45 protein-coding genes, 1 rRNA gene and 1 pseudogene (1 of these 47 running past the window's edge) are annotated in these 57671 nt (G+C 71.1%); 18 read left to right on the top strand and 29 right to left on the bottom strand.

Going from position 1 to position 57671, the window contains the following annotated elements; all coding sequences use genetic code 11:
* Window positions 1–477 carry the 3' portion of a DUF4191 domain-containing protein gene (locus tag ACYVDO_RS02885; RefSeq protein ID WP_460932721.1) on the top strand. Its footprint begins 258 nt before the window's first position, so 477 of the gene's 735 nt are visible here — the last part of the coding sequence; its start codon lies off the left edge, out of view; the stop codon is at window positions 475–477.
* Window positions 478–595: 118 nt separating this feature from the next.
* Here the strand turns inward: ACYVDO_RS02885 and ACYVDO_RS02880 are convergent, their stop codons facing one another.
* From ACYVDO_RS02880 to ACYVDO_RS02860, 5 genes are read right to left on the bottom strand one after another with little or no spacing between them, the layout of a single operon-like run.
* On the bottom strand, window positions 596–1621 hold the full coding sequence (locus ACYVDO_RS02880; RefSeq protein ID WP_460932720.1) for a LacI family DNA-binding transcriptional regulator: 1026 nt from the start codon (window positions 1619–1621) through the stop codon (window positions 596–598).
* A gap of 5 nt (window positions 1622–1626) precedes the next feature.
* Window positions 1627–2997: a GH1 family beta-glucosidase gene (locus ACYVDO_RS02875; RefSeq protein ID WP_460932719.1), complete on the bottom strand. Its 1371-nt coding sequence runs from the start codon at window positions 2995–2997 to the stop codon at window positions 1627–1629.
* A gap of 2 nt (window positions 2998–2999) precedes the next feature.
* Window positions 3000–3965 (bottom strand): carbohydrate ABC transporter permease, encoded by a 966-nt coding sequence (locus ACYVDO_RS02870; RefSeq protein ID WP_460932718.1) that lies wholly within the window; start codon window positions 3963–3965, stop codon window positions 3000–3002.
* 7 nt (window positions 3966–3972) lie between these two features.
* Entirely contained in the window at window positions 3973–4932 is a 960-nt protein-coding gene (locus tag ACYVDO_RS02865) for a carbohydrate ABC transporter permease (protein WP_460932717.1), read from the bottom strand.
* Between the two features lie 7 nt (window positions 4933–4939).
* Window positions 4940–6241, bottom strand: a complete 1302-nt coding sequence (locus ACYVDO_RS02860) for an ABC transporter substrate-binding protein (RefSeq protein WP_460932716.1) — start codon at window positions 6239–6241, stop codon at window positions 4940–4942.
* Window positions 6242–6495: 254 nt separating this feature from the next.
* On the opposite strand from ACYVDO_RS02860, the gene ACYVDO_RS02855 reads away from it, so the two are divergent.
* On the top strand, window positions 6496–7347 hold the full coding sequence (locus ACYVDO_RS02855) for a DUF4097 family beta strand repeat-containing protein (RefSeq protein ID WP_460932715.1): 852 nt from the start codon (window positions 6496–6498) through the stop codon (window positions 7345–7347).
* A complete protein-coding gene (locus tag ACYVDO_RS02850; protein WP_460932714.1) occupies window positions 7344–7949 on the top strand; it encodes a PadR family transcriptional regulator in 606 nt (201 codons plus the stop codon). The genes ACYVDO_RS02855 and ACYVDO_RS02850 overlap by 4 nt, the downstream gene beginning before the upstream one ends.
* 118 nt (window positions 7950–8067) lie before the next feature.
* Here the strand turns inward: ACYVDO_RS02850 and ACYVDO_RS02845 are convergent, their stop codons facing one another.
* Complete coding sequence (locus ACYVDO_RS02845; RefSeq protein WP_460932713.1) at window positions 8068–8544, bottom strand: RDD family protein; 477 nt, start codon at window positions 8542–8544, stop codon at window positions 8068–8070.
* Between the two features lie 127 nt (window positions 8545–8671).
* Between ACYVDO_RS02845 and glnA the strand changes: the two genes are divergently transcribed.
* Together glnA and ACYVDO_RS02835 are read left to right on the top strand one after the other, a co-directional pair.
* On the top strand, window positions 8672–10096 hold the full coding sequence (glnA, locus tag ACYVDO_RS02840) for a type I glutamate--ammonia ligase (RefSeq protein ID WP_460932712.1): 1425 nt from the start codon (window positions 8672–8674) through the stop codon (window positions 10094–10096).
* 615 nt (window positions 10097–10711) lie between these two features.
* Complete coding sequence (locus ACYVDO_RS02835; RefSeq protein WP_460932711.1) at window positions 10712–11980, top strand: alpha/beta fold hydrolase; 1269 nt, start codon at window positions 10712–10714, stop codon at window positions 11978–11980.
* Window positions 11981–12176: 196 nt separating this feature from the next.
* On the opposite strand, the gene ACYVDO_RS02830 is transcribed toward ACYVDO_RS02835, so the two are convergent.
* Together ACYVDO_RS02830 and ACYVDO_RS02825 are read right to left on the bottom strand one after the other, a co-directional pair.
* Window positions 12177–13718, bottom strand: coding sequence for an MFS transporter (locus ACYVDO_RS02830; protein ID WP_460932710.1), 1542 nt, complete (start codon window positions 13716–13718; stop codon window positions 12177–12179).
* A 151-nt stretch (window positions 13719–13869) separates the two neighbouring features.
* On the bottom strand, window positions 13870–16695 hold the full coding sequence (locus tag ACYVDO_RS02825) for a helix-turn-helix transcriptional regulator (RefSeq protein ID WP_460932709.1): 2826 nt from the start codon (window positions 16693–16695) through the stop codon (window positions 13870–13872).
* 57 nt (window positions 16696–16752) lie between these two features.
* Here ACYVDO_RS02825 and ACYVDO_RS02820 point away from each other — a divergent pair, with 57 nt between their 5' ends.
* The gene (locus ACYVDO_RS02820; RefSeq protein ID WP_460932708.1) at window positions 16753–17385 is read left to right on the top strand and encodes a DJ-1/PfpI family protein; all 633 of its coding nucleotides are present in this window, start codon (window positions 16753–16755) and stop codon (window positions 17383–17385) included.
* 309 nt (window positions 17386–17694) lie between these two features.
* Here ACYVDO_RS02820 and ACYVDO_RS02815 read toward each other — a convergent pair whose 3' ends face one another.
* Complete coding sequence (locus tag ACYVDO_RS02815; RefSeq protein WP_460932707.1) at window positions 17695–18579, bottom strand: CPBP family intramembrane glutamic endopeptidase; 885 nt, start codon at window positions 18577–18579, stop codon at window positions 17695–17697.
* 99 nt (window positions 18580–18678) lie between these two features.
* Window positions 18679–19443: an HD domain-containing protein gene (locus tag ACYVDO_RS02810; RefSeq protein ID WP_460932706.1), complete on the bottom strand. Its 765-nt coding sequence runs from the start codon at window positions 19441–19443 to the stop codon at window positions 18679–18681.
* Window positions 19444–19752: 309 nt separating this feature from the next.
* On the opposite strand from ACYVDO_RS02810, the gene ACYVDO_RS02805 reads away from it, so the two are divergent.
* Both ACYVDO_RS02805 and ACYVDO_RS02800 read left to right on the top strand, forming a co-directional pair.
* Window positions 19753–21126, top strand: a complete 1374-nt coding sequence (locus tag ACYVDO_RS02805; protein WP_460932705.1) for an alpha/beta fold hydrolase — start codon at window positions 19753–19755, stop codon at window positions 21124–21126.
* 201 nt (window positions 21127–21327) lie between these two features.
* On the top strand, window positions 21328–22704 hold the full coding sequence (locus tag ACYVDO_RS02800) for a DJ-1/PfpI family protein (RefSeq protein WP_460932704.1): 1377 nt from the start codon (window positions 21328–21330) through the stop codon (window positions 22702–22704).
* A gap of 79 nt (window positions 22705–22783) precedes the next feature.
* Here ACYVDO_RS02800 and ACYVDO_RS02795 read toward each other — a convergent pair whose 3' ends face one another.
* Both ACYVDO_RS02795 and ACYVDO_RS02790 read right to left on the bottom strand, forming a co-directional pair.
* Window positions 22784–23872 (bottom strand): alpha/beta fold hydrolase, encoded by a 1089-nt coding sequence (locus tag ACYVDO_RS02795; protein WP_460932703.1) that lies wholly within the window; start codon window positions 23870–23872, stop codon window positions 22784–22786.
* Window positions 23824–24783, bottom strand: a complete 960-nt coding sequence (locus ACYVDO_RS02790; RefSeq protein WP_460932702.1) for an alpha/beta fold hydrolase — start codon at window positions 24781–24783, stop codon at window positions 23824–23826. Before ACYVDO_RS02790 ends, ACYVDO_RS02795 begins: the two co-directional genes overlap by 49 nt.
* 133 nt (window positions 24784–24916) lie before the next feature.
* Here ACYVDO_RS02790 and ACYVDO_RS02785 point away from each other — a divergent pair, with 133 nt between their 5' ends.
* The 6 genes and pseudogenes from ACYVDO_RS02785 to ACYVDO_RS02760 all read left to right on the top strand — a co-directional run bounded on the left by ACYVDO_RS02785 (window position 24917) and on the right by ACYVDO_RS02760 (window position 29661).
* On the top strand, window positions 24917–25441 hold the full coding sequence (locus ACYVDO_RS02785) for a helix-turn-helix transcriptional regulator (RefSeq protein ID WP_460932701.1): 525 nt from the start codon (window positions 24917–24919) through the stop codon (window positions 25439–25441).
* A gap of 105 nt (window positions 25442–25546) precedes the next feature.
* Window positions 25547–25894, top strand: a complete 348-nt coding sequence (locus ACYVDO_RS02780) for a DUF6204 family protein (RefSeq protein ID WP_460932700.1) — start codon at window positions 25547–25549, stop codon at window positions 25892–25894.
* Window positions 25895–26389: 495 nt separating this feature from the next.
* Entirely contained in the window at window positions 26390–27820 is a 1431-nt protein-coding gene (locus tag ACYVDO_RS02775) for an MFS transporter (protein WP_460932699.1), read from the top strand.
* Window positions 27821–27900: 80 nt separating this feature from the next.
* Window positions 27901–28971, top strand: a complete 1071-nt coding sequence (locus ACYVDO_RS02770; protein WP_460932698.1) for an NAD(P)-dependent alcohol dehydrogenase — start codon at window positions 27901–27903, stop codon at window positions 28969–28971.
* Window positions 28968–29453 (top strand): annotated as a pseudogene (locus tag ACYVDO_RS02765) (aspartate/glutamate racemase family protein); the annotation flags it as partial. The gene ACYVDO_RS02770 and the pseudogene ACYVDO_RS02765, both read left to right, overlap by 4 nt.
* 64 nt (window positions 29454–29517) lie before the next feature.
* Entirely contained in the window at window positions 29518–29661 is a 144-nt protein-coding gene (locus ACYVDO_RS02760; protein WP_460933399.1) for an aspartate/glutamate racemase family protein, read from the top strand.
* A gap of 58 nt (window positions 29662–29719) precedes the next feature.
* Here the strand turns inward: ACYVDO_RS02760 and ACYVDO_RS02755 are convergent, their stop codons facing one another.
* From ACYVDO_RS02755 to ACYVDO_RS02700, 12 genes are all read right to left on the bottom strand, one after another.
* Window positions 29720–30322, bottom strand: coding sequence for a helix-turn-helix domain-containing protein (locus ACYVDO_RS02755; RefSeq protein WP_460932697.1), 603 nt, complete (start codon window positions 30320–30322; stop codon window positions 29720–29722).
* A 371-nt stretch (window positions 30323–30693) separates the two neighbouring features.
* Window positions 30694–31587, bottom strand: coding sequence for a CPBP family intramembrane glutamic endopeptidase (locus tag ACYVDO_RS02750; RefSeq protein WP_460932696.1), 894 nt, complete (start codon window positions 31585–31587; stop codon window positions 30694–30696).
* A gap of 200 nt (window positions 31588–31787) precedes the next feature.
* Window positions 31788–32462 (bottom strand): response regulator, encoded by a 675-nt coding sequence (locus ACYVDO_RS02745; RefSeq protein WP_460932695.1) that lies wholly within the window; start codon window positions 32460–32462, stop codon window positions 31788–31790.
* On the bottom strand, window positions 32459–33631 hold the full coding sequence (locus tag ACYVDO_RS02740) for a sensor histidine kinase (protein WP_460932694.1): 1173 nt from the start codon (window positions 33629–33631) through the stop codon (window positions 32459–32461). Before ACYVDO_RS02740 ends, ACYVDO_RS02745 begins: the two co-directional genes overlap by 4 nt.
* A gap of 29 nt (window positions 33632–33660) precedes the next feature.
* Entirely contained in the window at window positions 33661–34197 is a 537-nt protein-coding gene (locus ACYVDO_RS02735; protein ID WP_460932693.1) for a hypothetical protein, read from the bottom strand.
* 489 nt (window positions 34198–34686) lie between these two features.
* Window positions 34687–34974: a hypothetical protein gene (locus tag ACYVDO_RS02730; protein ID WP_460932692.1), complete on the bottom strand. Its 288-nt coding sequence runs from the start codon at window positions 34972–34974 to the stop codon at window positions 34687–34689.
* A gap of 521 nt (window positions 34975–35495) precedes the next feature.
* Entirely contained in the window at window positions 35496–36014 is a 519-nt protein-coding gene (locus ACYVDO_RS02725; protein WP_460932691.1) for a GNAT family N-acetyltransferase, read from the bottom strand.
* A gap of 56 nt (window positions 36015–36070) precedes the next feature.
* Window positions 36071–39304 (bottom strand): heavy metal translocating P-type ATPase, encoded by a 3234-nt coding sequence (locus ACYVDO_RS02720; protein WP_460932690.1) that lies wholly within the window; start codon window positions 39302–39304, stop codon window positions 36071–36073.
* A 137-nt stretch (window positions 39305–39441) separates the two neighbouring features.
* Window positions 39442–41973, bottom strand: coding sequence for an ABC transporter permease (locus ACYVDO_RS02715; protein ID WP_460932689.1), 2532 nt, complete (start codon window positions 41971–41973; stop codon window positions 39442–39444).
* A gap of 5 nt (window positions 41974–41978) precedes the next feature.
* A complete protein-coding gene (locus tag ACYVDO_RS02710) occupies window positions 41979–42770 on the bottom strand; it encodes an ABC transporter ATP-binding protein (RefSeq protein ID WP_460932688.1) in 792 nt (263 codons plus the stop codon).
* Window positions 42771–42804: 34 nt separating this feature from the next.
* Window positions 42805–42942 (bottom strand): hypothetical protein, encoded by a 138-nt coding sequence (locus ACYVDO_RS02705; protein WP_460932687.1) that lies wholly within the window; start codon window positions 42940–42942, stop codon window positions 42805–42807.
* A 91-nt stretch (window positions 42943–43033) separates the two neighbouring features.
* On the bottom strand, window positions 43034–43267 hold the full coding sequence (locus ACYVDO_RS02700; protein ID WP_460932686.1) for a heavy-metal-associated domain-containing protein: 234 nt from the start codon (window positions 43265–43267) through the stop codon (window positions 43034–43036).
* A gap of 181 nt (window positions 43268–43448) precedes the next feature.
* On the opposite strand from ACYVDO_RS02700, the gene ACYVDO_RS02695 reads away from it, so the two are divergent.
* The 4 genes from ACYVDO_RS02695 to ACYVDO_RS02680 all read left to right on the top strand — a co-directional run bounded on the left by ACYVDO_RS02695 (window position 43449) and on the right by ACYVDO_RS02680 (window position 48110).
* Window positions 43449–46163, top strand: a complete 2715-nt coding sequence (locus tag ACYVDO_RS02695; RefSeq protein ID WP_460932685.1) for an AAA family ATPase — start codon at window positions 43449–43451, stop codon at window positions 46161–46163.
* 133 nt (window positions 46164–46296) lie between these two features.
* Entirely contained in the window at window positions 46297–46770 is a 474-nt protein-coding gene (locus tag ACYVDO_RS02690) for a hypothetical protein (RefSeq protein ID WP_460932684.1), read from the top strand.
* 36 nt (window positions 46771–46806) lie between these two features.
* Window positions 46807–47925 (top strand): flavin-containing monooxygenase, encoded by a 1119-nt coding sequence (locus ACYVDO_RS02685; RefSeq protein ID WP_460932683.1) that lies wholly within the window; start codon window positions 46807–46809, stop codon window positions 47923–47925.
* 35 nt (window positions 47926–47960) lie between these two features.
* Window positions 47961–48110: a hypothetical protein gene (locus ACYVDO_RS02680; protein ID WP_460932682.1), complete on the top strand. Its 150-nt coding sequence runs from the start codon at window positions 47961–47963 to the stop codon at window positions 48108–48110.
* Window positions 48111–48172: 62 nt separating this feature from the next.
* Here the strand turns inward: ACYVDO_RS02680 and ACYVDO_RS02675 are convergent, their stop codons facing one another.
* The 5 genes from ACYVDO_RS02675 to rrf all read right to left on the bottom strand — a co-directional run.
* Window positions 48173–49015, bottom strand: a complete 843-nt coding sequence (locus tag ACYVDO_RS02675; RefSeq protein WP_460932681.1) for an SDR family oxidoreductase — start codon at window positions 49013–49015, stop codon at window positions 48173–48175.
* Window positions 49016–49455: 440 nt separating this feature from the next.
* Window positions 49456–51579, bottom strand: coding sequence for an ATP-binding SpoIIE family protein phosphatase (locus ACYVDO_RS02670; protein ID WP_460932680.1), 2124 nt, complete (start codon window positions 51577–51579; stop codon window positions 49456–49458).
* A gap of 82 nt (window positions 51580–51661) precedes the next feature.
* Window positions 51662–53812 carry a S9 family peptidase gene (locus ACYVDO_RS02665; protein ID WP_460932679.1) on the bottom strand — a complete coding sequence of 717 codons (2151 nt, stop codon included), beginning with the start codon at window positions 53810–53812 and terminating at the stop codon, window positions 51662–51664.
* 37 nt (window positions 53813–53849) lie between these two features.
* Window positions 53850–57437 carry a DNA polymerase III subunit alpha gene (gene dnaE, locus ACYVDO_RS02660; protein WP_460932678.1) on the bottom strand — a complete coding sequence of 1196 codons (3588 nt, stop codon included), beginning with the start codon at window positions 57435–57437 and terminating at the stop codon, window positions 53850–53852.
* A 152-nt stretch (window positions 57438–57589) separates the two neighbouring features.
* Window positions 57590–57671 (bottom strand): 5S ribosomal RNA (gene rrf / locus ACYVDO_RS02655); the annotation flags it as partial.

Below are 57671 nucleotides of genomic sequence, written 5' to 3'. Positions count from 1 at the left end.
GCCTTCCGCAGCATCGAGGGCCAGCCCGGCGCTGCCGGCGCGGCTCTGGGAGCGCTGCGCCGTGGCTGGTACTACGAGCAGCAGCCGGTGGCCGTCGACGGGGCCCGTGGCACCCGCCCGGAGGACATGGCCGGTGCGGCGTTCGTCTACCGCGCGGTGGGACGCCCCGGCGTCGTGCTCGTGGCCGAGGGCCCGACCGCGCGCCGCTCCAAGCTCATCGCGCAGGAGCGCAGGAAGGTCGAGCGGGTCGCCCCGGGCGTGCCCGTGACGGCGCTGGTCGTCGGTGACGAGGCCGACCAGGTGCCGGTCCGCAAGGTCAGCTCGACGATGACGCGGATGAAGCCGGTCCTCACCAAGGAGGAGGCCGCTGCGGTCAACAAGCGGCTCAAGGCGCTCGGTGGCGTGCGCCCGCCCATCCCTGCCGGCATGGACCCGATGCGTGCCCGCGTCGACCGCAAGGCCATGCGCGGCCGCTGAGGCCCCGCCTCCCCCCTTCGGGGTACCGAGCCCCGGACCGGGCGCCTGGCATCGCAGCCGTGTGGCCACGAGTCGCGGGTACGCCGGGACGCCGGGGCGTCGGGACCCCCTGCCGGCCTCAGGCGGTGGCGCGCGTGACCAGGTGGGTGTCGAGCACCAGGTGCGACGGCCCGGACTCCTGGCCGTCGTTGATCCGCGCCAGCAGCATGTGCGCCATCTCGCGGCCGAGCTGCTCCATCGGCTGGTGCACGGTGGTGAGGGCCGGCTCCGTCACGGACGCGACCGGGCTGTCGTCGAAGCCGACGAGGGCGACGTCGCCCGGCACCGACCGGCCCGACTCCCGCAGCACCCGCAGGGCGCCGAGGGCCATGAGGTCGCTGGCTGCGAAGACGGCGTCGAGGTCGGGGTGCCGCTCGAGCAGCGCTCGCATCGCGGTGGTCCCGCTGGCCTCGGTGAAGTCGCCCGTCTCCACGAGGCTGTCGTCGACCGCCACCTCGGCCTCCCGCAGGGCCTGCTGGTAGCCGTCGAGCCGGTCCCGCCCGGCGATCATGTCCTGGGGCCCGGCGATGGTCGCGACGGTCCGCCGCCCGGAGGCGAGCAGGTGGCCCACTGCGGCCCGGGCGCCGCCCACGTTGTCGACGTCGACGTAGCTGAGCTCGGCCGTCCCCGTCGGCCGGCCGCACAGGACGATCGGCAGGCCGCGTCCCTGGATCCGCGCGGGCAGCCTGTCCCTGTCGTGGGCCGACAGCACGAGCACACCGTCGACGTGCTGGGGGGTGAGGTAGCTGTCGAGCCGCTCGGCCTGTTCCCGGTTCTGGACCAGGGCCAGCACCAGCTGGCGGGACGACTCCCCCACCACCGTCGTGATCCCCCGCACGACGCCGGCGAAGAACGGCTCGCCGAAGATCCGCTCCTCCGGCTCGGAGATGACCAGCGCGATCGCCCCGGTCCGCCGCGTGACGAGGGCGCGCGCCGCCATGTTCGGCACGTAGCCGAGCTCGGTGACCGCCCGCATGACCCGCTCGCGCGTGCGCTCGGACACCTGCGGCGACCCGTTGACGACACGGGACACGGTGCCGCGCCCCACCCCGGCGCGGGTGGCGACCTCCTCGAGGGTGGGCTGACCACCGTTGGCACTGCTCATGGTCGTCAGTATTGCGTGCCCGTCAGGAACTGCGAGTACCACCTTCCGCTGTCCTTGACGGTCCGCTCCTGGGTCGTGAAGTCCACGTGCACGAGGCCGAACCGCTTCGCGTACCCCTCCCCCCACTCGAAGTTGTCCATCAGCGACCAGGCGAAGTAGCCGGCGAGCGGCACCCCTGCCGCGAGCGCACGCCGGCCGGCGTCCAGGTGGTCGCGCAGGAACGACACCCGCTCCTCGTCGTGGACGCGCCCGCCGTCGACGACGTCGTCGAAGGCTGCGCCGTTCTCGGTCATGACGAGGGGCAGCTCGCCGTAGTCCCGCGTCACCCGGGTGAGGATGTCGAACAGCCCGTCCGGGTCGACCTCCCAGCCCATGGCGGTCCTCGGCAGCCCCCGGCCCTGGAAGTCGACCGCGACCGTCCCGGGGAAGGCGCCGGGCACGACCACGTGCCGGGTGTAGTAGTTGACGCCGAGGAAGTCCAGCGGTGCCGCGATCCGCTCGAGGTCGCCGTCGCGGACGAACGAGAGGTCGCTGAGGTGCCGCACGTCCTCGACGACGTCCTTGGGGTATGCCGCGCGCAGCACCGGGTCGAGGAACCACCGGTTGGCCAGGCCGTCCACCCGCCGCACGGCGTCCTCCACACCGTGTCCGTCGTGCGCGCCCTGCACCGGGTAGAGGTTGAGGGTGATGCCGACCTGGGCGGCCGGCGCGGCAGCACGCACGCTCTCGACCGCGAGGCCGTGGCCGAGCAGCAGGTGGTGGGCCGCCGCCAGCGCGTCCGCCGGGTCGGACCGCCCGGGGGCGTGCCGGCCGCTGCCGTAGCCCAGGAAGGCCGAGCACCACGGCTCGTTGAGGGTGATGAAGTGCCCCACCCGGTCCCCCAGCGCCGTGGCGACGTGCCCGGCATACTCGGCGAACCGCTCGGCCGTGTCGCGCACCGGCCAGCCGCCACCGTCCTCGAGCGGCTGCGGCAGGTCCCAGTGGTAGAGCGTCGCCCACGGGGTGATGCCGCGGGCGAGGAGCGTGTCGACCAGGCGGTCGTAGAAGTCGAGTCCCGCCGCGTTGACCGGACCGGAGCCCGTGGGCTGGACCCGCGGCCACGCCACGGAGAAGCGGTAGGCCTCGACGCCCAGGTCCGCCATCAGGGCGACGTCCTGCTCGTACCGGTGGAAGTGCTCGACGGCCACCTCCCCCGTGTCGCCGTCGACGACGCGGCCCGGCGTCCCGGAGAAGGTGTCCCAGATCGACGGGCCGCGGCCGTCCTCCTTCGTGGCGCCCTCGATCTGGTAGCTCGACGTCGCGACACCCCAGGTGAAGTCCTCGGGGAAGTCGCTGCGGGACAGCGGCTTTCGCGACATCGGGTTGTCTGCGGCCATGGTCATCCTTTGACTCCGCCCTGCATGATGCCGCCGATGATCTGGCGGCCGAACACGAGAAACACGACGACCAGCGGCAGGGTGCCCAGCAGGGTCCCGGCCATGACGAGCGCCTGGTCGGTGTAGTAGCCCCCCGAGAGCCGGGACAGCGCGACCTGGACCGTGGGGTGGTCGGCGTCGAGGGTGAGGTACGGCCACAGGAAATCGTTCCAGCGCTCCATGAACGTGAGCAGCCCGAGCACCGCGGCGGCCGGCCGCAGCACCGGGAAGACCACCGAGAAGAAGATCCGGGTCGTCGAGGCCCCGTCGACCCTGGCCGCCTCGATGAGCTCGGTGGGGATGGCCTGCGCCGCGTACTGGCGCATCATGAACACACCGAACCCACTGACGAGGAAGGGCAGCAGCGCCGACCACAGCGTCCCGGCCAGCCCGATCTTCGACATGAGCATGTACAGCGGGACGAGGCCGAGCTGCACCGGCACCATCATCGTCGCCACGACCACGAGCAGCAGGGCGTTCCGGCCGCGGAACTGCAGCTTGGCGAAGGCGAACCCCGCCAGCGAGGACAGCACCACCACCGAGACGGTCGCCGCCCCTGCGACGAGCAGCGAGTGGAGCATCGCCTGCCCGAAGAGCACGTCCTGGTTGGCGAAGACGCGCGAGATGTTGGCGCCGAGGTCGCCACCGGGGGTGAGCGGTGGCGGGATCGAGGAGATGTCGCTGTTGGGCCGGGAGGCCATGACGACCATGTAGTAGAGCGGGCCCGCCGAGAGCAGCACGGACAGCGCCAGGCTGAGGTAGACGAGCCGGCCGGCCGGCGTGGCGCCGGTGCTGCGGGCGGCCGCCTGGCCGAGCGACCGCGGCGGACGTGTGCGTCGGGGGCGCCGCAGGCCCGTGCGTGCCTGGTATGCCGTGGGCTCGGCTCCGCTCGCGGCGGGCACCCCGGCGGGAACCTGGGTCTGGGTCATGGTGTCCTCACTCCGCCGACCGGATGCGCCGCAGCAGCAGCACGTTGACCGCCGAGAACGCCGCGATGAAGAGGAACAGCACCCACGCGATGGTCGCGGCGTACCCGAACCGCTGGCCGGTGAACGCGTTCTGGACGAGGTACATGGCCGCCGTCTGGAACTGGCCGGTGGTGCCGCCGTTGATCGAGTTCGCGCCGGGGTTGAACAGGAGCGGCTCGGTGAACAGCTGCGTGCCGCCGATGGTGGCCACGATGGTGACGAAGATGAGCGTGGGCCGCAGCATGGGCACCGTGATCGACCAGAAGGTGCGCCAGCCGTTCGCGCCGTCGATGCGCGCCGCCTCGTAGATCTCGGTCGGCACCGACTGCAGCGCGGCGAGCAGGATGAGGGCGTTGTACCCGGTCCACCGCCAGTCGACCATGGTGGAGATGGCGATCCAGCTCGACCAGCGGTGGTCCTGCCACGCGATCGGGTCGACCCCCACGTGCCCCAGCAGCCAGTTGAAGAGGCCGAAGTCGCGGCTGAACATCAGCGTGAAGATGATCCCCACCGCGGCCACCGACGTGACGTTCGGCAGCAGGATCCCCATGCGCCAGAACGTCGCCGCGCGCAGCCTCGAGTTGAGCATCTGGGCCAGGACCATCGCCAGCACCAGCTGCGGCACCGTCGCGATGACGAACATCGCGAACGTGTTGAGCATGGCGTTCCAGAAGTCGGAGTCCTGCATGAGCTCCGCGTAGTTGCCCAGGCCGAGCCAGCCCTGGTCTCCCGCGAGCAGGCTCCAGTCGTGGGTGCTCACCCACGCGGTGTAGAGCAGCGGGAAGAGGCCGAACACCGCGAACAGCACGAAGAACGGCGACACCATGGCGTACGGCGTCACGTGCGTGTCCGCGCGGCGCAGCCAGCGGCGCCACCGGGCCGGGTCCGTGCCCGGTGGTGCCGTGGGTGCTGCGGTCGTGGTGGTCACGGGAGGGCTACTTCGCCGCCTTCTCGGCGGCCGAGACCGCCTCCTTCCAGCCGTCCGCGGCACTGCGCTGGCCGCCCTCGACGCTGCGCATGGCGTTCTCGACGGCGTCGCGGACCGGCTGGTTCTTGGCGCCGAGGAAGACCGGCTTGAGGCTGGCGGCGCCGGCGACGAAGAGCTCACCCACCGGGGCGTTGTTGAAGTACTCGTTCTTCGCGTCCTTCAACGCCGGGTCGGTGTACAGCGTCGGGTTCGACGGGAGGTTCCCGACGGCCTTGAAGGCGGCGAGCTGGCTCTGGCCGGTCGTGAGGAACTTCGCGAGCTCGACGGCCTCCTTCTGGTGCTTGCTCTGCTTGGGCACGCCGAGCCACGAGCCGCCCCAGTTGCCGCCGCCGCCGGGGACGGTCGTGATGTCCCACTTGCCGCTGTTCTCGGCACCGGCCTGGTCCTTGATGTACCCGGTCATCCAGGCGGGGCAGGCCAGGGTGGCGAAGGAGCCGTTCTTGAAGCCGGCGTTCCACTCGGGCGAGAAGGCCTTGAGCTTCGCCGAGAGCCCCTCGTCGACCATCTTCAGGCTCTCGTCCCACGCGGACTTCACACCGGGGTTGGACTCGATGACGAGCTTCTCGTCACGGTCGAAGTAGGTGTGGTCCGAGGACTGCATGAGGATCGAGTTGTAGGTGTTGGTGGCACTGTCGACGAAGTGCGACTTGGTGTCCTTGATGCCCGCCTCGTAGCGCTTGCCGGTCGCGATGTAGTCGTCCCAGGTCGGCCACAGCTTGCCGACCTCGGTGCGGTCCGTCGGGAGCCCGGCCTTCTCGAACAGGTCGCGGCGGTAGCACATGGCCAGGCCGCCGACGTCGGTGCCGAGGCCGATCGTGGTCTTGCCGTCGGCGGTGGTGGCGTTGGCGTACTTCCACGGCAGGAAGTTGCCCTTGAGGTCGTTGCTGCCGTAGTCCTGCAGGTTGACGAACTTGTCGGCGCTCTGCAGGAAGTTGACGATCTGGCCCTCCTCCAGGGCCACGACGTCGCCCGCGCCCGAGCCCGCGGCGATGCGCTGGATGAGCTGGGTGTTGTACTTGCCGAGGTCCCCTTCCGCCGTCTCGACGACGGTCACGTTGGGGTGGTCCTTCATGTACTGCTTGTACAGGTCGGTGTAGCCGAACTTGCCGAAGGTGCTCACCCGCAGGGTGACCTTCTGCGTGCCGGCGGAGGCGGTGCCCCCGTTGTCCCCACCGCACGCAGCGGTGGAGAGGGCGACCGTGGCGATGAGGGCGGCTGACCCGAGCAGCCTGCGCGAGGGGATGTGCACCGTTGCACCTTTCGTCCTGCCCCCTCTGTGGGAGCGCTCCCGAGAATGGAGCCGCAGTCCGGGGCGTCCGGTCAAGACCTGGTGTGGGAGCGATCCCATTTCGTGACCCATTCGTTACCGACAGCTCGTCCGGGGCCCTGGGCGCCCCCCTGGCCCGCGGGCCGCGCGACGAGCGGCCCTTGCCCCGCCGACGAACGCGATATAACGTGTTCGGGACAACGCGATATAACGCGAAGAGTGGAAGGAACGTCCCCATGACCCAGGAATGGACCATCGACAGCCCCCGCGTCCTCGACATCGGCGGCGAGGGCGAGCGGGTCGGCCGGCTGAGCGTCGCGGTGGTCGGCGGCCACGTCGACGTCGTGACGCACACGGACTCCCCCACCGCGCGGGTGGAGGTCACCGCGATCCGCGGCACCCCGCTGCGGGTCGTGTGGGACGGCTCGCTGCTCAAGATCACCCACGGCGTCGAGGCCGACACGATCCTCGGCAAGCTGCGCCAGGGCGTGGACTGGCTGGACCGCAACCGCGTCACCCTGAGCCTGTCGGTGCCCGAGGAGGCCGCGACATCGGTCAGCACGGTGAGCGCGAGCAGCCTCCTCGCGGGTCTGCGTGCCGGGGCCAGGGTGAACACCGTCACCGGCGCCATGACGCTCGACGACGTCGTCGGCCCCGTGGACGTCAACACCGTGTCGGGTGAGGTGGAGTGCGGCAACCTGCACGGCCTGCTCAAGGTCAACTCGGTCTCCGGCGCCGTCACCGCCCAGCACAGCGAGCTCGCCGAGGTCGGCATCCACACCGTCAGCGGCGACGTGACGCTCGACCTGACCAACGGCGCAGCCACGATCTCCTCCAGCTCGGTGTCCGGCGACGTCACCGTGCGCGCGCCGCACGCCGGGTACGACGTCAAGGCGAGCACCGCCACCGGGTCGGTCGTCATCGACGGCCTCACCATCGACCGCACCTCACGGCGCAACGGCGGCCGGCTGCAGCACGGCGACGGTGGCCTGCGGCTCACCGCGAACGCGGTGTCCGGCGACGTGGTGGTCCTGCAGCCCGGCGGTGCCGGTAGCGGCGGCACCCCCGAGCAGGGGGTCGGCGCGTGAGCCCGGTCTTCGCGCACGGCCAGCTGCGCCTGTACCTGCTCGCACTCCTCGACGACGGCCCCCGGCACGGCTACGAGGTGATCCAGGACCTCGAGCAGAGGTTCAACGGCCTCTACTCCCCCAGTGCGGGCACCGTGTACCCGCGCCTGGCCAAGCTCGAGGAGGAGGGCCTGGTCGAGCGGAGCGACGAGGGACGCAAGGCCGTGTACCGGATCACCGAGGCGGGCCGCGCCGAGGTGCGCGCCCGGCGGGACGACCTGGCCGACCTGCAGGTCGACCTCGACGACTCGGTGCGCCGGCTCGCGCAGGAGGTGCGCTCGCGGGTCCGCGGACAGGCGAGCGACCTGCGCGCCGAGCTCAAGGCCGCCGCCCAGGAGGCACGGCGCACCGCCACCCCTGCCGGCGGCGGCGACCCGTGGAGCGGCTGGACCGGCAGCGACGCGCAGGGCTTCCGCGAGCTCGAGAGCGCGGTCCAGCAGCTGCGACGCGAGGCGCGGGACGCGTGGAAGCGACACGGCGTCACCGCGGAGCAGAGCCGCGAGATCACCGCGATCCTCACCGACGCCTCGCAGCGGATCCGCGAGGTCCTCACCCGCCGCTGAGGCGCGCCTCGCACTTCCGTGCCGGCGTGCCCGGTCGGCTGCCGGTGTGTTGGCGCGCGCCGTGAGGCGCAGGTATGCGGATGCGCCCGGTCAGGTGCAGGTATGCCGGTGTGCTGGGTCAGGTGCGGACGATGACGGTGCCCGCGGCGCGGTCGTGCAGGCCGCGGCCGTCCTTGTCCCAGAACATCGCCGGCAGGAAGAGGCACAGCAGCACCGTGCGCACGAGCACCGGGAACGGGCGCGCGGCGCTGCCGTCCAGGGCGACCACCCGCAGACCGACGACGCGGTGCCCGATGGTGCTGCCCAGCGTGCCGACCAGCAGCAGGTTCTCGACGGCGAACACGGCGAGCAGGACCAGCGAGTCCCTCCCGCTCGCCACGCCGCGGAACGGCAGCGGCACGTGGAACAGCGCGCTGGCGATGAGCTGGCAGAGCGTCCAGTCGATGACGACGCCGACCAGCCGGCGGCCGAACCGGCCGACGGAGCCGTGGCCGCTGGCCGGCATACCCAGTCGTGCTCCCGGCGCCCCCGAGGGTTCACCGGACCGCGCTCCCGGACCCTCGAGCCAGGAGCCGATGTCCTTGCGGTCGACCACGGCGCCAGCCTCTCACGGCGTAACACCGGCGAAACATGTGGGTCATGCCCGGGCAATGCCGCCCCGCTACTGTCGATCGCGACCCCACCCGGGCCTGCGCGCCCGGACCACCACCAGGAGGCCCCTATTGTTCAGCAATGCTGACGAGGTCCTGACGTTCATCAAGGACGAGGACGTCAAGTTCGTCGATGTGCGGTTCTGCGACCTGCCCGGCGTCATGCAGCACTTCAACGTGCCGGCCGAGACCGTGGACGCGGACTTCATGAAGAACGGCCAGATGTTCGACGGGTCCTCGATCCGCGGGTTCCAGGCGATCCACGAGTCCGACATGAAGCTCATCCCGGACCCCACGAGCGCCTACCTCGACCCGTTCCGCAAGGAGAAGACGCTCATCCTGAACTTCTCCATCGTGGACCCGTTCACGAACGAGGAGTACTCCCGGGACCCGCGCAACATCGCGGCCAAGGCCGAGGCCTACCTCAAGTCGACGGGCATCGCCGACACCGCGTACTTCGGCGCGGAGGCCGAGTTCTACGTCTTCGACGACGTGCGCTTCGAGACCAAGCAGAACGCCGGCTACTACTTCATCGACTCGGTCGAGGCGGCCTGGAACACCGGTCGCGAGGAGGAGGGCGGCAACAAGGGGTACAAGACCCGGTACAAGGGTGGGTACTTCCCCGTGCCGCCGGTCGACCACTTCGCCGACCTGCGCGACGAGATGTCGCTGGCTCTCGCCGCTGCCGGCCTGTCCGTCGAGCGCGCCCACCACGAGGTCGGCACCGCGGGCCAGCAGGAGATCAACTACCGCTTCAACACCCTGAAGCAGGCCGCCGACGACGTGCTGAAGTTCAAGTACATCATCAAGAACGTGGCCTGGGAGGGCGGCAAGACCGTCACCTTCATGCCCAAGCCGCTGTTCGGTGACAACGGGTCCGGGATGCACAGCCACCAGTCGCTGTGGAAGGACGGCGAGCCGCTCTTCTACGACGAGCGCGGCTACGGCGGCCTGTCGGACATCGCCCGGTGGTACATCGGTGGCCTGCTCAAGCACGCCCCGGCGCTGCTCGCGTTCACCAACCCGACGGTGAACTCCTACCACCGCCTCGTCCCCGGCTACGAGGCCCCGGTCAACCTCGTCTACTCGGCCCGCAACCGCTCGGCCTGCATCCGCATCCCGATCACCGGTGACAGCCCCAAGGCCAAGCGTGTGGAGTTCCGGGTGCCGGACCCGTCGGCGAACCCGTACCTGGCGTTCTCCGCGATGCTCATGGCGGGCCTGGACGGCATCAAGAACCGGATCGAGCCGCCGGAGCCCGTGGACAAGGACCTCTACGAGCTGCCGCCGGAGGAGCACGCCGCCATCGAGCAGGTGCCCGGCTCGCTGCCCGAGGTGCTCGACGCGCTCGAGGCCGACCACGAGTTCCTGCTCGAGGGCGACGTCTTCACCAAGGACCTCATCGAGACCTGGATCGAGTGGAAGCGCAAGAACGAGGTCGACCCGATCCGGTTCCGCCCGCACCCGCACGAGTTCGAGATGTACTACGACATCTGACCGGGAGGTCCTTCACCGGGCCTGACCTGCAGTGTTGCCGAGCCCCGGCCGGGGTGTCCCCCAGATTCCCCCGGCCGGGGCTCGCCTGCGTCCACGGTCGGGTCGAGGGGAAAAGGGTGGGGATTGCGCGGCCGGCCTGCCGGACGGCGACCTCCGCCTCCCCCTTCTGACCGGGGCACTCCGCGTCAGTCGGTTCTCGGCGGGACACTCGCTGCCGTTTGCGGCCTGGCGGGTCGCCCTGACGGTTCGCGGCGTCCAGCTGGACCCGCCCGGGTCGGGCGCACGCATGCGAGGAGTTCCTCATGCAGTACACCGACTCGCACCGTTTGTGCAGGTCAGGCCCGGTTCACCGACGGTGCGGGTGACCAGTCACATCAGCGGCGAACGTAGTCACAGCGGGCCGTGTCGCCCCGCCGGTCACGTCCGTACGTTGGATGGGACGGCACGTGCCCCAGGCGCGGACTCCCGCGCTCGCGCGACGCCAGTGGTGGATTGGAGTCCATCGTGACCACTACCCCGACCGCTCCCGGCACCCGCAGGACCAAGCGAGGGAAAGCGAGGCCAACCCCTTCGGGCCAGCCCCGCGGGCACATCGGCAGAGTGGTGCTCGGGTCGTTGACGGCCGGACTGCTCCTTGCCCTCGTCCTCGTCTTCGTCCCGTTCATCCCCGCGCAGGAACCACGGATCGTCGGTGCGGTCCTGTTCGGCTTCGCCGTCGGATGGGCCCTGGTCGCGCAGCTCTCCGCCCGTCGGACAGACCAACCGCAACGTTGGGCACTGCTCCCTGCTGCCTTCATGGGCGTCAGCGGCCTGCTGCTGCTCGCGTTCGGACCGTCCATCAACGGCGTCCTGAACTGGGTATGGCCACCGCTCCTGCTCGCCGTCGTCATCTCGTCCTGGGTCGGTGCACGCCGACAGCTGCACAGCCGAAGCAAGGCGCTGCTCGCGTATCCGCTGCTCGCCCTCCTCGGCCTGTGGTCAGTCGGCGGCGGGTACGAAACCGTCCGAGAAGCCCTCGACGCCAGCGCGTACCCGATGCCCGGCAAGCTCGTCGACGTCGGCGGCCACCGGCTGCACCTGTCATGCACCGGCACCGGCAGCCCCACCGTCTTGCTGCAACCCGGTGGCGGGGACATGTCCTCCACCATGGCGTGGATCGCCCCGAAGGTCGCAGCCACATCCCGAGTGTGCGTGTACGACCGCCCCGGACGCGGCCGCAGCGACCCCGTGGACGTCCTCCAAGACGGGAACACCATCGCGACCGACCTGCACAGCGCGCTGCAGAAGGCGAACGTGCCCGGACCATATGTCGTTGCCGGGCACTCCTTCGGCGGCCTGTACACGCTCGCCTTCGCAGCCAAGTACCCGAACGAGGTGTCCGGCATGGTCCTCATCGACTCCACGATGCCCGACGCCACCTCCGGCGCCTCGGTCACCGCCAGTTCCGACGGCGTCTTGGCGCGAGGCTCAGCACTGCTTTCCAGCACCGCTCGGGTTGGGCTCGCCAGGCTCTACACCGCCGTTGCCGGACTGACCCTGCCGCCGCGTGCCACAGGCGAGGCGAAGGCGAGCATGTCCACGGTCAACGGGTTCCGCTCCACCCTCGATGAGTACGCGGCCGCGGGTGCCGCGGTCCGTGACGCGGCTGCGCTCACCACGTTCGGCAGCAAGCCGCTGGTCGTGCTCACCGCAGGTGACAACCCGGCTACCTGGTTCCCCAAGCAGAACCAGCTGGCGACGCTGTCGACCAACGCGCGCCACGAGGTGTTCAAGGGCGTGGCGCACGAGGACATGGTGGCCTCGCAACAGCCAGCGTCGAGGACCGCCCAAGCCATCACCGAGGTCGTGGCAGCCGTGCGAGCCAAGGCGCCGCTGACGCCGTAGCCCCCCGCGGCGCAGGCTCACGCGGGCTCCTGCGCCGTCCGGCCTGGGTCGAGCGAACCAGCCCAGCCCGGTGGCGCACCAGTAGCTGGGCCTGCGCTGAGTCCAACGGAGTCGCTTGGCACGTGAGCAGCCGCCCAACCCCGGCACAGGGACTGGGCGGCTGCCGCACCACGAGAAGCTGAACGGTCGAGGTTGCTCAGTGGTGCATGTGCATCCCCGCGCCACCCTCGACCCGCTGCCCGGGCATCCGCAGGTAGGCGAACACGGCCAGGGCGCCGGCGATGACCGCGGCGGCCAGGAACCCGCGGGGGAAACCGTGGGTGACCCCGGCCGTGGTTGCCAGGTTGCCGGCACTGTTCGCGACCGCCGACAGGACGGCCACACCGAGAGCGGCGCCGACCTCGTGACCGGTCATGAGGAACCCGGACGCCATTCCCGCGTGCTGGGGCGGGATGCCACCCATGGCGGTCACGGAGACGGGGACGAACACCATGCCGACACCGAGGCCGATGGTGACCAGGCCCGGCAGGACCCCGGTCAGGTAGCTGCTGCCGGCCGACGCCTGCGTGAGGAGGACGGCGCCGACCGCGACGACGATCAGGCCGAGCCCGGCGATGACACGTGGTGCCCCGTGCGCGAGGGCGTGCCGGGCTGCGATGGTGCCGCCGGTGATGGCCAGGGCGAAGGGCAGGAACGCCACCCCGGCCCTCAGGGCCGAGTACCCCAGCACTGCCTGGACGAAGATGGACGTGAGGAACACCGTCCCGACCAGGACACCGGTCACGCCGAGCATCACCGCCGTGCCGGACACGAGCGACTTCACCTTCCACGTGTGCGGCGGGACGAGCGGGCTGCTGGCCCGGTTCTCGCGGCGGGCGAACACGACCGCGAGAACCGCCGACACGGCGAACCCGAGCAGGACCGGGACCGACGACCAGCCGTGCCGCTCGGTCGCGCCGAGGGCGTAGATGAGCGCCGCCAGGGCGCCGACGACGGCGGCCGCACCGGGGACGTCGTACTGCCGCAGCGTGGCGCGGGCGGTCGCGGCTGCCGGGATGACCTTCAGGCCAGCGACGAGCGCGATGACACCGATGGGGGCGTTGATGAAGAAGATGGTGCGCCACCCGGCCCACGTGGTGAGGGCACCGCCGAGCAGGACACCGGCGGCGACCCCGAGGGACCCGACCGCGCCCCACAGCGCCAAGCCGAGGCGGCGCTGGGCGCCGGAGTAGGTGGTCATGATGATGGACAGGGCTGCGGGGGTCAGCAGGGCCGCGGACAGTCCCTGGCCTGCACGGGCGGCGATGAGCTGCCCGGCGCCGTTGGCGAAGCCGGACACGACGGAGGCGGCGGTGAACACGGCCAGCCCGGTCAGGAACACCCACTTGCGGGACAGCAGGTCGGCGACGCGGCCACCGAACAGCAGGCCGCCGCCGGACATCATCAGGTAGGCGGTGACGACCCACTGCATGCCGGACCCGTCCAGCCGTAGGTCGCGGCCGATGGAGGGCAGCGCAGTGTTGACGACGGAGATGTCCAGGACGACGAGGATCTGCGCGGCGAGCGCGAGGCCGAGAACCAGCCACGGCTGGCGCGGCCCGTCGTCGCTGTGGGCGTGGTGGGTTTCGACGGCCGCGTGGCCGTGGTGGTGCGTGGGGGTGTGCGCGGTGACTGGTCCGCTGTGCTCGTGGCCGGGGACGGTAGTGACCGTCGGTTCGGAGGTGGGTCGGGTGTGCATGGCTGCTGCTCCTTGGCGAGGTGCTGGCTGGTGGTCCACCGTTTCGGAGGTTCTGGTGCGGTGTTCCACCCACGGTCGCTTTGGAGCCGAATGCTCGCCCCGGTCATCTGGCCGGGTTCTGCGTCCCAGTGGGACCACTGGCCGGTCGAGGTCAGCTGAAGTCGAGTTGGGCGAGCTCGGTCCGGGAGCTCACACCGACCTTGGTGAACACGTTCCGCAGGTGGAACGCGACCGTGCGCGGGGACACCCAGCACTGGGCCGCGACGTCCTTGTTGGAAAGGCCGGTGCTGACCAGCTCGGCGACCTTGCGTTCCATCGGGGTCAGGTCCAGCAGTGTGGACGGGTCGCGCTTGCGCGCGGTCTCCCCGGACGCGCGCAGCTCCTGCGTCGCCCGTTCCACGAAGGGCGCCGCGCCGAGGTCGGTGAACGTGCCGAGCGCATTGCGTAGGTGGGTACGGGCGTCGACCCGCCGGTTGGTGCGGCGCAGAAACTCCCCGTACGCGAGCTGGGCCCGGGCGAGGTCGAACGGGCGCCCGGCCCGCTGGTAGTGGCCGACCGCGTCCTCGAAGGCGACCGCGACGTCGGCCGGGTCGGGCGCGGTCAGGGCCCTGCCGAAGCTGACCGCGCCGAGCGCCCACGGGTGGCCCGTCGCGTCCGCAAACGGGGCCAGTTCGCTCACCCACGCGGCGGCTCGCCCCACGTCGCCTGCGCGGACGGCGGCATCGAGGCGGTCGACGGCGGCCATCCGGTGCAGGGCGGGAACACGCATCCCTGACAGGTGGTGCAAGGCTGTCGGTGCGTCCCCATCGGCGGCGGCACGGGCGCCCTTCCCCCAGCGGGTGACGTCGTGGGCGGGATCGTTCATGATGCCCAGCGGGAACCGTGCGGCGACGTCTTCGAGCTCGTGCAGGTGGTCCTCGAAGTCGCTGGCACCGGTGAGGGTGGCGAGCAGGGTCAGCGCGCCCAGGGGTGCTGCGGTCAGGGACGGTTGTCCTACGCTGCGGGCCAAGGTGAGGGCTTCGTCGGCGGAGCTGCGCATGGCCGTCCACGACCCCAAGGGCAGCTGGACGAACGCGAGCCGTTGCAGCGCGTAGATGACGACCATGCCGGCGCCAGCCTCGCGGGCGGTGGACGCCATGGCGGAGTAGTAGAGCCGTGCCCCTTCGTCGTGCCCCAGGTGCAGCGCCGTGTTGCCCAGGTTGCCCATGACGTCCAGGTCGTCGACCTCACGTCCGGCCGCCAGCGCCTGCTCAAGGGCTACGACTGCGCGACGGAAGTCATGGTCGCCGGACGCGGTGAGCGTTTCCAGGAGCAGGCGCAGACACGCGGTGCGTGGGGAGTCCTCAGCGGTGGGCGTGAGCAGGTGGGCCAGGACGGAGTCGCCGAGGACGGCGCCGCTGTCGGCGCCGTAGGTGCGGTTGAGGGCGGCCGCGGCCGCCATCTCCAGGGCCCGTCCCGGGTCGAGGTCGGCGACTGCGCGGGCGGCTACGGTGCAGATGCGGTGCGCATCGACCGCCGAGCCCAGGTGCACGTCGTTGCGGGCGCGCAGCCGGTCGATGTCCGCCCGTAGCAGTGGGTCGGAGGCGATGTCGCGGGCTGCCAACGCCAGCGTGCGACCACGAAGCGGCTGCCCGGCCGCCCACGCGGTCCGTGCCGCACCGAACAGCCGCCCGGCGCGCGTGCCCTCGTTCACGGTCAACGCTGCGGACCGCTCGTACGCCTCCGCGGCCGCCAGGTAGCCGCCACGCTGCTCGGCGCGTACCCCCACGTCGTGCAGCGCATCTGCGACATCGCCGTCGGCTCCTTCGGCGGCGGCGGCGCGGTGCCAGGTTGCCCGGTCGGGGTCGGCCGCGGCGACCGCGTCAGCAAGCGCACGGTGCACTTGCCGACGTTCAAAGCTGGTGGCGGCCTGGTTGATGGCTGAACGCACCAGCGGGTGGCGGACCGCGACCGTGTCCCCGGTGACCTTCAGCAGTCCGGACCGCTCGGCGTCGTCCCACGCGACGGCGTCGACGCCTAGCGCCTGTGCCGCTTGACGAACGGTGTCGGCGCGTCCGGTGGCGTCCGCGGCCGCGACCAACAGCAGGGTCTGTACCTGTGGGCCGAGGCGGCGCGACCGGTTCAGGAACGCGCGCTCCACGCCGGCGGTCAGCGTGAGCTGCTGTGGCATCGGGGCCTGCCCGTGCAGCTGGGCGTCGGTGAGCTCGGTGGGAAGCTCGAGGAGGGCGAGCGGGTTGCCGCCGGTGTCGACCAGGAGCCGGTCGACGACCTCCTTCGGCACCGAGTTGCCGGTGCGCTGCTCGAGGAGCTGTCGCGCCGCGGATTCCTCCAGACCACCGAACTCAAGAACTGGCAGTCCAGAGGGGGCGAACTCTGGTGCGCCGGGTTCGCCGGTACGGGCCGCGAACACCATCGCCACCGGGTCGACGGCCAACTGGCGGGCGGCGAACAGCAGCGCATTCGAGGACGCGGAGTCGAGCCATTGAGCGTCGTCGACGACACACACCAGATGCCCCTGCCGCTCGGCGATGTCGGTCAGGGCGGACAGGGTCGCCACCCCGACCATGAACGGATCGACGGTGGGTCCGTCCTCGAGCCCGAACGCGACGCGCAGTGCCCGCGCCTGTGGTCCCGGCAAGTGGTCAAGAAGCAGCGCTGGTCGCAGCAGCCCATACAAGGCGGCGTACGGCAGGGGTGACTGCGACTCGATGCCGGACGTGCGGAGCACGCGTCCGTGGCGGTTCGAATCTTGCGGGCTTAGGTCATAGGAAACGGTCAAGTCCCGCAGCAGGCTGGTCTTGCCCACTCCTGGCTCGCCTCGTACGACGAGCACGCCGGCTCTGCCAGCACGTGCTTCGTCAACGAGGGCGGCGAGCTGTGCCTGCTCGCGTTCGCGACCGTGGAGCACCTGCTGAGCGTAGCGACGCCGCAGACGTCGGCGGGACCCATCCCGGCACATTGGCTGGGGCGAGGACACGCCAGAGGACGTCACCCTGAGAGCCAGGAAGCAACCCCCACCAACGAAAGCTCCGCGATGACCTCCTCAGCCACCCCCATCCACCAGCCGGCACCGGCAACGCCCCGCCACATCGGCATCCTGCTGTTCGACGACGTCGAAGAGCTCGACGCCATCGGCCCCTGGGAGGTGCTGGCGAACTGGGTTCTGAGCCACCCGCAGGACGGATGGGCGGTCTCGCTCATCTCCCGGGACGGTGATCCGGTCCGAGCAGCCAAAGGCGCCCTCTTCGGGGCGCACCACTCCTTCGCCGACATGCCGCCCCTGACGGTGCTCATCCACCCGGGCGGGCAGGGCACCCGCCCCCTCATGCGAGATGAGGACCACCTGACGTGGGTGCGCCAGCAGCGCGCCACCGTCCCACTCATGACCAGTGTGTGCACCGGTGCGCTGGTGTACGCAGCCGCCGGCCTGCTGGCCGACCGCCCGGCCACCACCCACTGGGAGTCCCTCGAGCTGCTGCACTCCCTGGACCCCTCGATCGAGGTGCAGGACACGGCCCGTTTCGTCGACGACGGTGACGTCATCACCAGCGCCGGCGTCAGCGCCGGCATCGACATGGGCCTGCACCTCATCGCCCGGCTCGCCGGCGCCGAACGCGCCCGCACCGTGCGCAGTGATGTCCAGTACGACCCTCAACCACCCATCTGACCGGGCGGGGCCAGGGCTGCGACAGGGGCGGGCAAGAGGCGCGGCCCACCTGGTTCCAACGTCCAACGTCAGCCGCGAGCTGGCATGAGGCAAGGAACGTGAGCGCCATGGCCGCATGGATGACCCTCGAGGAAGGGTTCGGCACCAGCCGCCACCCGGTGCACCCACACAACGGGTACTACGCCGGTGACCTCCCCTCGACGGGGGACAAAGGGCTGCCTGCCGCCGACCACGACGGCCAGCGGCTCGTGATGACCGTCGTGGTGCTGACGACCGGGACACGTCTGCGCCTGTGGTGGACGGCTGGCGTCACAGGCCGAGCATGGTGGCGTTGCGGACCGCGTCGTTGACCGCGTGCGCCAACGCGGGAGCAGCCAGGTTGCGCGTACGGCGCCACGCGAACGACAACCAGACACCCATGACCACGTGGACCACGAGGAGCTCCGCCACCAGCACCGGGAGGGGAAACCCCGACGACACCGGCAGATGCCACAGCCCCCACAACCCCGACACGAACACGGCCGACGCCCACCCGCGGGACTCACCGTCATGGTGCACATGAGCGTCGACGGCGCCGCGAAACGCGACCTCCTCCAGCAGGAACGTCGCAGGAAAGTACAACGCGGTGTACTTCACCAGCGCGCCCATCGCAGCCAGTGCGGGAAGCGGCGCGCCGGTCGCCACGTGCACGACGCCGTACACCGCGGCAAAACCACCAGCACCCACGGCGATGGGTCGAGCTGCGTCGCGCAGCGTGGTCGCGATGCTGCTCACGCGCAGCGAGAACGCGGCAGCGACCGCACCGCCCATGGCGGCGGCGTACCAGCCGACAGTTGCCCAGTCGCCCTCACCGACAGCTTGGATGCCGTAGTACGCCGGCGTGGCCGCGAGGACCACGGCCAAGGCGGCACCCTTGCCGGTGAGAGCGAACCGGGTCGTTCCGGATGCGAAGAGCTCACGCAGCGGGCGGCTTCGCACCAGGACCTGGAACGCGGCTGTGAGCGGGATGCCGAGGAGCAGGTAGGCGTTGCTGGACAGGCCGAGCACGAACCCGGCAGCGACCCAGACGGCCACGAACGCGACTGCTTCGACCACCCGACGACGACGCGAACGCGTCGCGCGGTCCAGGCTGCCGCTGCGGTGGAGAATGGATGGCGGGCTGTATGCGTTGACGTTCATTGCGGTCATCTCCATGCGAGGTTCCGGGTAGTCGGGGTGACGGCTTCGACTCTGCTCACCGTCACGCCCACTCACCCCGGCACATCGGCCGGGATTCAGCCGCTCCTTCCGCGCCTACTCGGCAAACGGTGCGAAACGGATGGCGGCACTGAACGCGCCGTACCGACGCAGGAGCTGCGCACGCCCGCCCGGAACCCGCGCCGCCTCATCGGCCCAGGTGTGCGCGAACGACCGCTTGAAGCCCTCGCGAGGATGCTCAGTGACGGCGCCCTCCAGAACGCTGCGGGGCAGGTCCCAGGCCCGCATACCAACGACATCGACACCTGCACCGGCCGACAGCAGGTACGCGACAGGGCCGGCGGTCAAGGTGACGCGCGGGCTGTGGTGCATGGTGATGGCCGTCTGCAACGTCTCGGTCGCCGCCGTGGACAACCCCACCTGCTCGGCCACGTCCCACGCGACGCGCGCCGACGCGAGGGTGAAGTCGTCGACACCCTGGGCCAGGACAAGGCCCGTGTCGTGCAGCAGCGCGGCCGCGTACAGCACCTCGGTGTCGACGTCGATGTCGTCCAGCTCGCCGAGCGCTCGCCCGAACACGTACGTCCGGTGGCTGTGCGCCAGGAGAGTGCCGGGCAGGAGGCGGGCCGCCGTGTCGGCTGCTGCCCGGGTCAGGGGCGAGTCCGGTACCCGCAACCGTGACGGTGGAACGTACGCGTTCCGACCCGGGTGCAGGCGGGCCGCCATCCGCAGCCGCCCGAGCGCGTTCGTGCCGTGCACTCGCGCCACGTCCACAAGCAGGGCGCGCCGCTCGGACGGCTCGAGCCGCCCACCAGTGCGACGACTCCAGTCGATGGTTCCAACGGTGCTCACCGAGTTCATCTGCGTCCTTCGTCGGTCCACGGGCGTCAGCCCGCACGGGGTGTCAGGACCTCGAGAGTGCCCTCACACGGCCGCTGTTCGCCCCGGCCACATGGCCGGGTCCTAGCGCGGGCGCCGCCCGGCCCCAAGGTGGTGCGGATGCGGGACAGTCGGCGGACAGCGCCAGGACACCCCTGCTCTCCATTGTCGCTGCCGCACCACGAACCGGGCGGGGAAACCCGGTCATGTGACCGGGGCGAGCGACCACCGCTCCCGCGACCGTGGTGATGTGGCCGACCGCCCCGGATGGCCAGGAAGAGGAAACCCGCCATGAGCACCGCCACCACCACCGCCACCCCGGTCCCGACCGGCAGCCGAGAACACGCGACCGGACCGTTCGGGCGCATCACGTTCGCGTCCATCGCGACCGGCGTCATCGGCGCCGCCGTCACGACGTTCGCCGTGCTTCCGTCCGCGTCGGAGGCTCGCGTCGTGGGCGCAGCCCTGCTCGCGTTCGCCGCCGGCTGGGGCCTGCTCGCCTGGCTCACCACCCGCTACACCAACCGCCCCCAGACCTGGGCGACAGTCCCCGCCGTCGCCCTCGCGGTCAGCGGCGTCCTCATGGTCGTACTCAACCCCGGAGAGCCCACCATGAGCCACCTGCCGTGGCTCTGGGCGCCCGCCCTGGTCGCGCTCGGCGTGTGGACGGGGTGGCGCACCCGGCGCGACCTGCCGCGCCGCCGCGCCCGCGCGTTCGTCTACCCGGTCGCCGCCGTCATGGTCGCCGCCGGCGCCGGCGGTCTCTTCCAGGTCGCCGGGGGCGACCCCAGGCCCGCCGCCGGGCCGATGCCAGGCAAGCTCGTGGACGTGGGCGGGTACCGACTCCACCTGCACTGCACCGGCACCGGCACCCCCACCGTCGTCCTCCTCAACGGCCTCAGCGAGACGTCGCCGCAGTGGGCTCGCGTGCAGCCGCAGGTCGCGACCACGACCCGCGTGTGCGCGTACGACCGGGCCGGGCAGGGCTGGAGCGACGACTCCTCGAACCCCGCTGACGCGACCACCGCAGCCACCGACCTGCACAAGCTCCTCACCGCCGCCGGCGAGACCGGCCCGTTCATCCTCGCCGGACACTCCTCCGGCGGCGTGCACGCCCTCACCTACACGCACCTGTACCCCTCCGAGGTGGCCGGCATCGTCCTGCTCGACAGCGCCAGCCCGAACCAGGTCAAGATCGTCACCACCTTCAATGGCGAGTACCAGGTAGCCAGGCGCGGCCTCGCCGCCGGCCCCACGCTGTTCCGGTTCGGCATCGGCCACCTCCTGCAAGCCATGGCCACACCGAACCTGCCCGGGAACGCCGGCCAGCAGACGGCCGCGTTCGCCGACAGCCCCCGCGGTTTCGCCGGCATGCGCGCCGAGCAGGTCCAGCTGCCCACCACGTTCGCCCAGGCGCAGGCGCTGACTACGCTCGGAAACCTGCCCCTGGTCGTCCTCACCGCCAAGGCCAACGTCGATGCCAAGCCCGGCTGGACCACCGCCCAAGACCAGATGGCGGCCCTGTCCACCAACAGCCGGCACACCGTCGCCGACATGGACCACGTCGGGTTCCTGCACAACCCGGCCGGTGCCGCGCAGTCCGTCACCGCCATCACCGACGTGGTCACCGCAGCCCGCACCCACGGCAACGTGCCCACCCGGTAGCACCACCCCGAGGGCCGCTGCCATCGGTCCCCGAACTCCCGGTCACCGCAACCCCTCCTCTTCCAGGTGACCGCCGAGGCCCGCCGCCGAACCCCCTGCACCGGCAGCGACGGCCCAGGGAGCGGCCCGCCCACCGCGGCGGGCCGCTCCGGACCTTCCCCAGTGCACTGCACCCCCTCCCAGCCGAAACGGAAGACCGCCATGCCCAGAATCGCTCGCCGCGCCGTGTTCCTGGCGTCCTCCGCTGCCCTCGGCCTCCTGACGTTGGCCGGTCTGGCCGCCGCCGGCGCCCGCGTCACGCTCAGCGCCTCCGACGCACCAGCCACCACGGTCCGCAGCACAGCCGTCCGCGCTTCCCAGCCTTCGCCGCCGGCACCGCCGACCGGGAGGGACCGGTTCGTCGTCGCCGTCGTCCTCGGCGCCACCGGCACCGTGGGCAGCGACGCCCTCGCCCCCTACGAGGTGTTCGCCAGCTCACCGCGCTTCACCGTGTACACCGTCGCCGCCTCGCCTGGCCCGGCACCCACCCAGGGCGGACCCGACATCGTCCCCACCTACACGTTCGCAGACACCACGTCGGGGCGGGCCCCACGGCCCGACGTCGTCGTCGTCCCGGCCGTCAACAGGCCCGGCAGCGAGCAGGAAGCACCCCTGCGCACTTGGGTCACCGACCAAGCCCGGGACGGCGCCGTGGTGCTCGGTGTCTGCTACGGCTCGGGCGTCCTCGCCGAATCCGGCCTTCTCGACGGGCGTACCGCCACCAGCCACTGGTCACGCATCAGCCAGCTCAGCAAGGCTCACCCGCAGGTCCACTGGGTGCGAGGTCAACGGTTCGTCCAGGACGGCCTCATCACGACCACCGCCGGAGTCACCTCCGGCATCCCCGGCGCCCTCCACGTGATCACCGCACTTGCCGGGCCGGACGAAGCCGCCCGTGTCGGGCGCAGCGTCGGCTACCCGAACTGGTCCGCGAACGAGCCCACCACCATTCCGGTCCAGTCCTTCACCGCCCGCGACCTGCCGATTGCCTTCAACGCCGTTCTGCCATGGGGACGCCCGACCATCGGCATCGCCCTGGCCAACGGCGTCGGTGAGATCGACCTCGCCAGCACCTTCGAGGTGTACGACGTCTCCTACGTCGCTCGCGCCGTACCCCTCAGCGCCACCGGCACCGTCACCACCAGGCACGGCCTCGTCGTCCGCACCAACACCATCGCCGACGAACCCAAGCCGACGCGCCTCGCCATCCCCGGAGCCTCCAGAACCACCCTCGACCCACGCATCAAGGCGTGGGCTTCGCGCAACGGTGCCCCAGTCGACGTGGTCCACGCCAATGCTCCCGGGTTCGACGGAGCCCTCGAGTACCTCGCGGCCGGCGCCGGTCACGCCACCGCCGTGTCGGCCGGCAAGATGGTCGACTACCCCACCTCCCACCTGCCCCTCGACGGGGACGCCGGCGTCCGCATCCCCACGTTGCTGGCGCTGTGCCTTGCCCTCACCACGCTCGCAGCTGCAGCGCCCACCCTCACGCGCCGCGCTCGACGACATCGCCTCTCGGAGGGGGCGGCCAGCCGCTGACGCCCCATCCCGGCCTGTCCGGCCACGGGCGGGAAGGCGAGAAGCTCCGCGGGCTCAGTGACCCGTCAGCGGCTGGCCGTCAGCGGCTGGCCGTCAGCGGCTGGCCGGTCCGGACGGCGGTGACGACGTCGAGCATGGCCTTGCTGGTCTGGACGGCGTACTGCTTCTCCCCGAGCAGTCCTTGGTGGGTGGCGCCGTCGACGACGCGCCAGACACTGTTGGTCGACTGGGCCGCGCTCTGCTTCTGGCCGGTCATCCAGGACTCGGGGTGCTCGCCGGCGGTGAGGACGAACAGGGGCTTGTCGCCGAAGTCGCGCAGCGACGCGGCTGCCTGACAGGCGGCGCCGCCGCGGAGGTACTCGTCGACGATGCTGCGCACAGTGATCCCTTGGGCGATGTCGTAGGCGAGCTGGTCCTCGTGGCGGGTGGGCAGGCTGCCGCGGGCCAGGTCGCCGTACAGGCGGCCGAGCCCGACAGGGGCAGCCATGGAGGTGAGGGTCGCGAACCGGCCGGTGGCATCGTCGGAGCTGTCGTGGGCGGCGGGGATGACGGACTTGGCCGGCTCGCTCGAGGCGGTGGAGTCCAGCAGGACAAGACCGGCGACATCGTCGGGGTAGTGCGTGGCGAAGGTGCGCACGTACAGGCCGCCGAAGTGGCCGGCGAGCAGGTAGGGGCCCTGGACGCCTGCGCGGTGCAGCAATGTGTGGAGGTCGGTGGCGATCTGGGCGCCGTCTTGAGCGGAGGGGGCGGGTTCGCTGCCGCCGCGGCCGGCGCGGTCGTAGACGCACGTGCGTGTCTGGGCGGCTACGGCTGGGGCGATGCGTCCCATGCTGGCCGACGTCCCGCCGGCGCCCGGCTCGAGGACGACGGTGGGACTGCCGGAGCCAGTGCATTCGAGCCGCAACCGGTGGGCGTCGACGGTGATGAGGCGTCCGGAGGCCAGGTACGGGTTGAGCTCGCCTGCTGAACGGACGTCCTGCCATGCGCCGCCGACGGCGCACAGGAGCCCAGCCGCCCGCTGGGCCTGGCTCCGGGCATGGCGACGGTCGTGGTCATGGGGTTCTCCAAGGCGGGGTGCTGAGGGATGGGGCGCTTCGACTGACGCGCTGAACTGGTGAGTCAGCTGATGTCGGTGTGCTCGGTGATCGCGTCGAGCAGGTGGGGCCACAGCGCCGGGGGTCGGTCGTGCCCCATGTCCTCGACGAGCATGAGCTGGGCGCCGGGCACCAGCTCGGCGGTTCGCCGGCCCCCGCTCGGGTCGATGAGGGTGTCGTCGAGGCCGTGGATGACGAGGGTGGGCACGCGCAAGGTCTTGAGCGCCTCGGCGCGTGAACCGTCGAGCACCATCGCGGCGAGCTGCCGCGGTACGCCGGCCGGGTAGTACGCGCGGTCGTAGCTGGCCGCGGCCAGCGCGCGCAGCTGTCCCGCGTCGCCGTGGCGACGCGAGGCCCACACGAGCTCCCGTTCGGCCGCGGCCACGTACCCGTCCCGGTCGGCCGGCCGCGGCGAGAACAGCACCTGCTGCGCCTCGGGCGTCGCCTGACCGAACGCCGGCTCGCCCGTCGAGGACATCATCGACGTCAGGGACAGCACCCGGTCGGGGAACTCGATCGCCATCTTCTGGGCGATCATCCCGCCCATCGAGGAGCCGACCACGTGTGCGCGGGCGATGCCGAGCTGATCGAGCACGGCGATGCCGTCACCTGCCATGTCCCGCAGCGAGTACGGCGCCATCGCGAGCGCGCGGTCGAGCTCGCCGCGGGTCACGGCAGTGACGAAGTCATGGAAATCAAGCGGGTGCTCGTCGAACGTGGTGGAGAGACCGCAGTCCCGGTTGTCGTACCGGATCACGTAGCGGCCGCGGGCGGCGAGCCTGCGGCAGAAGTCGGCGTCCCAGCCAAGCAGCTGGGTGCCGAACCCCATCACGAGCAGGACCGCCGAGTCGCCTGGGGCGCCGAAGGTTTCGTACTCGATGGCGACGGCGCCGTCTGCCTGGGTCGTGACCGACTCGGTCCGGGCCGTCGTGCCTGCTTCGGGGAGCAGCTTGGGTCCCGTTGTGCTGTGAGCCTGGGGTGGCATGCCTGTCTCTCCGTCGCGTCCTGGACTCAGGTGAGCCAGCGCCGAGGTGGCCTGTACGGCGCCGCTCACCAGTTGAGAGTGACATGTCATTGTCTTCATGTCAATGCTGACAGGTTGGTGTTAGCATGTGCGCATGTCTTTGCGATACGCGGTGCTCGGCCTGCTGGCTCGACGTCCCTCGACGGGCTACGAGCTGACCCAGACGTTCGACCGGTCGCTGCGGACGTCGTGGTACGCCCGACACAGTCAGATCTACCCCGAACTTGCCAAGCTCAAGGCCGCCAACCTCGTGGAGCTGGTCGGGTATGGGGCGCGCGGCAGCAAGACCTACGCGATCACCGAGGCCGGACGCGACGAGCTACGACACTGGCTCGTCGAGGCGGAGCCGGACCGGTCCCAACGCAGCGAGAGCGGCCTTCGGCTGTTCCTCACGCCGCTGCTTGACCCGGCCGACAGGCAGGCGACCTACGAGCGCGACCTGGCGCACGTCGCCCAGGAGCTCGCTGCCCTGGAGAAGGTGAGAGCCGAGGTGCAAACCGCCCCGGAGCCGGAGGCGTTCGCTCCTCAGGTCGAGCTCGGAATCCGGATCAACACCGTGCTGCGGGACTGGCTGCATGAGCAGATCCAGGCATCCGCCGACGGCGCGGACCGTGACTGACCCCGCCGAGCCGGGGGGCGCACTGGGTCTGGGCGGAGCGGCCACCGCCGACACCGCAAGAACTCACCCGGCCCCTCTGTGGCCACAATGCGGAAAGGGCGCACCATGACCACCAGGACCTACCGGGTGCAGGTGACCGGGCAGTTCGCTGACCTGCCCCCCACCGCCCGCGCGCAGCTTCACGCCCGGCAAGCCGAGCATGACCTGTTCCTCGCGGCCTTCACGCCGGAGGGAACCTTCACCTACACGCCCACGCTGACCCGCTTCACCCTGCGCTACCTCCTGGAGGTCTCGGAGGGTTCGGCCGCGGAAGCCGACGCGGCCGCCGCAGTGGAAGGCGAGCTCCTGGCCATGACGTTCTTGGAGTCTCGAAACATCACCCACAAGCCCTTGACCGTGGCGGCCGTCTGCCTGGATGACGTCAAGATCAAGGGCCGGCGCCACAAGCCTTGAGTGGTGGCCTCAGGTAAGGCACGGGTCTGCGGGCGCGGCCTCGTGCAACCACATGCGGACACGGTGCACGCCGCAGCCGCTTCTACGCCGAGGACGCCCCAGCGGGTGTTGGCCCGAACCCGGTCACTGTCGCCGGCTCGACGCGGCCTGACCACGACCACGCTGAAGCGGACACTGCACCGGCTCACCCAGGAGCCACCAAGACCACCAAGACCACCAGCGCACAGCCCACCACGGCCCCGGAGCTGGTCCCCTCCACCGTCATCGACTGAACCGAGCGATACCTCCGCAGGCCCCACCACCACCACCGCTTGAGCGGCCGGGTCATGGCCCGGCCGCTCAGACGTGTGCATCGGCCAGCTGTGGGCGCGCCGCGCAGACCCCGGCCATTCGCCGGCGCACCCCCGGCCAATCCCGGCCATTGCGCCGGGGCGAGCACACACCGAGTCCACGACTGTGGAACGCAGACATCCAGAACCACCGAAGGAGCCCACCGTGGCCACCGCCCTCAGCACCCGCACCGCCATCACCGCGGCCACGACCGTCGGCACGGACGCCACCAATCGACGTCAGTGGCTGGCCCTCGGGCTCCTCGTGTCCTCGCAGTTCGTCGTCATGCTCGACACGTCCATCGTCAACGTCGCCCTGCCGTCCATCCAGACGGACCTCGGCCTGAGCCCGACCACGCTCACCTGGGTCGTCAACGCGTACATCCTCGCGTGCGGAGGACTCCTGCTCATGGCCGGCCGAGCCGCCGACCTGTTCGGCCGCCGCCGCATGTTCATCACCGGGTCCGCCCTGTTCACCATCGGAACCCTGATGGCCGCTATGGCCCCGAACGCCTGGATGCTCGTCGGCGGCCGCGTCATCCAAGGCGCAGGAGCAGCCGCACTCAGCCCGGCGGCGATGTCGCTGCTGCTGCTCACCTACCCCGGCACCAAGCGGGCCCGTGCCATGAGCATCTGGGGCGCAGCCTCCGCCCTCGGCGGAGCGACCGGTGTCATGACCGGCGGCATCCTGTGCGGCACGTTCGGCTGGTCCTCCGTCTTCCTCGTCACCGTCCCCGTCTCCGTCGCCGCCGTCAGCCTCGCCGGCCGCGTCCTGCCCGAAGGGGACCGAGGACCTCGACGCCGCTTCGACTGGTACGGGGCCGCCACCATCACCGCCGCCGTCATCGCCCTCGTCCACGGCGCCCTTGGCATCGCCGACCACGGCTGGACGTCCCCGACCGTCCTTGTCGCCTTCACCGCCTCCGGGGCGCTCCTGGCCATCTTCGTCAGCATCGAACGCCGCACGGAAGACCCGCTCCTCCCGCTTCAGCTCTTCCAGTCCCGAACGATGAGCACCTCGGTCACCGCCGCCATCCTCGGCGGAGCAGCGCGGGGGTCCACCTTCGTCCTCATCGCTCTCTACCTGCAGCAGGCCCTGGGCATGGCACCTCGTCAGGCAGGTCTGTCCATGGTCCCCACCTCCCTGACCGGGTTCGCGTTCTCCCTCGCGATGCTGCCCCGCATCATCCGAACTCTCGGGCCCCAGCGGACGCTCATCACCGGCATGACCGTCCTGGCCGCCGGCCTGGCATGGCTCGGCCACGCCCCCGCCAGCAGCGGCTACGCCGTCGCCGTCCTGCCTGGCCTGCTGTTCGTCGCGATCGGCGTCGCGCTCAGCTTCACCCCGACCACCATGGTCATCGCTGCCGCCGCACCAGGCAGCCACGCCGGCCTCGCCTCCGGCCTCGCCGGGTCCGCCACCCAGGTCGGCGTAGCCCTCGGCACCGCTACCTTCACCGCCATCGGCATCGCCGCCAGCGGCCACACCGGCCACACCCTGAACGCCGCCGGCTTCACCGCCGCCTTCACCGCCTCCGCCATCGTCGCCATCGCCACGGCAGCCCTCGGGGCCACCATCGCCCGCCACCGCCACTGACGTAGGACAGCGGCCCTACCCACGAGACGAAAGGCAAGAAGACCATGAACACGACGACCACCTCCGTGCAAGGAGTCACCATGAAGGCAGTCACCCAGGACCGGTACGGCCCCTCCGAAGTCCTTCACATCAGCGACGTTCCCGTCCCCGAGCCCGGCGACCACGAGGTCCTCATCAAGGTCCACGCCGCCGGCCTCGACCGCGGCACCGAACACCTCATGACCGGCAAGCCGTACGCCATGCGACCCGCCACCGGGCTGCGCCGTCCGAAGAACCCCATCTCCGGACGCGACGTCGCCGGCACCGTCGTCAAGGTCGGCTCCGCCGTCACCCGCTTCGCCCCAGGCGACGAGGTGTACGGCGTCGCTCCCGGCTCCTTCGCCGAGTACGCCGTCGGACCCGAGAAGAAGCTCGCCCCCAAACCGGCCGGCCTCACCTTCGAGCAGGCGGCCGTCGTGCCCATCTCCGCCGGCACCGCCCTCCAGGCCCTGCGCGACGTCGGAAAGGTCAAGCCGGGCCAGAAGGTCCTCATCATCGGCGCCTCCGGCGGCGTCGGCAGCTACGCCGTCCAGCTCGCCAAGACATTCGGCGCCCGGGTCACCGGCGTCGCCAGCGGCGCCAAGGCCGACTTCGTCCGCAGCCTCGGTGCCGACCACGTCCTCGACTACGCCCGCGACGACTTCGCCGACGGCACCCGCCACTACGACCTCATCCTCGACATCGGCGGTGGCGCGACCCTGAGCCGTCTGCGCCGCGCCCTCAAACCCCGCGGCACCGTCGTGTTCGTCGGCAGCGAGGACACCGGCAACATCACCGGCATGGGTCGCCAGCTGCGAGGAGCGGCGCTGTCGCTGTTCATCCGCCAACGCCTCGCAATCCTCATGGCCAAGGAACGTGCCAGCGACCTCGAACAGCTCACCAAGCACCTCGAGGCCGGCCGGCTCGTCCCGGCCCTCGCCGACACCTACCCCCTCGACCGGGCAAGGACCGCAATGCAGATGCTCGAAGCCGGCAAGGTCCGGGGCAAGGTCGTCATCGTTCCCGGCCAGCCCGCTCCACAGGACACGCGCGCCCAGAACAACAGCGCCACCCTGTCGGCACGAACATCAGCGACGCCATCGTGGTTGACCAAAGGAGGACGACCCCCATGAAGCTCTTGGGCGTCCTCGGCGGCATGAGCTGGACCAGCACCGCCGAGTACTACCGGCTGCTCAACCGCGGCGTCGCCTCCCGGCTCGGCGGGCTGCACTCCGCCCGGCTCCTGGTCCACAGCGTCGACTTCGAACCGGTCGCCGCCATGCAGCACGACGGGAACTGGGACGGCACCGCCGAGGTGCTCGCCGACGCAGCTCGGGGGCTCGAACGCGCCGGCGCGCAAGGGCTCATCCTCGCGACCAACACCATGCACAAGGTCGCCGACCAGATCCAGGCAGCGACCAACATCCCCCTCCTGCACATCGCCGACGCCACGGCGGCGCGCATCCGCGCCGACGGCATCAGCTCCGTGGCCCTGCTCGCGACCGCCTTCACCATGGAGGAGGACTTCTACATCGGACGTCTACGCGCCCAAGGTCTCGAAGTCATCACCCCCGACAAGGAGGAGCGCGCCGATGTCCACCGCATCATCTACGACGAACTGTGCCAAGACGTCGTCCTCGACTCCTCCCGCGACCGGTACCGCGACGTGATTCAAACACCTGGTCCAGCGCGGCGCTCAGGGCATCATCCTCGGCTGCACAGAGATCGGGCTCCTCGTGGAGCCCGGCGACGCCACCGTCCCCCTGTACGACACGACCGCCATCCACGCTGAGGAGGCCGTCGACTGGATGCTCGCCCGGTAGTCGCACGACTGCGGCGCTGCACGCGAAACGAAGCCGTGTGGTGTCCGGCTCTCCACGCTCACTGGGATGTGGTCGCCTCTCTGGCTGACCGCGCACGTGCGTGGACGCGCTCGCCCTGCGGGCCGAAGAGGCTCAGCACCTCCGCGGGTCGCGTGCCGTCGCTGCCGAACCAGTGAGGAACGTGCGTGTCGAACTCGGCCACCTCACCGACCTTGGGGACCAGGTCGCGGTCGCCGACGACCAGGCGCATGTGACCAGAGAGAACGTACAGCCACTCGTACCCGGCGTGACTCCGGAGCCGAGGAATGCTGTTGCTGACCGGGACGACGATCTTCCACGCCTGCACCCCACCTGGCTGGCGGGTCAGCCGCAGCACCGTCCGACCGTTACGGGTGCTCGCCTTGAGCCGGACGCGAGGGTCCCCCACCTCGGGAGCCCCGACGAGGTCGTCGAGCGGAACCCGGTACGCCTGGGCCAGAGGAAGAAGGAGCTCCAGACTGGCCTTGCGCTGCCCCGTCTCCAGCCGGGAGAGGGTGCTCTTGGAGATGCCGGTCGACGCGGCCAGCGCGGTCAACGTCACGCCACGGTGGGCGCGGAGCTGCTTGAGTCGCGGACCAACCTGCTCGAGCGCCCTGGCGATGATCGCCGACGAGTCCTCCATGCGCACACGTGACCAGCAGAATGCAGCCGTGGTAACGGCTGCGGTGCTTTCGGACCCCGGGTCGGATATGTCCGCGCACGTGGACACCGACCTCACTGGCTCCGCTTCCCGGAACCGGCAACGAAGCTGGTGCAGCTCGAAGCAGCCCGGCCGAGGCTGCGGACGCAGTCCGCCTTGTCGAATCCGAACACGGCCGCGGCAAGGTGGTTGTGACCATCACGGCTAGGGACGCCACGAGCGACCTCGGTCGCACCACCATCTCCCGAACCGGCTGAGTCTGCATACACGGGCCCCGGCAAGCGTCGAAACCGTGTGGTCAGACCACCCTGTCGAAGGTGCTGGCGATGTGCCGGCTGCTGGCTGGCCCGCGCTCAGCGGTCGGTGTGGAACAACTGCCCGCGGCTGGCCACCACCATCACGGCGGCGACGACGGTGCTGACGGCTCCGGCGGTCCAGATCAGGGTGTGGTCGGGACCGACGACGCCGACGTAGGTGTAGGTGGCGTTGAAGGCGGCATGGAAGAGGGCGGCGGCCAGGACGGTGCCGCGGGTGGCGTTGACGAAGGCGCTCATGACGACACAGGTCGGCACGATGAGCAGGAGGAAGGCGGCGAACGGCAGGCCGTGGTCGTGCTCGCCGGGCACGTTGAGCAGCGGCAGGTGCCACAGCCCCCAGACGACGCCCAGGACGAGGCTGGCGGCGAGGGGACGCATCCGCGTCTGCAGGCGGGGCAGGATGACGCCGGTCCAGCCGGCCTCCTCGGTGAGGAGGAACAGGCCGATGGCGTAGGAGAAGTAGACCAGGCAGGTGGTCAGGTCCTCGGTCTGGCCCAGGTGGGAGGGTCGCCCCAGCATCCGGGTGATGCCGACGGTCGTTGCGCCCACGGCCAGGGGCAGGCCGACGGCGGTGACGTAGACCCACCAGGGGCCGTGCCAACGCACGATGCGGCGGACGAGGTCGCGCAGCGCGGTGCGGCCACCGATGACCAGGCACGCCAGCGCGATCGACGGGGTGAGGACCCACAGGGCGATCCCCTGGGGAAGTCGCCAGCCGATGAGGTCGTGGCCCTGTGCGATGGCCGACCCCCAGACGACCCAGGGCAGGACGAACATGGCGATCGTCGCGATGAGGAGGTGTCGGGTTCGAGCCGGCGTCAGGGGCGCTGACTCCACCACCACGGCGGCGCCTCGACCGGTGGCGGAGGCTGGTGTGGCGGTGGGCGCCTTGGCGGTCAGGTCGGGAAGTCGGAGCGGTTCGGTGGTCACGGTCGTGTCCCTCTCGATTCGGGTTCCTGGTGGTGCGGCTGGTGTCCACCGTCGCGGACACGGCAGGACCGCCGCGTCGACGCCCGGGTGGAGGTGAAGGCGGGGCAGCCTCCACCCCCGGGTGGAGACCGCGGCGGCGAGCGGACGACCCCCCACCTGCGGCCACCACCCGGGCGTGTGCCGAATCGCCGCAGGGCCGGTCAGGAGAGGGTCGCCCGCCCGGTGCGGTAGGCGTACGCGACCAGGGCCGCCCGGTCCCGGCACCCCGTCTTGGCCAGCAGGTGGTTGACGTGGGTCTTGACCGTCGCCTCGGAGACGAAGAGCTCACCCGCGATCTCTGTGTTGCTCAGTCCGCGGGCGATCTCGGTCAGCACCTCGACCTCCCGGCTGGTCAGACCGTCGTCGACGGCAGCCGACCGGCGTCCCCCGACACCGGCCGGCTGGCCGCTCGCCAGCGCGTCGAGCAGGCGTCGCTGCACCGAGGGGTCGAGCTGGGCGTCGCCGCCCGCGACGGCCAGCACCGCGTGGCGGATCTGCTCCGCGCTGGCGTCCTTGGTGAGGTAGCCGCGGGCACCGGCCTGCAGCGCCCCGAACAGCCACTGGTCGTCGGCATACGTCGTCAGGACCACGACCCGGGCCCTGGCCCCCTGGGCTGCGAGCTGCCGGGTTGCCTCGACGCCGTCCATGGTCGGCATGCTCAGGTCCATGAGCACCACGTCCGGGTCGGACTGCAGGACCTGGCGCACCGCGTCAGCGCCATCCACGGCGGTGCCGACGACCTCGATACCGTCGAGCAGCCCGAGCATCATCGACAGGCCCTCCCGGATGACCTTCTGGTCGTCGACGACCAGCACCCGCACCGGTTCCTGCGTCACGATGCCACCGCCCCGGCGTCCCGAGGCATGCGCAGGTGCACCCGCCAACCACCGTCGGCAGGGCCGGTGTCCAGGTGGCCACCGGCGAGGGCGGCCCGCTCCGCCAGCCCGGTGAGGCCGAAGCCACCCGACGGCATGCCGCTGGGTCGTCCCCCGTGGTCGAGCACCGTCACCGTGACCTGGTCGGGTTCCCAGGCGAGGGTGACCGCGGTGGTGGCGCCGACAGCGTGCTTGGCCACGTTGGCCAGGGCCTCCTGGACGGTGCGGTACAGCGGCAGGCCGCGTTCCGGCGGCAGCGGGTACGGGTCGCCGATGACCTCGTAGGTGACGGGGGCCCCGGTCGCCAGGCGCGCGTGTTCGACCAGCTCGGGCACCTGGTCGGGGCCGGGAAGGTCCTCACCACGCAACGTCGCCACCGCACGCTTGGCACCGGCCATGCCGCTGCGGGCCAGGCTCTGGGCTCCGGTGACCTGTTCCACCAGCCGGGGGTCTGCCCCGGTGTGCTCTGCCAAGAGGCGTGCTCCCTCGAGCTGGACCGCGAGACCGGACAGGGTGTGGGCCAGCACGTCGTGCAGCTCACGCGCGATCCGGCTCCGTTCGGCGAGGACGGCGGCCTCCTCCCGCGCCCGGCGGGTCTGCTCCTGTTCCCGCAGCAGCGCCTGCGCCTGGTCGTTGGCGTCGCGGTTCGCCCCCGCGAAGGCAGCGGCCACCAGCAGGAACCCGGCCCCGATGGCCACGTTCACGGCCGCCCCGACCGGGTGCGCCGAGCTGCTGCCCTCCGCCCACGCGATGGCCGCCACGACGACAGCACCGGCCACCAGCGCCAGTCGGCGCGGCAGCCGCAGCCCGAGCCCGGCCACCGCCATGAACGACAGGATGTACGCCGGCCCGTGCGGGTTGACCGCGTCGATCACCGCTCCGGCGACGCCGGCGCCGACCAGGGCCGCCACGAGGATTCGGTGGTCGCCGACGCGCAGGCTCAGCGACACCAGCCACAGGGCGAGCGCGACGGCCGTCAGGAGGAGCACCGCCGCGCGGCGCCCGGCGTCGGAGGGCAGCTGCCCGACCACGGTGCCGACGGCGATGAACGCGGCGCTCGCCCAGCCGGCCACGACCATGACCCGCCGGAGGTCGGCGGGTCGGTCGGCGCGAAGGCGCGGTCGAGTCACGGGGCTCCTCGGCGGTGCGGGACGTCGGCTCAACGGTAGAGCGCGACCGGACCCATGTCCTGCACCTGATCGGGACGGGCCGCCAGCCGCGCCGCGCGGAACCCGGTGACACCGAGGCGGGTGACGACCATGGCCAGGGCCATGAGGACGAAGGCAGCGGTCCACGCGTCCGCCCCGGTGATCTTGTGCTGTCGGGAGAACTGGCCGATGGCCGCCGGGAACCAGTGCTCGGCACCGTACGCGAACGCCACCCGGCCGCCGATGACGGCGAACCACACCGTGACGAAGGCCAGTCCGGCCGTCGTGGTGACCCTGCCCCCCTCGCGCCGCACCCGCACCGTCATCGCCGCCACGACCCCCGCGGCGATGCCGACGACCAGGCCGGCAAGCTCGAGCTGTCCGTCGTGGCCGGCGACCGGCAGGTCCTTGAGGTAGAACCAGCCGGCCGCCAGGACCACCAGCAGCGGCACCGTGAGCCGGCGCCGGGTCAGTACCCGGGTGCCGACGTTGCTGGACAGGATCCAAGCGAGGAGTGCGAGGTTGAGGAAGTACTGGCCGGTTGACATGAGGTGCTCCTGAGGACGTGATGGCTTAGGTGGGTTGACACCACTGTCCGGCCGGCCATGCAGCTGCCGCGTCAGCACCAAGGTGGAAGTCCGTTGCGGCGACTTCAACCCTGGGGTGGACTGGACGCCGAGAGGGGAAGCGCGGGTCTCGAAGGGGGGGACACCGCCAGCCTTCACCGCGCTCGGCGATTGAGGTTCGCCACACATGACCCCAAGGCACCACGGCGATGATGACGACCACCACCGAGTAGTTCACGATGACGTTGCTTATGGCATCGTCCACGGTTCCGGCCAGGGCCCGCGCCCGCGCCCGCGCCACAAGTGACAGCCACAGGACCTTCCAAACGCTTTCGATGACCAGGACCGGAAGCATCCGGGTCGGCTGCCGCACACCGAGAAGGGCGAGTGCCAGACATGGCCGTCAGCAGGCACAGGGTCACACCTTCGAACAGCGGCAGCGAGGGGGCCTGCGGGAGCAGCGCCTCTCCACTACCTGATCCGCAATGACTCCAGTAGATCCTCGTTCCCGGCCAGGACGGACGGCGCCAGTCCCAGCTCGCAGGCCGCGACCTCGATCCTGCCGTCAGGGTCGTCGTCGAGCCCCTCGCCGAACCAAGGCCAGTCCTCGACCTCATCTCCAAGCCGGTGGAGAACCGTAGCGATCCGCGAGAACGTGTGGAGCGGCACGGACACGACGAGCTCGTCATGACCTCCGAGGTTCCGGCTCGTGGCGAGATCGAAGGCAGCGGCAGCAACGTGAAAGGCGGCAGTCTCCACCCAGTCTCCGCCACCACGCCCACTCCCCCATGTGGCGCACTGCCACTCGATCAACCCCACGGAGACGGCCTTAGCGTGGCTGTTCCAAAGCGAGTCGGGCCAGTGAGCCGCGCCAAACACGTCACCTTGGGCTGGTTGCGTGGGCTCGGGCGAGTCTCCGGTTCCACGGGCACCTCCAGTCGAGGACACCGCAGCCCGGTGTAGCGCATGCACCCGTCTACTTTCTGCAGAGGACCAATCTGTGCTCCGAACCGCTCAGCTCGTCAGTTGCAGCATGAGTGGTGTCAGAGGCGCCGGGCGTGTCGCGGGCCCCACGCACTCCGCTCGGCTGGCGCAGAAGTGGCAGCCCTCGTCGCAGCAGCTCCAGCGGACTACGACCACAGCCGCGCCGGTCGCTACACCCGGCACACGACCCACCCAGCCGTGCCAACGACGATGCGGACGCTCGCATCTAGGCAGACCCCCTTGGGGCGCAGGAGCCCGGCGGCGCCCCGTCGGACCCCTGCGTGAGGCACGCCGTGTCAGTCCAAGATGAGCTCGTTGGCCTGGCTGGAGTCGATGACCGCTGCGTACGCGGCGGGCGACCATCCGGCGATGACCTTGTCCCGAAGGGTTGCGCCGAGACGCCGGTAGAACCGGTGTGCGGCGTGGTTGTCGGGCTCCACGCCCCAGGTGATGGTGAGCTGCTCCGGGGCGGCGTAGGAGGCGGCGAGCTCGGCCATCAGCACGCGGCCGACGCCGCCGTCGCGGGCGTGCTCGCGCACGTACAGGTCGTCCAGGGCCAGGATGTCCTGTTCGCTCCACAGGTGGATGCGCCGGATGGCCGAGACGTACCCCACGGGCAGGGCGTCGCGGTAGGCGATGAGGACGATGACGTCGCGCAGGTGCAGCAGGCTCGCCCACCGCTCCGTTGTGACCTTCAGGTGCTGCAGCTGGTTCTCGTGGGCGGCGATCTCGCGGACCATTTCCATCACGGTGGGGGCGTCGGGGACGCCGGCGCGGCGGATGGTGAGCGGACTGTGGTCGGTGCTGGTGCTCATGGTGGTGCTCTCCTTCAGTGTGAGCTGCTCCTGATTGGCTGGCGCAGAAGTGCGTTTCAGGTGGCGTTGACGGTGAACGGGACGGTGATGACCTGTCCGGTGGCGAGGCGGAACTGGCCCCAGACCTGGTACAGGCCGGGTGTGTTGAAGGTGACGTGGACGGGCAGGTCAGGGCCGAACGTCTGCCCGGGCAGCGCGAACACGGGGTTGCCGTTGGCGTCGCGGACGTCCGCGTGCTGGTGGGTGAACGTGGCCCCGTCGGCGCGCATGACGACCACGTGACCGGCTGCGGCCAGGTAGGGGCGCAGCGTGGTGATGGGCTTGCCGGTGTGGGCGTCGCGGAACGTGAAGTGCAGGTCGCTGGCGGTGCCGGCGGCGACCTCACCGGTCATGGTGACCTCGAGGCCAGCCACGACGCGCGCACGGTCGCTTGGCCTCAGCTGCACCGGGGCAGGAGTGGGGCCGGTGACGTGGACGATGGTGCGCTGGTGCAGGTCGCCCATCCGGCCGCGGAGCCGGAACTCGGTGTTGACGATGTAGTCCCCACCGGTGGGGAACGTGATGGTCGTTGCCAGCACCCCGGGGGTGGTGGTGCGCTCGGGGTGGACGTGCGTGAAGGTACCCAGGTCGGTGCGGGTGGCGATGAGGTGCATCCACACCTCGTGGCTGCGGGACAGGTTCGTGACCGGGGCCCCGGTGGCGGCGTCGGTCAGGCGCACCCGGACCTTCGTAGGTGTGCCGGCCGTGGCGGTGTCCGGCAGCTCCACGCTGACGCGCACACCGTCCTCAGCGGCCTCAACAGGTTCGACGTCGGCGGTCATCATGGTGCTCATCGACGGGCGCATCGGCATGCCGGTGCCTTCGGTCCAGGCCAGGACGCCGTTCATGCCGCGTTCGGCGGTGTCGGTGCGGCTGGCCCAGGTGAAGACGGTGCCGATGGCGAGGGCGAGGACGGCGACAGCGGTCAGGTAGGCGTACTGGCCGGCTCGTTGCCGCAGTGGCGGGTGCAGGATGTCGTCGGCGCTGGCCGGGCGGGTGAAGCGGCGCAGCCGCAACGCGTTCGTCACGACGCTGACCGAGCTCATCGCCATGGCCGCGGACGCCAGGACGGGGTCGAGCAGCAGCCCTGCCGACGCGAACAGGGCGCCGGCGGCGACCGGGATGAGCAGCACGTTGTACGCGAATGCCCAACCCAGCCCTTGCTTGATGGTGGTGACGGTGCGCCGGGACAGGGCAATGGCGGACACGATGCCGCGCAGGTCGCCGCCGATGAGGGTGATGTCGGAGGCGGCGATGGCGACATCGGTGCCGGTGCCGACGGCGATGCCGAGGTCGGCCTGCGCGAGGGCGGGGGCGTCGTTGATGCCGTCGCCGCACATGGCGACCACGTGCCCGGCCTCCTGGAGCCGTCGGACTTCGTGGGCCTTCTGTGACGGCAGCACGTCGGCGATGACGTGGTCGACGCCGACCTGTTCAGCGACCGCCTGGGCGGTGGCGCCGGTGTCGCCGGTGAGCATCCACACCTGCAGACCCAGGGCCTTGAGCTGGTCAATCGCCTCGGCGGACTCGGGACGGACGGTGTCGGCGACGGTGACCAGACCGGCGAGCGCGTCGTCGACGGCGACGAAGATGGCGGTGGCCCCTGTTGCGGCCGCCCGGTCCGCCGTGTCGGCCAGGGTGGCGGTGTCGATGCCGGCGGCGGTCATGTGGGCGCGGTTCCCGGCCCGGATCCGGCGACCGTCGACGGTGGCGTCGATGCCGTGGCCGGGTACCGCGTCGAACGCGTCGGCGCCGGCGATGGGCAGGGTTCGTTCGCGTGCTGCCGTGACGATGGCGGCGCCGACCGGGTGCTCACTGCCGACCTCCGCTGCGGCGACCAGGGGCAGCAGGTCGTCCTCGGTCCACCCGTTGACGGTGGTCACACCGGCCAGGGCGGGTCGGCCGGTGGTGATGGTGCCGGTCTTGTCCAGGACGACGGCGGTGAGTCGTTGCGCTTGCTCGAGGGCTTCGCCGTCGCCGATGAGGATGCCGAGCTCGGCCGCCTTGCCGGTGCCGACCATGACCGCGGTGGGGGTGGCCAGACCGAGGGCGCAGGGGCAGGCGATGATGAGGACGGCGATGGTGGTGCCGATGGCCATGGTCATCCGGCCGGTGTCCGGGCCGAAGAACGCCCACAGCGCGAACGTGAGCGCCGCAGCTGCGAGCACTGCGGGGACGAACACGGCGGACACCTTGTCCGCGAGCCGCTGCATCGGGGCCTTGGAGCCTTGCGCGTCCTCGACCAGGCGCACGATCTGCGCGAGCGTGGTGTCCTCGCCAACTGCGGTGACCTGCACCAGCAGGGACCCGGTGCCGTTGAGGGTCGCGCCGATGACGACGTCGCCGGTCGTCTTGGTGACGGGGATGGGTTCGCCGGTGAGCATGGACTCGTCGACGCTGGAGCGGCCGGAGGTGACGACCCCGTCGAGGGGCACCTTCTCACCTGGCCGGACGCGGATGGTGTCGCCGACGGCGACGTCCTCGACGGGCACGTCTGTCTCGTGCCCGTCGCGGACGACGCGGGCAGTCGCTGGTGCCAGGCCCACGAGGGCGGTGATGGCGGCGGCGGTCTGCTTCTTCGCCTTGGCTTCCAACCACCGGCCCATCAGCACCAGGGCGATGATGACCAGGGACGTCTCGAAGTACACGTGCAACGGCAGGCCCCACTGTTGCGCCTGCGCCGGCCACAGGGTCACGAACGCGCTGTACGCGTACGCGATGCCGGTGCCCAAGGCGACGAGGGTGTTCATGCTGGTGGCGCGGTGTCGGGCGGCGGCCCACGCAGCGGTGTAGAAACCGCGACCGGCCCAGAACTGGACGGCGGTGGCTACCACGAGGATGGCCGGCATCAGCCAGTCCATCGCATCCAGCGGCAGCGGCAGGTACATCAGCACCATCAGGCCAAGCCCTGCGGTCAGGCTCACCTGCCACTTGCGCTTGAGGTCGGCCAGGTGGGCGTCCTTGGCGTCCGGCGCCACCTCAGGGTCCTCGGGGTTGGCGGGGACTTGGGGGTCGGGCGTGCGCGGGGTGGCGCGGTACCCGGCCTTCGTCACGGCCGCCTGCATCGCGTCGACGGTGGCGACGGCCGGGTCGAAGGTGACGACGGCGACTTCGGTGGCGAGGTTGACCTGGGCGAGCTCGACGCCGTCGACTCTGCCCAGGGCCTTCTCGACGCGGCCCACGCAGGACGCGCAGGTCATGCCTTCGATGGTGAAGCTGCAGTCGGTGACCGCGGCGGTGGTGGTGCTCATGACCTCTCCTGGGGTGGGACGCGGGGATGGTGTGGTGACCACGGTGCCGGTGGCGGCGACCGGGTCGCACCGGCCAAATCGCCGGGGTGCGCCGGCCACCCCTGGTGAGAGCTGGGGTGGCCGGCGCCGGGGGCCGGCTACTGGGTGGCGATGGCGGTGAGCACGTCGAGCCGTCCCGCACGGCGGGCGGGAAGCAGGCCCGCCGCGACCCCGGCCAGGACGGCCGCGGCCAGGACGCCCAGCAGCTGGAGGACGGGGACCCGGATGATGACGGGGTTGTCACCCGCCAGGGCAGCGAGTGCGGACGCGGCCAGTGCCAGGCCGAGGGCGGCACCGGCCGTGACGGCGACCGCGGCAACCAGGCCGGCTTCGGCCCGGACCATGGCGCGCAGCTGGGAGCGGGTCATCCCGACCGCACGCAGCAGCCCGAGCTCCCTGGTCCGTTCAACGATGGACAGGGCGAGGGTGTTGGTGATGCCGAGCAGGGCGATGAGGACGGCGAACCCGAGCAGGACCGTGATGAGGCTGATGACCTGTTCGATGGCGGCGGCACGCCCCGCCGCGGCCTGCGCCTGGTCGCGCACCGCCGCGTTCGGGAAGTCCGCGACCGCCTTGGTGATGTCGGCTCGCGCCCTCGTGATGTCCGCGCCGGGGGCCAGGGCGACGTAGATGGTGGCGTCGACGTTCTCCGTGTAGTGGGCCGGGTAGGCGGTCATCGAGATGATGTAGCTGGTGGACAGTGCCTGCGCGGACCGGTCTGCCATGACGCCCACGACCCGCATCTGCTGCTGCCCGTCGCGTGGGAACGTCATGGGGAGGGTGTCTCCGACCTGCAGGTGACGGTCGGTGGCGACGCTGCCGGCGACGATGACACCGCGCGGGTCGCGCAGATCCGCCAGGCTGCCCGCGCTCATCTGCACCCGGACGACCTTGCCCAGAGTGGCGGTGTCGACCGCGGTCAGGGCGCTGGTCGCGCCCTGGTCGAGCCAGTGCCCGAACCGGGTGGTGGACGTGGCCGCCACGGCCGGGACCCTGCTGACGCGAGCGGCAACCTGCGGTGACAGCCCGCCGAGCATCTCCTCCCGGCTGCTCTGCACCATCAGGTCGGCGGTGACCGCTTCCCCGGTGCTCGCTGCGATGGCCTTGACCGAGCTGCCGAGCACGGACACGAAGCAGATGAGGGCCAGCGCCAACGCCAGGGCCATGGCGGTCGCCGACGTCCGGCGCGGGTTCCGCACAGTGGCCTCGCGTGCCAACGAGCCGGGGACGCCGCCCCGGGTGAGGGGGCGCCCGACGGCGCGCGCCAACGGGGGCGCGAGCACCGGGCCGAGGATGACGAGGGCGGCGAGCAACGCGGCGGCGCCCGCACCGACGGCGGGCATGGACCCGGCGACGGCTCCGGTGCCCAGCAGGGTCGCCCCGGCAGCGAACAGCACCCACCCGGTGAAGCGGCGCCCACGGGCCGGCCCGGTCGGGGCCGGGTCGCTGGCGCGCATTGCCTGCACAGGTGCAACCCGAGCCGCACGACGGGCGGGGCTCACAGCGGCCAGGACGGTGATGACGGTGCCGGCGAGCATGCCCACGAGCAGCGTGCGTGCGGTGACGGTGAGCTGGCCGGCGGGCAGTGCCAGGCCAGCGGAACTGGCCAGGCCGCGCAGGCCGTACGCTCCCACAACCCCTAGCGCGGTGCCGCCTGCGGCGCCGGTGACCCCGACGAGCAGGGCTTCGCCCAGGACGGAACCGAGGACCTGCCGCCCGGTGGCGCCAGCGGCCCGGAGTACGGCCAGCTCGCGGGAGCGCTGCGCCAGGACGATGCCGAACGTGTTAGCAATGAGGAACGTGCCGACGACGAGTCCGGCGGCCGCCAGCACGAGAAGTACGGTGCGCAGGTACCCGATGGACTGCTGGGCGGCGTCGGCGCTGGCTGCGGCGGCGTCCTGCCCGCTAGTCACGGAGTAGCCCCTGCCCAGGATGCCGGCCAGCTGGGTGCGCAGTTGCGGGACGGAGGTGCCGTCGTCGGCGATGACTTCCAGGGAGCTGAAACGGTTGCCCAGGCCGAGCAGCGCCTGTGCGGTGGGCAGGTCGGTCAGGACGATGTTGCTGTTGGCCAGGCCGTCGCTGGTGCCGACGCCGACCAGGCCGACGACTCGCAGGATGCGGCTGGTGGTGGCGGAGAGGCGGATGGTGTCGCCAAGGTGCACGCCCTCGGTGCGGGCGGTGGCCACGTCAAGGGCAACCTCGTCGGGCCGTGCCGGTGCGGCGCCCTGCCGCAGTGTGTACGCGGTGAACGGTGCCTGCCCCCATGAGCTGAGCAGGGTCGGCCCCTTCGGCTTGAGGGTGGTGCCGCCGATCTGCAGCTGCGCATTTCCGCTGGCGACCGGGCGAACACGCTTGACGCCTGCGGCGGTGGCCACACGGTCGCGGATGACCACGGGCAGTGGGTCACGTTCGACTTCGACGCCCATGGCTGAGTCGAACGCGGCGCCCGAGCGGACGGTCAGGTCGACGCCGGCGGCGCTGGTGCGGAACTGGTCATCCAGGACCCGACTGCTGGTGTCGGTCAGGACGAGGCTGCCGACGACGAACGCGACGCCGAGGGCGACCGCCACCCAGGTCAGGGCCAGCCGGGAGCGGTGCGCGACGGCGTTGGCCCACGTCAGGTGCCACATGGCAATCACCGCCCTGCCGTGTCGAGGTGAGACATGCGGGCAAGGACGGACTCGGCGCTCGGGTCCGACAGCTCGTCGACGATGCGCCCGTCGGCCAGGAACACGACCTGGTCGGCGTAGGACGCGGCGACGGGGTCGTGGGTGACCATGACGATGGTCTGCCCGAAGGCCCGGGTTGCGTCACGCAGGAAGGCCAGGAGGGCGGCGCCGGCGCGGGAGTCCAGGTTGCCGGTCGGTTCGTCGGCGAACACCAGCTCGGGGCGGGCAATGAGGGCCCGTCCGACCGCGACCCGCTGCTGCTGCCCACCGGACAGCTGAGCGGGACGGTGGCTGAGACGCTCGGCCAGGCCGAGCATGTCCACGAGCTCGTCCTGCCAGGCCAGGTCGGGCTTCTTACCTGCGAGGGTCAGCGGCAGGGCGATGTTCTCCTGTGCGGTGAGCGCCGGGATGAGGTTGAAGGACTGGAAGACGAAGCCGAGCCGGTCGCGGCGCAGCATGGTGCGCTCCCGCTCGGACAGGGTGGTCAGGTCGGTGCCGCCGAGAAGGACCTGACCCGAGTCGACGTGGTCGAGCCCGGCCAAGGCGTGCACGAGGGTGGACTTGCCGGACCCGGACGGGCCCATGACGGCGGTGAAGCGACCGGCGGGGATGGCGACGGTGGCGCCGTCGAGGGCGCGGACCGTGGACTCGCCCTGACCGTACGTCTTGACGACTTCGACGGCACGGGCCGCGATCTGCGGGCGGGGGCCGGCCGCGGCGGGCGCGGCGGGCGCGGCGGCGACGGAGGTGCTGGTCATGGTTGTTCCTTCTCGGGGCGGCTGGGTGCGCGCGTCAGCGCAACGTCAGCGAGACGGGCGGGGTGGTCTGCGGCCGCGCGGTGGCAGCGTGTCGGCGGTTGGCCGTCTGGTCGGTCCAGAACTGGGTCTGGGGGCGGGGCCTACGAGTGAGGTACTTGCGCAGCGAGCTCATGGCTCGGTCCTTTCTGGTCGGGTTGGGTGGTCTGGGTGCTGGGGCGTCGGCGGTGGCCGGCGCTGGGTGCGCGGGACGGGTTGCCCGGCGGTCAGGGGGTGAGGGTGTAGCCGGCCTCGTCGATGGCGGCGGCGATGTCGGCGCGGTCCACCGGCTGGGCCGCGGTGACGGTCACCGTTCCCGTGGGCAGGTCGATGGAGACGGCGACGACCCCCGGCACGGCCGAGATCTCCTGGGTGACGGCCCGCTCGCAGTGCGAACAGGTCATGCCGTTCACGGTGAAGGTGGTCGAGCCGATGAACGTGCGGGGGGTTCTGGACAGCATGTGAGCTCCTTGGAGTGTGGGTGGGTTGCCGTATCGAGATTGCGGCCGCACCCCGAGGGCTCTCGCCGGGAAAATCACCGGGATGTGACCGGCACCCGGCCGGTGTGAGCCCAAGTCGGCGGAGCGCGTGAGTGGACCGTTTGCTGTACGTGCTGTCCACGGGGCTCGTTAGCATCGGGGCGTGCTGGCGGGTCGGGGCGTGGAGCGCGCGCAGGTGGCCGACGTCATCGACGCCGCCCGGCAGGGTCATGGCGGGGCGCTGGTCGTGCGTGGTGTCGCCGGGTCCGGCAAGTCGACCCTGCTTGCCGACACGGTCGCCGGCATCGCGGACATGACCGTGCTGCGCACCTCCGGGGTGGAGTCGGAGTCGCCGCTGGCGTTCGCCGCGCTGCAGCGGCTGCTATGGCCCGTGCGCGACCACATCGACCAGCTGCCGCCGCCGCAGCAGGCGGCGCTGCGCACGGCGCTGGGTGAAGCTGCCGGCGACGGTGACCGGTTCCTGACGTTCCTGGGAACCTTGAGCCTGCTGGCTGAGGTTGCCGAGCAGCGGCCGGTGGTCGCGGTGGTCGACGACGCCCACTGGCTCGACGACGCGTCGACCGCCGCGCTGTTGTTCGCGGCACGCCGGCTGCACGCGGAGCCTGTCGTGGTGCTGTTCGCGGCCCGGGATGGCGACGCGCGCCGCTTCGACGCCCCTGATGTGCCCTCCGTCGTCCTGGGCGGCCTGGCCGGTGCGGACGCCGACGCAGTCCTGAGCGGCGCTGAGGCCGGTGTGGACCCGTCGGTGCGCGACCAGCTCGTGCACGCCACAGGCGGCAACCCACTGGCACTGGTCGAGCTCGCGAACGCGCTGTCCCCCGAGCAGCTGGCCGGTACGCAGCCGCTTCCCCAACCGCTGCCGCTGACCGGCGGCGTCGAACGCGCGTTCCTCGAGCGATACCGACAGTTGCCCGAGGCCGCCCAGCAGTTTCTGCTGGTGGCCGCCGCCGATGACACCGGGCGCGTGACAGTGGTGCGTGACGCCGCCCACGCGGTAGGTGCCGACGACGACGCCGCGGACGCTGCCGAACGCGCGGGCCTACTGAGCATGAACACCGGCCGCGTCAGCATGTACCACCCGCTGGTGCGGTCCGCGGTTTACCAGGCAGCCACCAGCTCCTCGCGCAGATCAGCGCACCGCGCGTTGGCCGACGCGCTCGTCGACGACCCCGACCGGCGCGCCTGGCACCTGGCTGCAGCGGTAGACCGACCCGACGGTGACGTCGTCGCAGCCCTCGACGGCGTCGCGGAACGTGCCGCTGGCCGCGGTGGGCATGAGGCCGCAGCCGCCGCATGGGCCCGCGCTGCCGAGCTCACCACCGACAGCCAAGACCGTGGACGACGCCTGCTCCTCGCCGCCTCCTCTGCCTGGCTCGGGGCTCATCCTTCACAAGCCGCTGCGTTCGCTACTGCGGCCGAGGCTCACGTCACCGACCCCGCCATGCGGATCCAGCTGCTCACGCTGCAGGGACAGGTCACCTGGAACGCGAAATCGCTCAACGACGGGTACGACCTCATCCTGCAAGCCGCCCAGCTCGCAGCGGAGACCAGCGACCCGGCCACGCCGCAACTGGCCATGCTGGCCGCGTCCCTGGCCGGTTTCGGTGCACGGTCCCCGCGACCTGTGGACCCCCTCGCCCTGGCACCCCCACCCCAACCCGGTGCCTCCGCCCACACCCTGGCCGCAGACGCGCTCCTGCACGGCTTCGTCGCCCTGTCCCGCAAGGACTGGCCGACGGCGGCCGACCGGTTCGAGCGGGCGCATCAGCTCACCGAGAACACCCCGGCCCAGGACCACCTCCTGCAACCCAACCTGGCGATCGCCGCATGGCTGATGGACGACGATGAACGGTCCCTACGGCTGCACGACGAACAGCTCACGACGGCTCGCCGCGCAGGCGCCCTCAGCATGATGGAACACGCCCTGACCCGGGGCTTCTACGCCCAGGTCGCCACCGGCGCATGGACCCAGGCCGCCGCCGCAGCTGCCGAAGCACTCCCGCTGGCAGCCAGCACCGGCCACCCGGGCATGACTGCGCTGCCGACCGCCGAGCTGGCCCTGGTGGCCGCCCTACGCGGCGACAAGCAGGGCGCGGCCGATGGCGTCCAGGCCGCCCAGACCATCCGCGCCAAGAACCCCATCGGCATCACCGACAGCCTCGTGCAGGACCTCATCCACTGGACGGAGGCCCTGCTCTCCTGGGACCGCCCCGAGACCGCCCTGCACCACCTCGACCAACTCACCATCGCCGCCGTGCGGCGTCTTGCCGCCCCAGACGTGTTCGACCTGGCGGCACGAGCGAACCGCCGCGACGTCATTGACGCCTGGTTGGCCGAGACCGACGCGTTCGCCGTCGGAACCCGGTTGCCAGCGGCAACCGCGCTGCTCGAGCACGGTCGCGCCCTCACCGCGGATGACGACGACGCCGAGCAGCACTTCCAAGCGGCGCTGGCCGCTCACGCCCGGTCCCCGCGCACACCCAATCGGGCCCGCACCGAACTGGCATACGGGCAGTGGCTTCGCCGGTGTCGACGCCGGGTCGACGCGCGCACGCACCTGCGGGCGGCGCTGACCGTGTTCGAGGACATCGGCGCCGCACCACTGGCCGACGTAGCCGCCCAGGAACTGCGCGCTTCCGGGGAAACAGCCCGGCGCCGTGACGTGTCCACCGCTACCGACCTCACCGGCCAAGAGCGGCAGGTCGCTGCCCTGGTGCGTCAGGGACTGTCCAACAAGGACGTCGCCGCCCGACTGTTCGTCAGCCCCCGCACAGTGGACTTCCACCTCCGCAACGTGTTCACCAAGCTGGGCGTCTCCTCCCGGGCCGAGCTCACCGCCCTGCAACTCGACGTCTGAACTCGACCGTACTCACCACGACCCAGCGTCGGGAACTGCCGTTCCCCGGCAGGCCCGGCCATTTCACCGGTGCCAGCACCCACCCGCCGCTCCTAGCGTCCGAAGCCGACAGCCACAGACCGTAGGAGCCGACATGACCAGTGCATCAACCACCCAACCGGCCAGCGCCACCCGCCACCGGTCTGGCTTGTACAGCCTGCTGGGCAGGCGGTGGCCCACCGCGGTGGGCCTTGGGGCCGCGGCCGCCAGCGTCATCGCCCTCCTCCCGCTACCTCACACCGCACGAGCTTGGGCCGGCGCGTGGACATTGCTGCTTGCCGCCGTCATCTACCTCACCTGGGGCGCGGTACGAGGCGACCTGCGACCGGCGCGGTGGCTGGCCGCGCAGGCCGGCGCCGTCCTGGTTCTCGGCGCCGTTGCCCTCAGCACCCTCACCGTCGACCAGCACCAGGCCCGGTTCGTCCTCGCCGCCGGATGGATAGCCCACGCCGCGTGGGACGCGGTCCATCACCGCGCCAACCGCGTGGTGCCCCGCTGGTACGCCGAAGCCTGCGCCGTCGTCGACCTGAGCGTCGCGGCCGTCCTGCTCACCGCCAACTTCATCTGACCCACCTGGCGCAAGCCGCATCCCGAAGGAACCCTCATGAACACGCACACCCCACCCCTGGATGAAGCCCTCGACGTCGTCGTCATCGGCGCCGGCCAAGCCGGCCTCGCCCTCGGCTACCACCTCGCCCAACAAGGCAAGCGCTTTGCCCTGCTCGAGGCCGCAGGCGAAGTCGGGCACTCCTGGCGCACCCGCTGGGACTCCCTGCGCCTGTTCAGCCCGGCCCAGTACGACTCCCTGCCCGGCATGGCCTTCCCCGCCCCGCACGACAGCCACCCGACCAAGGACGACGTCGCCGACTACCTCGCCGCGTACGCCACCCAGTTCGACCTACCCGTCCGCCTGAACAGTCCTGTGCACGGAGTCGAGCGCATCGCCGACGGCACCTTCGAGGTCCTCACCGCCACCGCGACGCTGCACGCGCGCCAAGTGGTCGTCGCAACGGGCCCGTTCCAGACGCCGCGCATTCCCGAGCTCGCCGCCACGGTGGATTCCGGCGTCGTCCAGCTGCACAGCGCGCAGTACCGCAACCCCGCGCCGCTGCGCGGCGGCCGGATCTTGGTCGTCGGGGCCGCCAACTCCGGCCTGCAGATCGCTGCCGAACTCGCCCCACACTGCGCTGTCACCGTCGCCGTCGGCTCCACCCCCACCCAGCTGCCGCAGCGCATCGCCGGCCGTGACCTGTTCTTCTGGCTGGTCAAGTCCGGCTTCTTCACCCTTCCGGCCGGAAGCCGCATCGCGCGCAGACTGCGTGAGCGCGGTGACCTGGTCATTGGCACCCGTAGTCGCGACCTGCGGGCCCGTGGCGTCAGCTTCCGTCCGCGCCTGACCGGTTTCACCGGCAACAGTGCCCACTTCGGCGACGGGACCCACACCAGCGTGGACGCCGTGGTGTGGGCGACGGGCTTCACGTGCGACTACAGCTGGTTGAAGGTCCCCGGGGTCGTTGAGGAGGCAGGCGCCGTGGTGCACGAGGAGGGCGTCAGCCCGGTGCCGGGGCTCTACTTCATCGGCCTGCCCTGGCAGACCTCTCGAGGCTCGGCGCTGCTGGGCTTTGTCGGCGCCGACGCGGCACGACTGTCCCAACGCATGCACCACGATGCAGTTACCGCGCGCCCGCCAGTTGGCACGCTGCACTCATCGGCGGTGGCATAGTCCGGTACGGCTATGCGCGGGACAGAGTATGGAGCATGACTGCAAAGGACCTGGCGGACCAGGCGACGAACTTGGCCGAGAAGTTGAAGCCCGGCACGTGGGAGGCCGTCCAGGCGCTGGCCCTGGCGTCCATCGCGCAGAGCCTAGCCACGCTGAGCGAGGACAGCCGCCAAGAGAAGGCCTAGCGGGGACCGGTCGGCACCGACTCGTCCGAGAGTTCGGCTCACTCCGCAGGTTGACTGGTCCGTCAGCTGATCCAGGTCGAGGTGGCGCCGAGGACGCGTGCGCCGTCGAGGTCCGCGAGCGACAGCCCGACGAACTGCTCCGCCTGCGCGGACGTCTGCCAGCGGAACCTCGGCGTACCCGTCGTGGCCGCCTCCACGATCACCACGGCGGCCTGCTCGGAGGTCTGGGCGTTGTCGAACGCGCCCGCGGTGCGCCGCAGGTACGCGCCGAGCAACGCGGCATACGGGTCGTCGGCCGAGCTGCTGGTCTCCGCACGGTGCACGTTGGCCGTGAACTCGCTCGCCACGGCGCCGGGCTCGACGACGCTCACGACGACACCGAACGCAGCGGCGACGGGAGCCAGCGACTGCATGAGACCCTCGACGGCGAACTTGGCCCCGCAGTAGGCGTCGGCGAACGGCTGCCCCACGGCACCGCCCACGCTCGTGACGGTGACCACCCGACCCCGTCCGGCCGCCCTCATGCTGGGGAGCACCAGCCGGGTCAGGCGCGCCACCCCCAGGTAGTTCACGTCGAGCTGCTCCTGCAGCTGGGCGTCGGTGAGCTGCTCGAGCGACGCCACCGCACCCCGCCCGGCGTTGTTGACGAGCACGTCGATGGAGCCGTGGTCAGCGAGGACGCGCTCGACCGCCTCCTGCGCACCCGACGGGTCCGTGACGTCGAGCCTGCGGACGTCCACCTCCACCCCGGCCGCGGACGCGGCACGGCGCAGCGCCTCGTCCTTCGCCGGGTCGCGCATCGTCGCCACGACGGTGAGTCCGGCGCGGGCGAGCCCGATCGCGGTGAAGAGCCCCATCCCGCTCGAGGTGCCGGTCACGAGGGCGACGTCGGGTCGTGGGCTCATGCCGGAAGCGTAGACCTGCGCAGGTCACTCGAGCGCCTGCCGCATGTCGACCTGCGAGTGGCAGCTCGACCCGGCGGCCCGCGTGCGGGCCGAGCCGGCGGGCAGGCCGTCGACCTCGCCGGCCGGCCGTGCTCAGCTGCGGGACGACTCGCTCGGTGAGGAGACCCGGGCAGCAGGGTGGTCGGGCCGCGGGGCACCCACACCGTCGCGGCGATCCAGCTCGGAGACGTCCTCGGCCATGACAGGGGCGATGCGGTCCAGGATGCGGTGCCACATGGAGACCGGGCCGTCCTTTCCGTGCCGATGGCGTCGTTCGCGCCGACTGTCCTCCACGGTCCCGTGGTCCGGCACGGCCCGCACGCCGGACGCGCCGGGATCCCCCGTTGGTCGGATCGCCCAGACCGTTCGGTGGACCCGGGGCCACCGCAGGCGCACCCGCCTCATCCCAGGCGCACCGTGGTCGGCATGGTGGCGGACTCGACCGCCACCTCGAACCAGACCGTCGTCCCTGCGGACGTGCGGTGCGCCCCGAAGGAGTCGCTGATGGCGCGGACGAGCGAGAGGCCGCGGCCCCGCACCGCCATCGGGTCCCCGCCCGTCAGCAACGGCTCGCCCCGGTTGCCGCTGTCCGCGACCGCGACCGTGAGGATCCCGGAGTCCAGGTCCATGGTGAGGTGCGACTCGGTGCCCGCGTGGAGCACCGAGTTGGTGATGAGCTCGGAGATACCGGTGACGACGGTGTGCTGGTCGCCCTCGCTGACCAGCCATCCACTGAGGTTCGCCCGAGCCCAGTCGCGGGCGGCGCGCACGGACTCCGGCAGCGGGGGCACGACCACCGAGGCCCTGCGGTGGTCGGCGGGTGAGCGGCCCACCGCCAGCACGGCGCAGTCGTCCTCCTGACCCACGGTCTCGATCATCGCGTCGATGACGTACTGGGTGACACTGCGCGGGCTGCCCGGCGGGACACCTCCCAGCACGGCGAGCAGCCGTTGCTCTCCCGCCTCCAGGGTCTCGCTACGGCGTTCGAGGAGGCCGTCGGTGAAGGCGAGCAGGATGTCGCCGACGTCCAGGTGCACGCGGTGGAGGGGGCGGTCGCCCTCGATGCCGAGGGGCGGCCCGACGGGCATCGACAGCAGCCGGGCGCGGGGCAGTCCGTCGGCGCGGGCGGAACGCCCGGAGAGCAGGGCTGGCAGCGGGTGTCCCGCGCTGGCGAGCACCAGGTCCCCCGTGCTCGGCTCGATCGTGCCGTACAACATGGTCACGAAGAGCTCGCCGCCGAACGACAGGCCCGGGCGCGCCCCGCTCGAGCCCAGCGGCAGCGAGGCCGGCCAGAGCGCGTTGAGGTCGGTCACCACGCGGTCCAGCGCCAGCATCACCGCGCCCGGTCGGGGGTCGGTGAGGGCGGCTCCGCGGATGGCGGCCCGCACCTGGCCCATGACGGTCGCGGCCATGACGCCCCGTCCCGCCACGTCACCGATGACGAGCGCGAGCCTGCCGTCGGGCAGGAAGAACGAGTCGTAGAAGTCACCGCCGGCGACGGTTCCCTCGGAGACGGGCTCGTAGCGCGCGGCGACGCTCACCTCGTCCGGCTGGGGCAGGGTCGGCGGCAGCAGCGTGCGCTGGAGGAGCTCGGCGGTGCTGCGTTCGGCGTCGTAGACGACGGCGCGGCGCAGCGCCTCGCCGACGAGGTCGCGGAACGGCGAGACGACGGACAGCACGTCGCGCGGAACCATGGTCGACTCCCGGGTGAGTGTCAGGACCGCTCGCAGGTCACCACCCGGCAGGGCGATGGCGAGGTGCTCGCCGGCGTCGCTGACGAACGTGCCGTTGCCGTCGACGGCGTGCTGCACGAGGTCCAGCACGTCCTCGGTCACCTCGGACCAGATGAGCGGCAGTCGCTCCTCGTCAGGCGACAGGTCCTCGATGCGGTGCCGCCGCGCCATCCGCCAGCCCGACGGCCCCGGCGACGGGAGGCAGACCGTCGCAGTGAGCGCGTCGAAGGCGGCCATGCTCTGGCGCAGCACCACCTTGCAGACGTCGTCGACGGTGACGGCGACGGCCAACGAGGTGGCCAGTCGCGCCACCGCACGAGCGCGTCCGACCGCCGCCGTGGTCTCCACCGCGACGTGCAGCACCGCGAGGACCGAACCGTCGTCGTCGAGCACCGGGGACCCGGCCCGCATGAAGTGACCGATACCGGGATCCGTGGAACGCCAGGGCAGGTCGAGCTGGGTGCCGTCCTGGAGGAAGGACGTGGCGTGAGACCGCACCAGCTCGAACTCCGGCCCCACGAGCAGGTCGCCCCAGAGCTCCGGCGCGACGTCGGCAGCCGGAACGCCGAAGGCGAAGGGGTGCCGGTCGCCGAGGATGTCGGCGAAGGCGTCGTTGTAGAGCAGGGCGAAGGACTCCCCGCACAGCAGCGCCATCGGGACCGGGCACCGCGCGACGAGGTCCCACGCGGCAGTCAACCGGGTCGGCCAGCCTTCGCGGGCACCCAGCGGAGTCTGGTCCCAGTCCAGCCGGGTCACCAGGGTCCGCACGGCAGACGCCGATCCCTCACTCACGCGCCAGTCCCATCCACGATCACATCGACGTCGATCCGGTACCGCACACCCAGCGTAGGACCCCGCAGGGAAACGGCGGCTCTTACGCCGGATTTTGCGCGGGCGTGTCCACGACCCGGTCACGCGCGCCGGCCTGGTCGGCGAGGAACGCCCACTCCCAGGCCACCTGCCGCCAGCTGTCGTAACGTCCGCTCTTGCCTCCGTGGCCGGCCGACATCTCGGTGCGCAGCAGCACCGGGCGCTCCACGGGGTCGCTCGTCGTCTCCTCCCGCAACCGGGCCACCCACTTGGCCGGCTCGGTGAAGTACACCCGGGTGTCGTGCAGCGAGGTGGTGGCGAGGACCGAGGGGTATGCCGCGCGGCGCACGTTCTCGTACGGCGAGTACGACTTCATGTAGGCGTACGCCTTCGCGTCGTGCAGCGGGTTGCCCCACTCCTCCCACTCCACCACCGTGAGCGGCAGGCTCGGGTCGAGGATGGTGGTCAGGGCGTCGACGAACGGCACGGCCGCGTGGACCGCCCGGAACAGCTCCGGCGCCAGGTTGACCGCTGCTCCGATGAGGAGCCCTCCGGCCGAACCGCCCTCTGCCACGAGCCGGTCCGGCGCCACCCACCCGGTGTCGACCAGGTGACGCGCGCACGCGACGAAGTCGGTGAAGGTGTTCTTCTTGTGCTGCAGCTTCCCCTCGTCGTACCACGCCCGGCCCATCTCGCCGCCGCCACGGACGTGCGCGATCGCGTAGACGAAACCGCGCTCCAGCAGCGACAGGCGGGCCACGGAGAAGTACGGGTCGGAGGAGAGCTCGTACGAGCCGTAGGCCGACAGGAGCCCCGGGTGCGACGCGTCCGGCACCGCACCGGCGCGGTGCACGACCGAGATGGGCACGCGCGTCCCGTCGGGCGCCGTGGCCCACTCGCGGCGCTGCTCGTACGCCGACGGGTCGTACCCGCCGAGCACCGGCTGCTGCTTGAGCAGGGTGAGGGTGCGCGAGCGGAAGTCGTAGTCGTACACCGTCTTCGGCGTGACCAGTGACTCGAACCCGATCTGCAGGGTGGCGGTCCGTGGCTCGGGGTTGTCCCCCAGCCACACGTGGTGCACGGGCTCCTCGAGCTCGAGGTCGTGCCATGCCCCGTACCCGCTCTCACTGGCTGCGTCGCGCTCGAGCACCCTGAGCGCCGTCAGGCCGTTGCGGCGCAGGGACAGCACGGCGACGTCGTCGAACGCCTCGACGCCCTGGAAGCGCTCGCCCTCGCCCGAGCGCATCAGCGGCTGCCACTGGTCGGCGGAGCTCGCGTCGAGCGGTGCCCAGGCCAGGTCCGAGTCGATCGAGTCGGCGTTGTGGACGATGAGCAACCGGTCCGCGGCCGGCTCGACGTCGTACTCCACGCCGTCCCGGCGCGGCGCCACCACCCGGAACTCACCGAGCGGGTCCGCGGCGTCGAGCAGGTGCACCTCGGAGGTGGTCTTGGAGCCCAGCCCGATCATCAGCCAGCGGTCGTCGCGGGAGGACCCCAGCCCCATCCAGAACCGCTCGTCGTCCTCCTGCAGGACCAGCACGTCCTGCTCGGTGGGCGTCCCGACCTCGTGCCGCCACACCTGGTGCGGGCGCCACTGCTCGTCGACGCGCAGGTAGAACACGAACCGCCCGTCGAGGGAGAAGACGACGCCGTAGCCGATGCCCGTCACCGCGTCGTCGACCACCTCGCCGCTGCGAAGGTCCTTGACCCGCAGCGCGAACCGTTCGTCGCCCTCGGTGTCGACGGCATACGCGAGCCGCTGGTGGTCCGGGCTCACGGTGAGGGCGCCGAGCGAGAAGAACTCGTGGCCCTTGGCCTCGGCGTTGCCGTCGAGGAGCACCTCCTCCCCCGGCACCGGCTCGCGCGCGTCCAGCGAGGGCCTGGGCTGCCCCTCGACCCGGGGGGCGCGGCACTCCACCGAGTACTGCGAGCCCTCGAAGCTGCGCGTGTAGTACCACCAGGGGCCGCTCGCCACGGGCACCGACAGGTCGGTCTCCTGCGTGCGCGACCGGATCTCCTCGAAGATGGCCTCGCGCAACGGCTCGAGCGAGGCCGTCATCTCCTCCGCGTACGCGTTCTCGGCCTCGAGGTGGGCCAGCACCTGCGCGTCGTCCTTGTCGCGCAGCCAGGCGTAGGGGTCGACGACGACGTCGCCGTGGTGCTCACGGGTGGTCTCGCGGCGCGGGGCGCGCGGCGCTTCGGCGGTGGTGCTCACAGGACCACCCTAGGAGACCCCCGGTGCCGGGGTCGGCTCACCCCGCGAGGCAGCGCGGGCCCAGGATCACCTTGAGGTCGCCGAAGAGGGCCTCGGTCGCCTCCACGCGGTAGGAGTCCTCGAGCCGCATCAGCACCGACCGGCCCGGCTGGCTGAGCCGGACGTGCACCTCGGTCGAGCCGGGGTGCGAGGAGAGCACCGCCTTGAGCTCCTCGACCTTGGTCTGGGTGGCCCGGTTGGTGTCGATGGTGACGACGACCGGGCCGCGCGGGCCCTCGGAGATGTCGGGCAGGGTGAGGTCGGAGGCGTAGATCGACGGGGTGTCGTCGCGGCGGTTGACCCGGCCCTTGACCACCACGACGGCGTCGTGGACCAGCGCGTGCCGCACCGTCTCGTAGGCGGAGGGGAAGAAGAGGCACTCGATGGCGCCCTCGAGGTCCTCGACCGTCACGATCGCCCAGAGGTCGCCCTTCTTGGTGCGCTTGACCGACAGGCCCGTGATGAGGCCGGCGATGGTGACGGTGGCGCCCTCGGGCTTGCCGTCCTCGCCGGTGAGGCTGGCGATGGTGGTGTCGGCGTGCGAGGACAGCACGTGCTCGATGCCGAACAGCGGGTGGTCGGAGACGTAGAGGCCGAGCATCTCCCGCTCGAACCCGAGCAGGGTCTTCTTGTCCCACTCCACGCCCGGGATGGGGGGCAGCACCGAGAAGTCCACCGCAGCGCCCGCGTCGTCGTCGCCGAACCCGCCGAAGAGGCTGTCCTGGCCGATCGCCTCCTGGCGCTTGATGTCGACGAAGTTGTCGACGTAGGCCTCGTGCACCCGCAGGAGCCCCTGGCGCGTCTCGGCCAGGCCGTCGAACGCCCCGGCCTTGATCAGCGACTCGATGGTGCGCTTGTTGCAGACCACGGCGGGGCACTTGGACAGGAAGTCCTTGAACGAGGTGAAGCGACCCTTCTCCTCGCGGGCCTGGACGATCGCCTCGACGACGTTGTGCCCGACGTTGCGGATCGCCTGCAGCCCGAACCGGATGTCGGTGCCGACGGCCGCGAACCGCGCCACCGAGTCGTTGACGTCCGGCGGGAGCACCTTGATGCCCATCCGCCGGCACTCACCGAGGTAGAGGGCGGACTTGTCCTTGTCGTCGCCGACGCTGGTGAGCAGCGCGGCCATGTACTCGGCCGGGTAGTTCGCCTTGAGGTAGGCGGTCCAGTACGACACCAGCCCGTATGCCGCGGTGTGCGCCTTGTTGAAGGCGTAGTCCGAGAAGGGGACCAGGACACCCCACAGCGCCGCGATGGAGGCCTCGTTGAAGCCCTTGGCCTTCATGCCCTGGGAGAAGGGGACGTACTCGGCGTCGAGCACCTCCTTCTTCTTCTTGCCCATCGCGCGGCGGAGCAGGTCGGCGTTGCCGAGGGTGTAGCCCGCGAGCTTCTGCGCGATCTCCATGACCTGCTCCTGGTAGATGACCAGGCCGTAGGTGGTGCCGAGGATCGGGCCGAGGGCGTCGATCATCTCCTGCTGGAGCTTGCCCTCGAGCTGGGGGTCGAGCGGGGTCAGCGCCTGCTTGCCGTTCTTGCGCAGCGCGAAGTTGGTGTGGGCGTTCACGCCCATGGGGCCGGGGCGGTAGAGCGCGAGGGCCGCGGAGATGTCCTCGAAGTTGTCCGGCTGCATCAGCTTGAGCAGCGTGCGCATGCCGCCGCCGTCGAGCTGGAAGACGCCCAGGGTGTCACCGCGCTGGAGCAGCTGGTAGGTGGCCTTGTCGGTCATGTCCTTGGACAGCGCGTCGAGGTCGATGTCCTCGCCGCGGTTGGCCTTCACGTTCTCGATCGCGTCGTCGAGGATCGTGAGGTTGCGCAGGCCCAGGAAGTCCATCTTGACCAGGCCGAGCGACTCACAGCTCGGGTAGTCGAACTGCGTGATGACCTGGCCGTCCTGCAGGCGGCGCATGATCGGGATGACGTCGATCAGCGGCTCGCTGGACATGATGACGCCGGCCGCGTGGACGCCCCACTGCCGCTTCAGGCCCTCGAGGCCCATCGCGGTGTCGACGACCTCCTTCAGGTGCGGCTCGGAGTCGACGAGAGCGCGGAACTCGACACCCTCGCCGTAGCGCTTGTGCTCCTTGTTGTAGATCTCCGAGAGCGGCACACCCTTGCCCATGACGTCCGGGGGCATCGCCTTGGTGAGCTGCTCCCCCACCGAGAACGGGTGGCCCATGACGCGGGCGGCGTCCTTGACCGCCTGCTTGGCCTTGATGGTGCCGTAGGTGACGATCTGCGCGACGCGCTCGGCGCCGTACTTCTCGGTGACGTACTTGATCACCTCACCGCGCCGGCGCTCGTCGAAGTCGACGTCGAAGTCGGGCATCGACATGCGCTCGGGGTTGAGGAACCGCTCGAAGATCAGTCCGTGCGGGATCGGGTCGAGGTCGGTGATCCGCATGGCGTACGCGCACATCGACCCCGCACCGGACCCACGCCCCGGGCCCACGCGGATCCCGTTGCGCTTGGCCCAGTTGATGAAGTCGGCGACGACGAGGAAGTAGCCGGCATACCCCTTGGAGACGATGACCTCGGTCTCGAAGGCGGCCTGCTTCGTGGCGTACTCGGGGACCCCACCGGGGAACCGCTCGCGCAGCCCGGTCTCGACCTCCTTGACGAACCAGCTCTCCTCGTCCTCCCCGGGCGGGCAGGGGAAGCGGGGCATGAACCGCCCCTCGCCCTCGGTGAAGCCGATGTCGCACATCTCGGCGATGAGCAGGGTGTTGTCGCAGGCCTCGGGCAGCTCGCGCCAGGTGTGCCGCATCTCCGCCGGGCTCTTGAGGTAGAAGTCGTCGGCGTCGAACTTGAACCGGGTCGGGTCCATCAGGGTGGAGCCCGACTGCACGCACAGCAGGGCGGAGTGCGCCTTGGCGTCCTCCGGGCTGGTGTAGTGCAGGTCGTTGGTCGCCACGAGCGGTAGGTCCAGCTCACGCGCCAGGCGCAGCAGGTCCTTCTGGACGCGCCGCTCGATGTCGAGTCCGTGGTCCATCAGCTCGCAGAAGTAGAACTCCTTACCGAAGATGTCCCGCATGTCGCTCGCGGCCTGCAGCGCCTCGCGGTACTGCCCCAGCCGCAGCCGGGTCTGGATCTCCCCCGAGGGGCAGCCGGTGGTCCCGATGAGGCCACCGGAGTACTGGCTGAGCAGCTCGCGGTCGATGCGCGGCCACTTGGCGTAGACCTGGTCCAGGCTCGCCATCGAGTCCATCCGGAACAGGTTGTGCAGGCCGTTGTTGTTGCGGGCCAGCAGGAGCATGTGGGTGTACGCGCCCGAGCCCGACACGTCGTCGCTGGCCTGGTGCTCCTCGCCCCAGCGGACGCGGGTCTTGTCCGTGCGGTGCGTCCCGGGGGTCACGTAGGCCTCGACCCCGATGATCGGCTTGACGCCGGTGCCCTGCGCTTTCTTCCAGAACTCGTAGGCGCCGAAGACGTAACCGTGGTCGGTGGTCGCCAGCGCCGGCATCCCCATCTCGGCGGCGCGCGTGAACAGGTCCCCGATGCGGGCGGCACCGTCGAGCATCGAGTACTCGGTGTGCACGTGCAGGTGGACGAACGAGTCGGTGCTGGAGGCGCTCTGCGGGGACATCGGGACGATCCTAAGCCAGGGCGGTGACGGTCCTCGGCGTGTCGCCGGACGTGTCGTGGGCGGGTGTCCGCCACGGCCCTCGGGAGTGCGTGGAACCGTGTCCGGGCATGCAAAAGGGCCACCCGGTGGGGTGGCCCTTATGCGTGAAGTATGTTCGGCTGCGTCCTACTCTCCCACACCGTCACCAGTGCAGTACCATCGGCGCTGAAGGGCTTAGCTTCCGGGTTCGGAATG

The sequence above is a fragment of the Phycicoccus ginsengisoli genome, from assembly GCF_054779295.1.
Note: the sequence above shows the minus strand (reverse complement) of the source record. Positions and strands in the feature narration are given on the sequence as shown.

Excerpts from the sequence above, each read along its gene's own strand:
- ACYVDO_RS02880 (WP_460932720.1), bottom strand. The coding sequence starts at position 1,621 with ATGAGCAGTGCCAACGGTGGTCAGCCCACCCTCGAGGAGGTCGCCACC.
- ACYVDO_RS02875 (WP_460932719.1), bottom strand. The coding sequence starts at position 2,997 with ATGGCCGCAGACAACCCGATGTCGCGAAAGCCGCTGTCCCGCAGCGAC.
- ACYVDO_RS02870 (WP_460932718.1), bottom strand. The coding sequence starts at position 3,965 with ATGACCCAGACCCAGGTTCCCGCCGGGGTGCCCGCCGCGAGCGGAGCC.
- ACYVDO_RS02855 (WP_460932715.1), top strand. The coding sequence starts at position 6,496 with ATGACCCAGGAATGGACCATCGACAGCCCCCGCGTCCTCGACATCGGC.
- ACYVDO_RS02830 (WP_460932710.1), bottom strand. The coding sequence starts at position 13,718 with ATGCACACCCGACCCACCTCCGAACCGACGGTCACTACCGTCCCCGGC.
- ACYVDO_RS02820 (WP_460932708.1), top strand. The coding sequence starts at position 16,753 with ATGACCTCCTCAGCCACCCCCATCCACCAGCCGGCACCGGCAACGCCC.
- ACYVDO_RS02815 (WP_460932707.1), bottom strand. The coding sequence starts at position 18,579 with ATGGAGATGACCGCAATGAACGTCAACGCATACAGCCCGCCATCCATT.
- ACYVDO_RS02810 (WP_460932706.1), bottom strand. The coding sequence starts at position 19,443 with ATGAACTCGGTGAGCACCGTTGGAACCATCGACTGGAGTCGTCGCACT.
- ACYVDO_RS02805 (WP_460932705.1), top strand. The coding sequence starts at position 19,753 with ATGAGCACCGCCACCACCACCGCCACCCCGGTCCCGACCGGCAGCCGA.
- ACYVDO_RS02800 (WP_460932704.1), top strand. The coding sequence starts at position 21,328 with ATGCCCAGAATCGCTCGCCGCGCCGTGTTCCTGGCGTCCTCCGCTGCC.
- ACYVDO_RS02790 (WP_460932702.1), bottom strand. The coding sequence starts at position 24,783 with ATGCCACCCCAGGCTCACAGCACAACGGGACCCAAGCTGCTCCCCGAA.
- ACYVDO_RS02785 (WP_460932701.1), top strand. The coding sequence starts at position 24,917 with ATGTCTTTGCGATACGCGGTGCTCGGCCTGCTGGCTCGACGTCCCTCG.
- ACYVDO_RS02780 (WP_460932700.1), top strand. The coding sequence starts at position 25,547 with ATGACCACCAGGACCTACCGGGTGCAGGTGACCGGGCAGTTCGCTGAC.
- ACYVDO_RS02770 (WP_460932698.1), top strand. The coding sequence starts at position 27,901 with ATGAAGGCAGTCACCCAGGACCGGTACGGCCCCTCCGAAGTCCTTCAC.
- ACYVDO_RS02755 (WP_460932697.1), bottom strand. The coding sequence starts at position 30,322 with ATGGAGGACTCGTCGGCGATCATCGCCAGGGCGCTCGAGCAGGTTGGT.
- ACYVDO_RS02735 (WP_460932693.1), bottom strand. The coding sequence starts at position 34,197 with ATGTCAACCGGCCAGTACTTCCTCAACCTCGCACTCCTCGCTTGGATC.
- ACYVDO_RS02725 (WP_460932691.1), bottom strand. The coding sequence starts at position 36,014 with ATGAGCACCAGCACCGACCACAGTCCGCTCACCATCCGCCGCGCCGGC.
- ACYVDO_RS02720 (WP_460932690.1), bottom strand. The coding sequence starts at position 39,304 with ATGAGCACCACCACCGCCGCGGTCACCGACTGCAGCTTCACCATCGAA.
- ACYVDO_RS02715 (WP_460932689.1), bottom strand. The coding sequence starts at position 41,973 with ATGTGGCACCTGACGTGGGCCAACGCCGTCGCGCACCGCTCCCGGCTG.
- ACYVDO_RS02710 (WP_460932688.1), bottom strand. The coding sequence starts at position 42,770 with ATGACCAGCACCTCCGTCGCCGCCGCGCCCGCCGCGCCCGCCGCGGCC.
- ACYVDO_RS02705 (WP_460932687.1), bottom strand. The coding sequence starts at position 42,942 with ATGAGCTCGCTGCGCAAGTACCTCACTCGTAGGCCCCGCCCCCAGACC.
- ACYVDO_RS02700 (WP_460932686.1), bottom strand. The coding sequence starts at position 43,267 with ATGCTGTCCAGAACCCCCCGCACGTTCATCGGCTCGACCACCTTCACC.
- ACYVDO_RS02690 (WP_460932684.1), top strand. The coding sequence starts at position 46,297 with ATGACCAGTGCATCAACCACCCAACCGGCCAGCGCCACCCGCCACCGG.
- ACYVDO_RS02685 (WP_460932683.1), top strand. The coding sequence starts at position 46,807 with ATGAACACGCACACCCCACCCCTGGATGAAGCCCTCGACGTCGTCGTC.
- ACYVDO_RS02680 (WP_460932682.1), top strand. The coding sequence starts at position 47,961 with ATGACTGCAAAGGACCTGGCGGACCAGGCGACGAACTTGGCCGAGAAG.
- ACYVDO_RS02675 (WP_460932681.1), bottom strand. The coding sequence starts at position 49,015 with ATGAGCCCACGACCCGACGTCGCCCTCGTGACCGGCACCTCGAGCGGG.
- dnaE (WP_460932678.1), bottom strand. The coding sequence starts at position 57,437 with ATGTCCCCGCAGAGCGCCTCCAGCACCGACTCGTTCGTCCACCTGCAC.